This is a genomic window from Bacillus lumedeiriae (assembly GCF_044891285.1).
Classification (GTDB): domain Bacteria; phylum Bacillota; class Bacilli; order Bacillales; family Domibacillaceae; genus Pseudobacillus; species Pseudobacillus lumedeiriae.
Map to the genome: position 1 here is coordinate 57672 of NZ_JAUIYO010000008.1, position 57671 is coordinate 115342.

The following is a 57671-nucleotide window of genomic DNA, read 5'->3' on the forward strand; positions in this document are numbered from 1 at the left end:
TATAAAGCAGCTCTTAGCGAAAAAGCTAAAATAGAAGCAAACACTATTGCACATGCAGAAGGAAAAGCCGTAGTGAAGCTGAACTATTCTACGGTTTCATTAAGAGATCTTTATGAAAAACTATATAATTATCAAAAAGAGTACCGAGAAAATACAGGTGAGTATGATTCAGAGAAAGAAAAGCAATATGCTTTTTCAAAATTTGATGCCATTGTTAAATCTTTAGAAGTCATAAACAGTCAAAATGGTTCGGAAATTAAAATGGTGGAGAACGACGGTAAGTGGACGGTGGATCATTCCGATTCTTACACTGATTATCTCGTAGAAGCATTTGCGAAAGGGTCAGCTTATTAAGGAGCGGAAGCAATGAATAAAAAAAGCTTAATGGTTATCGTTCCTTTAGTCATTTTGATGATCGTTTTTGGCGGAGCTTATATGGCACTAAAGCAGGCGGCAGGACCAGAAAAAGTAATAGATACGTTTAAAGAAGCCGTTTCGAAAAACGACCCTTCCAGCTTGAAAGAGCTAATCGTCACCGACAATCATCAAGCTGCTGTCAATCAGGCTTCTATTCAAGCGATGATCGATTATTTAAAAGCAAACAACAGCAGCTTCGATGTGATTAAAGCCGGTCTTGAAGAACAAATAAAAGAAAGGGATTATACAACGACTGCCCAGCAAATTACATTGATGCAAGACGACAAGAAGTGGGGCGTGTTCCCGAACTATAAATTAAAAGTGAAGACGGTTGTTATAAAGGTAACTGGTCAAAATGAAAAGGACCGGGTCAGCCTCTCCATCAGTGGGTTCGATGAGCCTCCTAAGAAGCAGAAAGCCGATCTGTACGGACCAGTTCTTCCAGGTAAATATCCTTTAGAGGTTAAAGTGATCAATGAACTCGGCACGTTTCTAAAGAAAGAGGAAAAAGACGTATGGGGCAGTCCTGAAGTGAGTCTTATAGTAGATGGAAATTCGCTGGCAGGCTCTAATAAAGGCATTCAAAAAGATATAATGAAGGCTGTAGATAGATTTAACCGTGACATCGCGATTTATCAAACATCGGGTTTTAATAAAAGTAAACTGACGAATGTCACTGACACGATGCTCGAAGGATCTTTTCTGCTGCAGGAAAGGTTTAAAACAGTGAAGGATTATATCGATGAAATTCACGCACAATATGCAGGCGCCGTCGTGAATATGGATGACTTTTCTATCCATTACTTTAATGGGCGCTGGTCGGCTGATGTAACTGCCCTCGTTGCGTATAATAATAAAGTGAAGTATAGGGATATGAAAGAATTTGAGGATAACTCTTTACGATCTGTCAGCACTTATTCTCTTTTCTATGATAAGCGGCAAAGACAATGGCTGATCGACGATGTGAAGCACCGTGATTCTAATGGAAAGGAAGAGGAATACTGGGAGAATAAACGAGAAATGAAAGTGAAAAATCCTCCTGTCTTTACGTGGAAGAGGGAAGATAGCAAAGGAATAACACTATAATGAAATAACGAACAAGAGCGCGGATACCCCATCCGCGCTTTCTTGCTTTCATATACTCGTATTAAAAAGGAGTGGCTTTATGAACTTTATAGCCTGGATAATTGTTGTGTGTGAGGCTGCATTTTGGGCAGTCATTATTGCTGGGCTGACGACACGATATCTATTTAAGCAGAAGAAACTTGGACTATTGCTTTTAGCTCTAACGCCAGTGATTGATTTAATTTTGATTGTGATTACTGGAATAGATTTAGCCGGCGGTGCTACGGCCACTCAAGCGCATGCCTTGGCAGCGGTATACATTGGTGTTTCCATTAGTTTTGGAAAAAGTATGATTCAATGGGCAGATGAACGGTTTTTGTATCATGTGGTAAAGCAAAGGCCGAAGCCTGAAAAGAAATATGGAATGGATTATGCTAAACACTATTTTGCAGGCTGGCTTAGGCATGTGGCGGCTTACTTGATTGGAGCGACTGTGCTAGCGGGACTAATATTTTGGATTGAAGCACCCTCAAGGACGGAGGCATTGAGCGGAATGCTGAAAATATGGTCGCTCGTCTTAGGCATCGATCTCCTGATTGCTATGAGCAACTTTGTCTGGCCGAAAAAAGCCAGAGTATAAGAATAATAAACATACTTGATGGCCGGTTGTAGTTTGCAGACCGGCTATTCTTTATGAACAAGTACTCATGCAGCAGTGTTACACTTGCTTCCATGTTAAACATTGCAGTCTATGCAATATGATACAATAGTTTAAAAATTTTAAAGGAGCCGCAGCATGACATGTCCTTTTTCATTCGGTTCATAATTATTATCATATGTTTACAAGGGCTTACGGTGATTCTGCCAGAGACGGCTTCAGCTGATGTAGCAGTTCTTCCGTCAAAGCAGATAGATCATCCGCCGGCCAAAAAAGTGTATCGCATTGCCGGTGAAAAACATTTGCCTCCTTTTTCTTATATAAACCACGAAGGAAGGTTCACGGGGTTTAGCGTAGAGCTTTTTCGCCGCATTTCTGAAGAAGAAGGAGTGGAATTTCGGTTTTATCCAATGAATTTATATGAAGCAGAAAATGCGCTGAAAGAGGGAAAGATCGATGCCATTATGGGAATGAAATATTCTGCTAAGCAAAGCGAGCACTTTCAATTTTCGGAGCCCTACTTTACCATGGCAGATGCGCTCGTTGTATCGAAGTATGCTTCTATAAAAAGCGTCACCGATTTGCGTGGGAAAACGATTGTGATGCAGGAAGAGCCGGTTTCATTTGACTTATTGTTAAATATGAGGCGCGTGGAGTTTCAGCTGGCATTGAATTCAAGGGATGCCTTTAACTTTTTATTAATGGAAAGAGCGGATGCTTTTTTAACGAACAAATGGACGGCCCAATTCTATTTGGAGCAGCGGGGGGAGCAGGGGAATTACCGTGTATTTGAACATATTGGAGTGCCGTCAGATTTTTCAGCGGCGGTCCGGCCAGGAAATACAGAACTATTATCGCTTATTAACAATTCACTGATTCAGATGCAGGAGGATGGCAGTTATAAAGCTTTGTATACACAGTGGCTTGGGTTGCATCCTGAGGGGCGTTTGAAAGAAATGCGCAATTGGATCATTTTTTTGCTGATCATGATTAGCTGTGCTGTTGTTGTGCTCATTTTTATTTATTTGTGGAATAAACGGCTGAAGCGGGAAGTAGACAAGCGGACAGCGGCCCTTGCGCAGGCCAACCATCAATTAGAAATTCAACGGCGGGCCATAGCAGAGGCGCACGCGTTCAAAACACAAATTATTCATCATCTGTACTATGGTATTTTGACCTTTAATGAGTCTCTTCAACTGACGAGCTTGAATGAGCGTGCGAAAGCGATGCTGGGTCTTGAAGAAAAAGAAACAGTAAAGACGGAAGAGGTTCTCGGACAGCCGCACATTGCCCGAATTATTCGGAATTATGATTCATTTCAGGAAGATGAAGGCGAAAAGCAGTTGTTTTCCGAAGAAGTAGAGACTGAAGTAAACGGCAAGAAGCGTTTTATTTTATACCGGCTGATTCCTCTATATGAAGAACAGGGGAGGAAAAATGGCTGCTTGTTGACGATGGCTGACAGGTCGGAAGCGAGGGTGCTAGAGGAAAAACTGGCCACCCAGGAGAAGATGCGGGCATTAGGACAGCTAATCGCTGGTGTGGCCCATGAAATCCGTAATCCGCTCACTTCGATGAAAACATTCATTGATCTGCTCCCGAGGAAATACGAAGATTCAGAATTTCGGCAGGAATTACTTAAACATGTGCCAGAGGCATTGAAGCGAATGAACACTATTGTTGAATCGCTTCTCGACTATGCCCGGCCGAAACACCCACAAAAACAAAAATTAGAAGCGGCTGCTTTTATCCGGTCCGTAACGGCGATTATTGAACCGACTATTAAAAAGAATCATGTTCACCTAGAATTAGAAGTCGAACCAGAATGGGAGATGATTTGTGATCCTGGTCAGCTAAAGCAAGTCATACTGAACTTGCTGCTGAATGCGTTGGATGCGATGGAAACATCAGCAGATAAGCGTTTGACTATTAAGGCCGAGAAACAAGGAGAAACAGGATTGATCAAAATTATTGATTCCGGCATCGGCATGAATACGGAAAAGATATCTCATATTTTTGAGCCTTTTTATACGACGAAGCCGCATGGAGTCGGGCTTGGCTTGACGCTTTGTTATCAATGGATAAAAGAAAATAACGGTGACATGCAAGTGGAGGCTGAAAAGGGAAAAGGCACAACCTTTATCATTACATTGCCTGCCGCAAAGAAAGAGGGGGAATAAATTGAAGCCTGTTGTATTAATTTTAGATGATGAATCAGCTATAGGATCATCTTTGCGTTTTGCTCTTGAAAGCGATTATGAAGTAACAGCGGTGACGCGGGTAGACGAAGCGCTGGATGTGCTAAAAAAGCAGCAAGTGCATGTAATGCTATTAGACTGGCGGCTTGGTGAGGCAGATGGTCTGCATGTGCTGGCAGAAGTGAAAGGCACTTATCCAGATACTTCAGTTATCATGATGACGGCTTACGGTACAATTGAGTCATCGATCGAAGCGATTAAACGGGGGGCGTATCATTATATTACGAAGCCTCTTGATATTGATGAACTTTATCTGTTAATTGAAAAAGCGCTTGAACACCAAACGTTATATAGCAAAATTCGTGAATTGAACGAAACAATTGAAAAGATCAAAGGGTATGACCAAATGATTGGGGAGAGCCCTGCTATGAGAAAGGTTTTTTCAATTATTGAGCGGGTCAAGGACATTGATTCGAGCGTTCTTATTTTTGGAGAAAGCGGAACAGGCAAAGAATTAGTAGCACGTGCTTTACACAGGCAGGGAAAAAGAAAGAACGGGCCTTTTATTTCGGTCAATTGCGCAGCGATCCCGGAAGCGCTGCTGGAAAGTGAACTGTTTGGTTATGCTAAAGGCGCTTTTACAGGAGCCGTAAGCAGCCAGATCGGGAAAGTAGCCGCTGCCAATGATGGGACGTTATTTTTAGACGAGATTGGTGATATGCCTGCTTCTTTACAGGCAAAAATGCTGCGAGTGCTGCAGGAGAAAGAATTCACGCCGCTCGGATCGACGGAAGTGAAGAAAGTGAATGTTCGGATTATTAGTGCAACCAACAAAAACTTACTGCAAATGGTGGAAGAAGGGTCTTTCAGGGAGGATTTGTTTTTTCGTCTCAACGTTATTCCAGTGGAACTGCCGCTTTTAAAAGAGAGAAAAGAGGATTTGCCTGCTCTTATCTCTTATTTTCTGCAAAAATACGCAGAGGAAATGCAGCGTCCGCTTCCTTCGCTTTCACAAGAGGCATGGAACCGATTAATGAAGTATGATTACCCGGGGAATATTAGGCAGTTGAGTAACATTATCGAGTATGCGGCAGCTATGTCAAAAGGCGGGACCATTTGGGAAGAGGATTTGCCGATCATTGTCCGTTCAGAAAACGATCCACGTCAACAGCGGTCCGATTTGGACTCTGATACCATTCACATACCGATAGGCGCCACAATGAAAGAAGCTGAGAGAATAATGATCGAGTCTATGCTTGAACATTGCGGAGGAAAGCGGAAAGAAACAGCGAAGATGCTGGGGATTAGTGAGCGCAGCCTTCGCAATAAGCTGCAGCTGTACCGGGAAGAACAGATGTAAAAGAAGGTCCCGTCATTGAACGAGGAAATGAGTATAACCGAAAAGAAAAAAATGCCGTTAGGGAACAATTTGCCGTTCCTAAACGGCATTTTTTGCCGCTTTTTATTTTAAATGCTTCATTTAATTGAATTTTTGTAATGGTATGAATATTGCAATGTAGAAATTAGACAAGAAAAAGAGGTGAGGATATGAAGAAACGTACGGGATTTATTTTTATTTTAAGTTTATTACTTATGATGATGTCCGCTTGTGGAAATTCTGCCTCTACAAGTGGAGAGCAGGAAGAAGGAAAGGCAGATGGTCCTCTGGCGGGACAGCCAGTAACGATTCTAACTGGCGGCACATCGGGTATTTACTTTCAGCTTGGAAATGCGCTCGCCAAAATTTACTCGGAAGAACTTGGTGCGCAGACGAGTGCACAGACAACAGGAGCCTCTGCGGAAAATACAGCGAAACTTTCCAGAAAGAAAGCGGAGCTTGGATTTGCTATGGCTGATACGGTCACAGATGCTTACACAGGGGCAGGAAACTTCGCAAAAGTGGGAGCGCTTTCCAACGTCCGAGCCATCGCTTCTCTTTATCCAAACTACATGCAAATCGTTGCACCTAAGAAGCTGGGCATCAAGACATTGGAAGATTTAAAAGGGAAAGACCTTGCTGTCGGAGCCCTTGGCAGCGGTACAGAAATTATGGCGAAACGGATTTTAGAAGAGGCAGGCATCACGTACGATGATGTGAATGCAGACTTCTTATCGTTCTCTGAAGGGATCGAAGGCATTAAAAATGGAACGACGGATGTTGCCTTTTTATCTTCTGGTTATCCCAATTCAGGGATTATGGAATTAGCAGCAACGGATGAAGTAGAAATTATCGCTGTGCCGAAAGAGATTACGGAAAGCCTGCAAAAAAAATATCCGGCATTTGAAGTAGACAGCATTCCAGCCAATACGTACAAAGGTGTAAAAAAAGACACCGAAACGGTAAAAGTCAACAACTTGTTAATTACTCATCAGGATCTGTCTAATGAAGAGGCATACTTGCTGACGAAAACATTATTTGAAAATCTAGATGATCTTCAAAATGCGCACAGTTCAGCCAAACACATTGATCTAGAAAAAGCTGCATTAAAACTGCCGCTGCCACTGCACCCGGGGGCAGAGAGATATTTTAAAGAACAAGGTGTTTTGCAATAGTAAAAAAGGAGGGAGATTTAAATGACAGATGCAACAAAACAGATTCCAGAAACGGTAGAAGGACAGGAAGAGATTCTTCAAAAGTATGATAGTGAATCACGGTTTCGAAAAATTGATCAAGGCTTTTGGCGCTGGGCGATTTTCATTTTAAGTGTCGGGCTCGCAGGCTATCATTTGTATACGGCTTATTTTGGACCGTTGGATGCTCTGCGCCATCGCTCGCTGCACACGGCTGTTATTGCTGCTCTTGTATTTATTTTATATCCTGCTTTTTATAAAAAGCAGTCTAATAAAGTCACTGTTATAGATGTGGTCTGGATGGCGGCAGCGCTCGCCACAGGGGGCTATATGATCGTTGATTATCAGGGAATTGCTGAAAGAATGTCCATTTACATGCCTAGCGGGATTGATATTGCCTTTGGATTGCTGACGATCGCGGTTGTGATTGAGGGCGGCCGCCGCGTAGCAGGGAATGCATTAACTATTTTAACTGTGCTGTTTCTTGTGTATGCATTTTTCGGTCAATATTTCCCGGATTTGTTTAAGCATTCAGGCAAAGATTTAGAAGACATTGTGACATACATGTATTTATCAACAGAAGGGATCTATGGTATTGCTATTTCTGTATCCGCTTCCTATATCATTCTCTTTATTTTGTTTGGAGCTTTTTTAAATCGGTCGGGGATGGGCCAATTTTTCACGGATATTTCACTTAGTATAGCAGGGCACACTTCTGGTGGTCCGGCAAAGGTTGCCGTTGTATCGAGCGGGCTGCTTGGATCTATTAACGGCAGTGCGCTGGCGAATGTTGTAACGACAGGAGCTTTTACGATTCCGTTAATGAAGAGGGTCGGCTATAAACCGGAATTTGCCGGCGCAGTTGAAGCAACCGCTTCTGTCGGCGGGCAGATTATTCCTCCTGTTATGGGAGCAACCGCTTTCATTATGGCTGAAACCCTTGGTATGCCGTACAATCAGATTGCTCTCGCTGCTATCCTGCCGGCTTTCCTATACTATCTTGGGATTATTTGTATCGTTCATTTTCGTGCAAAGAAATTAGGACTCAGCGGCATGTCAAAGGAAGAGCTGCCGAACTTGTGGCAAGTATTTAAAAAAGGCGGTCATTTACTCCTGCCAATCGTTGTATTAATTGGTATGTTGATGGCAGGGAAAACACCGCTATATGCTGCTTTTTATGCCATCGTTCTTTCCATCGTTGTCAGCTGGTTTAATAAAGAAACACGCATGGGGCTAAAAGAAATACTTGGTGCGATGGAAGATGGTGTCCGCTCTGCTCTTGGTGTAGCTATGTCATGTGCAATGGTCGGATTGATCGTCGGAGTAAGCACACTGACAGGGCTTGGTCCAAAGCTTACGCAATCCATTCTTGTGCTTGGCCAGGGAGAAATGTTTTTAACGCTCTTCTTTACGATGGTTGCTTGTATCATTATGGGGATGGGGCTGCCTTCCATTCCGACATATATTATTACCGCAACAATGGCTGCTCCGGCCTTGCTTGAACTTGGGGTTGCACCATTTGTTACACATATGTTTGTCTTTTACTTCGGTATTCTTGCCAATGTGACACCGCCGGTTGCTTTAGCTGCTTTTGCCGGTGCAGGTATTGCGGGAGCTAGTCCGAATAAAACGGGCTTTGAAGCGTTACGGCTTGCTTTGTCAGGATTTATCATTCCGTATATTTTTGTTTTCTCGCCTGTCATTCTTATGCAGGATGTCACGAGCCCGCTTGAAGTTGTTTGGGTAACCGTAACGGCGATCATTGGCATTCTTGGATTGAGTGCAGCGCTTGAAAGATATTTAATCGCAGATTTGCCAGTGCCGCTGGCTGTTTTATGCTTTGCTGGTTCAATTACATTGATCATTCCAGGGATGTGGACAGACATCATCGGACTATGTGTCCTCGCTGTTGTTCTTGGCCAGCAGCTGCTCGCTCGTTCGAAGGGACAACAAAATATTTCTGATTCAACAGCTGTGTGAATAAAAGAGAAGGTGTTTCAAAATTTTCATTTTTGGAACACCTTCTTTCTCTTTGAATATAAGGAACTTATAAGCCATTGTTTTCAATGTTGTGAGCGGCGGTTCTCACTTTATGAGTGGGTATAGCAAGTTTATGCGCCCATAAGCGTTATTTATGTGCGGAAACTTGGGGAATATGAGCATATCGGTATATATGGATGATTAGAAAGGAGAGATCATCATGCAGCTGCCAGAGTGGCTTGCTGAACTTGGAAAGAAGCGGATTGCCTCTTATCCTGTGGAAGGGTTCGTTTATGGAATGGGGCCAGAAAAGCCAAAGCTGATGCTTGTCGGTGAAGCACCGGGGGAAACGGAAATCCATAACGGCATCCCTTTTAGCGGCAGAGCTGGTGTGGAGTTAATGAAATTTTTAGAAAGAGCGGGTGTATCAAGAGAGGAAGTATATATTACGAGTACGGTAAGAAGCCGGCCTTATAAGTGGGGAGAGAAGAGGACAAAGGACGATGAGGCAGTGAAAAGAAAATACAACCGGGCCCCTTCTGCGAGAGAAATTTTAGCACATGCCCCTCTGCTTGATTATGAAATAGAACAAGTTGATGCTCCTGTGATCGTAACGCTTGGCAATATTGGGTTAAAGCGTTTATGCGGGCCGGAAATGAAAGTGACCGAAGCGCATGGACGTTTTCTTAAGAGGCCAGTTAGGAGACTGCAGAATCTGGAGAGCAGTGAATATGAATGGACGGAAAAAGAGTACGTCGTTTTCCCCACCTTTCATCCGGCCTCTATCTTCTACAACCGCCAGCTGCTCCAGCTTATTCATGAAGATATGGACAAGCTGCGGATCTATTTGAATGGCTATGTTAATGACGATTGTTGATTGGAGAGGAGGGCGCGAGACTCCTGCGGGAAAAGCGTGTCTAGGAAGCCCCCGCAGGAGCGATAGCGGCGAGGAGGCTCCCGGACCGCCTGCAGCGGAAATCAACAGGCACGTTTAACAAAGCCATTTAAACAGTAAGCTTTAATCCAACTAATTTGATAAAATTAATATAATTTTTAAAAGTTAGCGAGAAATTTCAATGGATTTGCGTTAAAATAGAAAAATGAAGTGGAAGTGGCACCTGCGGGTACCGCTGACTATTATTTATACAAGTGAGGAGTTAAACGATGAGTAAAGTACTTATTTTCGGACACAAAAATCCAGACACAGATTCAATTTGTTCGGCTATTGCATATGCAGCTCTGAAAAAAGAAATAGGAGTGGATGCTGAACCTGTGCGTCTCGGCGAATTGAATGGAGAAACAGAATATGCTGTAAAGCAATTTAATGCAGAGCTGCCACGCCTGATCGAAAAAGCAGCACCGGAAGCAAAACAAGTCATTTTAGTCGACCATAATGAGCGTCAGCAAAGTGTAGACGATATTGCTGATGTACGTATTCTTGAAGTGATTGACCACCATCGAATCGCTAACTTTGAAACGAGTGATCCGTTATATTATCGTGCGGAGCCGGTCGGCTGTACGGCTACGATTCTAAATAAAATGTACAAGGAAAATGGCGTTGCCGTTTCAAAAGATGTAGCAGGCTTGATGTTGTCGGCGATCATTTCTGACTCCCTTTTATTTAAATCTCCGACGTGCACGGAAGAAGATGTACAAGCTGCACAGGAGCTCGCAGAAATCGCGGGTGTAAACGCTGAAGAATATGGACTTGCTATGTTGAAAGCAGGGGCTGACTTAGGCGGTAAATCAGCAGAGGAATTAGCTTCTCTCGATTCAAAAGTGTTCCCAATGGGAGATTACAAAATAGAGGTTGCTCAAGTAAACGCGATTGACGTTTCCGATGTTCTTGCTCGTAAAGAAGAAATCGAAGAAGCATTGCAGCGGGCGATTGCAGAAAAGGAACTGGATTTATTTTTATTTGTCATCACAGATATTTTGAACAGCAACTCTGTCGGTATTGTAGCAGGCAAAGAAGCAGCGGCTGTTGAAAAAGCATACAATGCCTCAATTTCTGATGATCGGACAATTGTTCTTGAGGGCGTCGTATCTCGTAAAAAACAAATTGTTCCCGTTTTAACAGAAACGTTTCAGGGAATGACAAAATAATAAGCAAAAAAGCATGACCAGGCTAAAGCTTGTGTCATGCTTTTTTTTTATCATAGAACAAAGAATATAATTATTTTGGAATGTAATAATTGGTGAAAAACGCATTTTATCTAAATATTTTTAAAAAAACTTTATAATCCTTATCCTGTATTAACTGTGGGTAATACTCACATCCCGAGAGTTGGGCATATTTTTAAGAAGTGCAGGCGGGGAGAGGAAGAACCCTGCTAAGAGAAGCTTCATTTTATTTTGGGACATAATAAAAATAAAGAAGGGAGAATTTTAAATGGACAGCAGCGATAAGGATAAAATTGTCCAAAGTGTTCCTCAAACAGGATTTTTTGGACATCCTAGAGGGTTGTTTACACTGTTTTTCACAGAGTTCTGGGAGCGTTTTTCATATTATGGCATGAGAGCCATCCTGCTCTATTATATGTATTATGAAGTGACGAGAGGCGGATTAGGTCTTGATCAAGAAACGGCTGCTTCAATCATGGCGATCTATGGGTCACTCGTTTATATGTCAGGAATTATCGGAGGCTGGGTTGCTGACAGGCTGATAGGTACATCTAAAACTGTGTTTTACGGCGGTGTACTCATTATGCTTGGGCACATTGTTCTCGCACTGCCTGCAGGTGTCATGGCATTATTTATTTCAATGGGATTTATTGTCATCGGTACGGGACTGTTGAAACCGAATGTATCAAGTATTGTCGGAGATGTATATTCTGATGAAGATCCGCGTCGTGATTCTGGTTTTAGTATTTTTTATATGGGGATTAATGCAGGAGCGCTGATCGCTCCTTTGATTGTCGGTACGGTTGGACAGCAGTACAATTTCCATCTTGGCTTTAGTTTGGCGGCTGTTGGAATGTTTCTTGGTCTTTCCTTATTCGTTGTGACGAAAAGGAAAACCCTCGGACTGGCTGGAACATATGTCGTTAATCCATTAACCGGCGAAGAAAAGAGAAAAGCCTTTAGCCGCATTGGTATTGGAGCTCTTTTAGTTGTACTTTTGGGAGCGGCCGGCATTGTCACTGGTTTATTGACAATCGAACGCTTTGTTTTTACCGTCAGCATTTTGGGGATTGTTATTCCCGCTGCTTACTTTGTTGTCATGTATCGCAGCCCAAAAACATCGGATGTAGAACGTTCGCGCCTGCTTGCGTATATACCGTTGTTTATTGCGGCTATGATGTTTTGGGCGATTCAAGAACAGGGTTCCATTATTTTGGCGAGATATGCAGATAAACGAACACAATTGAGCTTTGCAGGAATCGAATTGCAGTCATCCTGGTTTCAATCATTGAACCCGCTGTTTATTGTTGTGCTTGCTCCCGTCTTTGCCTGGTTATGGGTCAAGCTTGGCAGTCGTCAGCCGACGACTCCAAAGAAATTCTCATTCGGCCTGCTGTTTGCCGGATTGTCATTCCTTGTCATGATTGTACCTGCCTACATGAATGGAACAGAATCACCTGTGAACCCTATGTGGCTAGTGCTCAGCTTTTTCTTAGTAGTTATTGGTGAATTGTGCTTGTCTCCGGTTGGTCTTTCCGCAACCACTAAATTGGCGCCATCCGCCTTTACAGCACAAACGATGAGCCTATGGTTCTTAACTAACGCTTCTGCGCAGGCAATTAATGCACAAATTGTCCGCTTTTATAAGCCGGAAACAGAAATTCTTTACTTCGGCGCTATTGGCGGTCTTTCCATCATCCTTGGTTTAATACTTTACCTTATTTCATCAAAAATCCATGGAATGATGAAAGGAGTCAATTAAGAAGAAATGACAGTTTCTTTAAATGAATAAAAACCATTGACAGAAAAGTATTATAATAATAAGATACTGTTAATAGCTTATTAAGAAGGCGGGCATGGAAAGTCACTTCTATAAAGACTTCCTCTTTATGATCAAGTGAAAGAGCCATTCTGCTTTGACATACGTAGAAACTGTCAAATCTGCTTTAGTCTTACGACAAGAAGACAAGGGCGCAGATTAAGCCAGTGATATCTTCCGTTTAAAGGGGATATTGCTGGCTTTTTTCGTTTCACTTTTCAGTCATAAAAACAGAGGAGGAGAAAATTATGTGTAGAAAAGCAGTAAGTTGTGGGAAATGTAAAAACTGTCCAATGACCGTAGCTATTCAGGAAAGAACAACTGAGCAAAAAGTAAATACACTTTTAAAAAAGTAATAGACAAGCGTTCCAATCAGTGTAAAGAAATCGAGATTTTGTCTACAATCAGAAAGATTGTATCCAATATTTTTGGAATCGTGATAGCGAATGAGCACGATTCTTTCTTTTTTTGCTAAATAAACTTTATAAATTAAGGGTTAAACAAAAATATTCTTGCAATTCAATTACTTTTATGTTAAGTTTTTTGTATCCAATATCCAATAAGGATATGAATTAATTTTGTTTCCGGAGTGTTCGTCTATGAATTTTCAGCCCTCAAAAGATAAAACGACTGTTGTTAGTTACGTAACGAAAAACTTGCGGCAGGCTATTTTAAATGGAACATTCAAAAAAGGAGAACGGCTGATTCAGGAAGACTGGGCAAATATGCTAAACGTCAGCCGAATGCCGATTCGAGAAGCGCTGGCTCAGCTGCAGTCTGAAGGTTTAGTGAAGATTGTTCCACATAAAGGGGCGATCGTCACTCCGATCACAAGAGAAGATATTGAAGAGATTTATCACTTAAGATCTTATTTAGAAGGATTAGCTGCTGAGAAATCCCTTCCTTTTTTAACGGAAGAGGATAAGCGGGAATTGAAAGAAACGTTAGAGAAAATGGAAGCGTTGCAGTTAGCGGATGAAACGAATGATTATTACATTTCTTTGAATGAAAGTTTTCATAAGCTGCTGAGAAAAGGCTGCCCGTGGGCAAGAGTGAAGCAGGCCGTAGAAAATCTCGGAATATCTCCCATTGCCCCGAGTTTACTTGCGGATTATTATTCAGAAACACAGCGGGAGCATCGCTTTATTTATGAAGCAGCCGTCAGAAATGATCCTGCTGAGCTTCGGGCCGCAGTGGAGTACCATATTCTGCGGACGAAAAATAATTTAATTTCTTACATGGCTGGCTTGGAGCCTGCTAGTGAAAACGGATTGGAACAACAAAGTTCACAAGAATAGAAAACGACATAAAGGGGAAAGATCAAATGTACGATTTTGGTATTGTCGGCGGAGGAATCGTTGGATTATCTACTGCGAAGGCGTTATATGAACGTTATCCAAATGCAAAAGTACTTTTACTAGAAAAAGAAAATCAGTTAGCTGCCCATCAAACGGGGCACAATAGCGGGGTTATTCATTCGGGAATTTACTATAAACCAGGAAGCTATAAAGCTCGTTTCGCTCGTCAAGGCAGCAAGTCAATGACTGAGTTTTGTAAGCAATATGGGATTGAGCATGATATTTGCGGAAAAGTCATCGTTGCGACAAAAAATGAAGAGCTTCCGCTTCTAGAGAACCTTTATAAGCGCGGCCTGGAAAATGAGTTGGATGTAAGAAGAATCAGCAAAGAGGAATTGAAAGAAATCGAACCGCATGTGAATGGAAAAGCAGCTGTTAAAGTAGAAGCGGCTGGAATTGTTAACTACAAGCAAGTGACAGAAAAATTTGCAGAAATCGTTCGCGAGCAAGGGGCTGATATCCGCCTCAACACAAAAGTTGAAAACATCTCTGAACTAAATGATGGCATCACGATTGAAACGAATAAAGGCACATTTAAAACAAGATTTTTAATTAACTGTGCCGGGCTTCACAGTGACCGCGTAACGAAGCTTGCTGGTTATCGCACAGATGTAAAAATCATCCCATTCCGTGGAGAATATTATAAACTAGTACCAGAAAAAAGATATTTAGTCAAAAACTTAATTTATCCTGTGCCAAATCCTAAGTTCCCATTCCTTGGCGTCCATTTCACACGGATGATTGGGGGAGAAGTAGATGCGGGACCAAACGCGGTACTTAGTTTCAAACGGGAAGGATATAAAATCTCTGACTTTAACTTAAAAGATTTTGCAGAAGTAATGGGGTATCCAGGCTTTTGGAAGCTTGCAAGCAAATTTATGGGAGAAGGGCTGGAAGAAATGGCTCGTTCCATCAGTAAAGCCAAGTTTGTCGCTAGTCTACAAGAGTTAATTCCCGAAATTCAATCAGAAGACTTAGTTCCAGGCCCAGCAGGAGTGCGTGCCCAAGCCGTAAAAACAGACGGCGGTTTTGTGGATGACTTCCACATTATTAATGGTGAAAACAGCATCCATGTTTGTAATGCGCCATCACCGGCAGCGACAGCCTCCATTGAAATTGGTAAAGAAATTGTAAATCAAATTGCTGATCAGCAACATCTAATCAGTGCAGTTAGTTCGTAAGTAGAAAGGGGCAGTTTCTATGTTTAACTCAAAAGTAATGTTTATCGCTGGACATGCGCGTCTTCCGCAGGGAATGGCAGCCAAAAGCGTGTTCGATACATTAACTATCACCGCAGAAGTAGACACAAAATATGGAGTAATCATTGAAGCTTCCTGTACGCTGGCAACGGAGCACGGAAGAAACTTCATCGGACAGTTATTAAAAGGAGTCAGCTTAAAAGACGGGATCGATGAGCCCCTCAAGCAGCTTCAGCTTTATTACAAAGGGAAAGCCGCTAATGCACTTGCTGCTGCGTTAAATGATTTGCATCTGCACTATCAACAATTATCGAAAAATACAAAATAATCATCCAAATGTATTGACAACTTTGTGGCAGTATCATATAATGTGATTAACATTAAGAAATAGATATTTGCCTTTTGAAAACAGCCTTTTCAAAAACGCGAATAATATCGATAGAAAAGCTACTAAGTTAAAAAATAAAATAATTAACTGAAATATTTACTGTGACTCTATTTACATGGAGCAATGAAGTAAGTATTAGCCAGTTTACTACTCTTGGACGCAAAGGGTGTAAACTGGCTTTTTTTATTTTCTAACTAGGCAGCGCCTTGATCTTAAAAACTACCACATGGGAGGAATCATTGATGAGTACATTAAAAAATCAAGAGAAAAAGTTTATTAGAAAAACAGCAGGTTACGAAGTAAAAGCGCATCCGCAAAGTGATCGTCTATACCACATTGAACTGGATCCTCAAGTCATTAAAACATTTTTAGCAAGAGTAAAAGAAGAGAACGTTTCCGTTCAGCATTTAGAGTACACGCCTTATGCAAGACGCATTGTAGCTGACTACTTGCTGCAATTGACAGGGGAAGACTTCCAAGAAGTGTTGAGAGCAATCGTTCATGACCGCGAAACAGGCGGTTTCACAATTGGCCTTCAGGGGGAAACAATTGATACAGACGAATACGTTATTTTCTCTACAGCGTTGACTCATATCGTTGGAACACCAAACTTTGACTCCATGACTGGAAAATATTATGCGAGATTTACTGTTGCTCATACAGATAACAGTGACTCTTACCTTCGTCAAGCCTACCGTTTGTTTACAATGCACACAGACGGAACATTCGTTGACGAACCAACTGACTGGTTGTTAATGATGAAAATGAAAGAAGAAAACGCAAAAGGCGGAGAATCTCGCTTACTGCACCTAGACGACTGGAAAGAGCTTGAGAAATTCTCGAAGCATCCACTTGCGACACACAAATTTACGTATAAAGCACCAAGTAGTAAAAATGTCGGCCAAGAGGTACAACGTGCGACATTCTTTAATGACAACAACAAACCATGTATTTGCTATATCGACCAGTTCGTTTACCCAGATACAATCGATGAAGCAAAATATTTGAAAGAGCTTTCTGATTCAATGGAAAGCGATGAAAGTGTTATTGAGTTAAAACTTCCAGTCGGAGACCTTGTGATGCTGAATAACTTATTCTGGCTCCATGGCCGTGCTGCATTTGAAGTGAATCCTGAATTAAACCGTGAGCTTCTGCGTCAACGTGGAAGATTTGCTGAAATTTAATTAAATAAAATGTATGTAAAAAATGAGAAGGAGCTGAAAGTGCTCAAGCTTTAAGAGGCAGCTTCTTCTTAACCCCCTTTTTTTTTCGAAGAAATGAATCGAAAAAAGGGGGTTTTTATATGGTGTTGCTTGTCTATTGGAAGTGGTACAGAGGAACCTGCTTATAAAAACATTTAGAAAAATGGTTATGCTTAACGGAATGTTTTATGCGTGTATGCATACATAAAAACTAGTTTTAGAAAGAAAGCAGGAATATTCCGCTTTCTATCACCTTAAACAACGTTCTAACAAAACTTTCTCATGCAATCAGATAGATGAACAGTCCTATCATTCTCCTTTTTTTATAAAATATTCAAACTTTTTGTTGAATTTTGAATAATTGGCACGAAACTTGTAAGAAAGTTTTAATAATTAAAACTTTAAACGTTTACAAGTAGGAGGAATGATAGATGCAGGAGACTGTTCAGTTAAAAAGGTCATTAAGTTTATGGGCGATTGTCATGTTAGGAGTCGGCTATATGACGCCGATGGTTGCGTTCGATACATTTGGAATCGTATCTGAAGAAACGGGGGGACACGTACCAGCTTCCTATGTCATTGCTCTAGTCGGCATGTTATTTACGGCTGCTAGTTACGGGAAGATGGTAAAGGTTTATCCCGTGGCCGGCTCTGCCTATACGTATACGCAAAAAACGATCAGTAAAAAGTTAGGTTTCTTTGTTGGATGGGCTTCACTGCTGGATTATTTATTTTTGCCGATGGTCAATGCACTTTTATCGAAAATTTATTTATCCGCCCTATTTCCAGGAGTGCCTAGCTGGATCTGGGTTGTCGGAATTGTAGCATTAGTGACCGCCGCTAATCTATTCAGTGTCAATGTAGCAGCTAACTTTAATACATTTCTAGTTGCGTTCCAGTTTTTAGTTATTATTGTTTTCATTACATTAGTAGTCAATGGGCTTCAAAATGGAGAAGGGGCAGGAACCGTTTTTTCGCTCGTTCCATTTGCAGAAAGCGGCATGTCGATTAGTCCATTAGTGGCAGGAGCAACTGTTTTATGTTTTTCTTTTCTCGGATTTGATGCTGTGACTACACTGGCGGAAGAAACACCGAATGCTGCGAAAACCATTCCGAAAGCGATTTTCTTAACGGCGCTCGTCGGCGGTGTTCTCTTTGTATCAGTGTCCTATTTCACACAAATGTATTTTCCGGACATTTCAAGATTTTCTGAACCGGAATCAGCCTCTCCTGAAATCGCTTTATTTGTAGGCGGCAAGCTGTTTCAAGCCTTTTTTCTAGCAGGAACGCTTACCGGCACACTTGCTTCAGGGCTTGCTTCTCATACAAGTGTGTCACGCTTATTATATGTGATGGGACGCGATGGCGTCATTTCGCCAAAGTTTTTTGGTTACATTCATCCGAAATGGCGGACACCAGCATTAAATGTTGTCCTAGTCGGTTTGGTTTCATTAGTTGCTATTTTCATCGATTTGGAAACAGCTACGTCTTTGATTAATTTCGGCGCATTGATCGCTTTTACATTCGTGAATGTAGCAGTGATTTCTCACTACGTTGTGAAAATGAAGAGATATAAGAACATAAAAGATTTTGTGAATTACTTGTTATTCCCAGTGATCGGAGCGAGCATTGTTATGGTGCTATGGTTCCATTTAAACATTTACTCTTTGATTCTCGGAATTGTTTGGTCTGTTCTCGGTATCATGTATTTAATGTATATTACGAAAGGGTTCCGTTCTCCTGTTCCTCAAATGCATATGGAAGAAGTTCGTGAATTATAAAATGTGTATGAGAGACGTTGACAGTACATGTACTCCTTTGCATTCAGGGCAAAACAGCGGATGATCTTTTCTGTATTAGAAAATCTTATGCGAAAATTAATAGAGTATTCATTTTTGCATACATGAGTAGCTGGAAAAGGTGAAAGAAGTGTGTGAAACCCTTGGTAATAAGGGATTTACAATAGTTTGAATTTTTTACTGAATTGGCACAGAAATTGCTTATTTATATTACGACAATAAAAAACGAGGTGTTATAAATTGGTAACAACTGTAAAGGCAGCAGAAACACAACAAACAACGAAACAGCAGCAGAAGAAAACCCCCCAAGAAGAATTTCAATTAATTTTAAAAGAAGCCGTAGACATTCTTGGTTATTCTAATGAAGTATTTGAGTTTTTAAAAGAGCCGATGAGATTTTTAGAAGTGAATATTCCTGTAAAAATGGACAACGGCCAGACGAAAGTCTTCACAGGCTACCGCGCTCAGCATAATGATGCCAACGGGCCGACAAAAGGCGGCATCCGTTTCCATCCCGATGTCACAGCAGATGAAGTCAAAGCATTAGCTGGCTGGATGAGCTTGAAATGTGGAATTACCGGCCTTCCTTATGGAGGAGCCAAAGGCGGAATCGTATGTGATCCGCGAAATATGAGCATGAACGAATTGGAACGCCTAAGCCGTGGATACGTCCGGGCAGTGAGCCAGCTCGTCGGGCCGACCAAAGATATCCCAGCACCTGACATGTATACGAATTCGCAAATTATGGCGTGGATGCTCGATGAGTATGACCATATTAGAGAGTTTGATTCACCAGGTTTCATTACTGGTAAACCGCTCGTCTTAGGCGGGTCAGAAGGAAGGGAAACAGCGACTTCAAAAGGTGTTTTATATACATTGCAAATGGTTAGTGAGCTGCAAAACATGCCTCTTGAAGGAATGAAAGTGATCGTCCAAGGATTTGGAAATGTAGGCGGTTACCTTGCGTACTACCTTCATGAAATCGGAGTTAAAGTAGTCGGTATAGCGGACGCTCTGGGTGCTATTTACGACGCTGACGGTTTAAACATTCCTGATTTGCTTGGACGCCGCGATTCATTCGGCATTGTGACAGCACAGTTTGAGAATGTGATCACAAATGAACAATTGCTTGAACAAGAATGCGACGTACTTATTCCCGCAGCGATCGGCGGCGTGATTACGACGGAAAATGCCGACAAGTTAAAATGTAAATTTGTTGTTGAAGCAGCGAATGGGCCAACGACAAAAGAAGCGATTCAAATGCTTAATGAGCGCGGAGTGTTAGTCGTTCCTGATATTCTTGCTAATTCAGGCGGGGTTATCGTTTCCTATTTTGAGTGGTGCCAAAACAACCAAGGCTACTACTGGACAAAAGAAACGGTAGAAGAGCGGCTGAAGGAAAAAATTCACGCTAGTTTCACAAACATCCAGAATACTGCGGAACAGTTTGGAATAAATATGAAAACTGCTGCTTATGTAGAAGGTATTCGAAAAATCGCCGAAGCTTCTGGACTTCGAGGATGGATCAATCTTTAATTTGTAGGCTTCCAGACCGCCCCCAATGGAGTTAACAGGGGGAGTTTAACAAAGCCAATTTATAGGATAGCTATGTGAAATGAAAAGGGATGAGGAGGTTCAATCAGACCGCTTCCGCTGAGCGTAGAAGGCGAAAATGATCGGGAAATCATTAGCAGAAGGCAAAAGCATATGGGAATAAATGATGGCAGCGGAAGAAGAATGATTGGATCCAGGGTGGGGAAATAGAGATAGAAAGCGGCTGTTCTACTTATTAAAAGAGGGCTATTATTGTTGGTTTTGCTACTTAGTTGATTGGAGCGGAAACTAACAGGGGAGTTTAACAAAGCCTAAAAGAAAAGGAGTGAGTACCAATGTTTGAAGAAATGATCACAAGCCCGTATACCGGAATCATTCAGAATGTTCTTGTAAGGAAACATTCAAGAGTCTATGAGTGGGAGCCGCTGTTTTTAATAAAGGACGAAGAAGGCAATTTATTAACAATTAAGGTAGGGGTTAGTGGAGAAATTAAGTCTCTTGAAGTACAGGAGGGAGACCACGTCATTCCTGGCATGGTACTCGCTTATATTAAAGAAGAATTAGTAGTAAGTGCATGTGACTAATCAATAAGTAAATCGGTGAGGAAGATGGGGGGATCCATCTTCTTTTTTCTATTGATATATTGGTTATCTTGATGACTATTGTTGATTGGAGTGAAAGGCACGAGACTCCTTCAGAAGTCAGCAGACAAGTTTAATAAAGATAATATTCTAAAAGTTTGGTAAAATAAAAGAAGAGAACAGCTGGGAGGGGACAGAAAGTGTTTACGATCGATGAAAAGAAGTTAAACCCAATTGTTACTATTGCAATAGAACATCAAAAAGATGAAGACGATATAGACATCGGTGCCATACAAGAACCGCTTATATTTTTGAGTGAACAGGGAAAACTCGTGTCTTACATCCACTTAAAAAGCAATCGTTTGGTACATAAAGACAAAGTGACATTCCAAACGCTGTTATCTCAGGCAATTTCGATTGAGCAAGTGTATCAGGTGAATAAAATTATTTCACTGCCTGTCATTTTTCAAGTGATTGGAGAAAGTCTCACAATCATTACGGATGAAGAGGGCATGCCAATTGGTTACTTAAATCGGGAAGAGTTGCTGGCTGAGCTCTTTAAACAAGAAGACCAAGGTGTTAACTTATTTAAGATTCTACTCACTTCTATTCCGATGGGGATGTTCGTTGTTGACAGAGAAAAAACGATCATCAACTGCAATGATGCCGGTCTGAAGATGATTAAATCGACCTCGGAAAAAGTAATGAACCAACCTGCTGACTCTATCTTTCATAAAGAATACATTGAAAGCGTTTTTGCGACAGGAAAGACGGTTTTGAATCAAGTTCAACTGACGGATGAGATGGGGGTTCTGCTCGATTATTGTCCGATTTTAAATAATGATCAGAAAGTAGAAGGCATGCTGATCGTCGTTCAAGACATACCTACTATTGAAGAAATGGCGATGGAGATTGAAGATATTAAAAACTTAAACACCGATTTAAATGCGATTTTATCGACCATTTATGATGAAATACTCGTTGTAAACAGCAAAGGTGAATTGATTCGCTACAGTGAAAATGTCATTAGCGGATTTTGGGATATCGACTTAAAAGATATGATCGGGAAAAGCTTGATTGACCTGGAAGAGAAAGGAATGTTTAATCCATCCGTGACAAGACTAGTGATGGAGAAAAAGAAAAAAGTATCACTCGTTCAAGAAGCAAGAAGCGGCAGGAAGGTTCTGGCTGTTGGCAACCCTGTTTTTAATGAAAAGGGAGAAATTGACCGGATTATTATAGCTTCCCGGGATATCACTGAAACATCCAGACTGAAAAGTGAACTGAAAGAAATGAAGAAGATGTCCGAGAAATATAAAAAAGAACTCGACAGCTTTAAAAATCAGGATCGTACGCTGAAGAAGTTAATGTATCGCAGTCCGAAAATGGAGAAAATCATGTTCCAAGTGAAGAAAATAGCGGAGTTTTCTTCGACTGTGTTAATCACTGGTGAATCGGGGGTTGGAAAAGAAGTCATTGCCCAGGCGATCCATCAACTTGGGCGGCGTTCAGATAAGCCTTTCTTAAAATTAAACTGCGGCGCTATTCCGGAAAACCTGCTTGAAAGCGAACTGTTTGGTTACACGAAAGGAGCATTTACTGGAGCGGATAAAGAGGGGAAAGACGGCTACTTTAAAATGGCCAATCAAGGTGTTCTTTTTCTCGATGAAATCGGGGAAATGCCGCTTCATTTACAAGTGAAATTGCTGCGTGTTCTTCAGGAGCAGGAAGTCATCCCTGTCGGCAGCACAGCCGCTCAAAAAGTAGACGTACAAATCATTGCTGCTACGAATAAAAAATTGGAACGAATGGTAGAGCAGGGCACGTTCCGAGAAGATTTATTTTATCGGCTGAACGTCATTCCGCTTCATATTCCATCTTTAAGAGAGCGGACAGAAGACATTTCAGTGCTCGCGCTCCATTTCCTTCAGCAGCTAAATGAAAAGTACGATAAACATTTTCACTTAACGCCCGATGCCGTTAATGTGCTTGAATTTTATTCCTGGCCGGGAAATGTACGCGAACTGCAAAATATTATTGAACGGCTTGTCGTTTCCGCTGACGATCCAGCGATAGATGCTGAATTCGTCAGCCAATTTTTATCACTCGGCTATGACTTTAAAAAGTCGCGGCCGATCATTACCAGAGTCGTTCCGCTTCAAGAAGCGCTGGAAGATGTGGAAGAACAGCTCATTGTCCTTGCGATGAATCAGTATAAAACGACAACGAAAGCAGCAAAAGCGCTCGGGGTGAGCCAATCATCTGTCAGCCGTAAATATCAAAAGATTATGAGCGGGAAGAAAAAGGAAAGCGAACCTTCTATTTATTAATACCGCGGTGTTAATAAATAGTGTTGATTTTGCCGCCTTTGTTGAATGGAGTACCCCAGCAAAAATCTTAACAAAACCATTAATATAAGAGGCTGGCCCAAAAGATCGTTAAAAACGACTTTTTAGGGTCAGCCTTTTTTAGCGCGAATCTTTTGATATTGTTAGATCATTTCAGTGGATGTTTCCACTTTTTTAAGTTGTGAGTGACACAAATAAGACGCCATTTTTAGTATATACCTACTAATATTCAATTTCTCATACATTATTCAAAAATGCATAGATTGCGCAGCAGCCTTGTTTTTTTCTTTAAGTAAAAGCCTTGATACGATGCACTTTCAAAGAATATTTAAAATATTTAAACTTGGCACGCTAGTTGCATTATATAAGACAAACGGAGAATAGGAGGAGGAAAAGCATGTTAGAAACACAAAACACGGTAAAAACTCTTGATTTAAAAATGTACATTAATGGGGAATGGACAAATTCCAGTGACAATAAAACACGCGAGGTAATCAACCCGGCTACTGGGGAAGTAATTGCTCATGCAGCTGAAGGAACTGTTGCAGATGCCAGAGCGGCGATTGCGGCTGCTAAGGAAGCATTTGAAAGCGGTATCTGGTCAGAACTTCCAACTGTTGAGCGGGCTGCATACTTATTGAAAATTGCCGATAAAATCGATGAAAAAGCAGAAGAGCTGGCGGCTCTTGAAACCAAGAACAACGGCAAGCCACTGCGCGAAGCAGGATTTGACATGGGGGATGCAGCTGCTTGCTTCCGCTATTACGCAGGAATGATCACTCAGCCGGATGGCGAAACGTACCATGTAGCCGATCCGATGCAGGCCATGGTTGTTAGAGAGCCGGTTGGTGTGTGCGGACTAATCGTTCCTTGGAACTTCCCAATGCTTATGAGCGTGTGGAAAATTGCTCCAGCATTAGCGGCAGGGAACACAGTTGTCTTTAAACCTTCTGAAGTGACACCAGTTACACCGACAAAATTGATCGAAATCATCGAAGAAGCTGGCGTGCCAAAAGGTGTTATCAATATGGTACACGGTGCAGGTCCGATTGTTGGAAACGAAATTGCATCTCATAAAGATGTGGACATGGTTTCTTTCACTGGCGGTACAAAAACAGGTAAGCACATTATGAAAGCAGCAGCTGACAATATGAAGAAGATTTCACTAGAACTTGGCGGGAAATCTCCGAATATCATTTTTGCTGATGCTGACTTTGAAGTAGCAGTGGATTATGCATTGTTCGGTATTTATTGCGGTTCAGGACAAGTATGTTCAGCTGGTTCAAGAATACTAGTCGAAGAAAGCATTTACGATAAATTTATTGAACGTTTTACAGAACGAGCGAAGCAAATCCAAGTGGGCAACGGAGCAGATCTAGAAACAGAAATGGGGCCGCTCGTCAGTCAGCAGCATATGGAAAAAGTACTAAACTACATTGAAATTGGTAAAGAAGAAGGAGCTCGTTTGTTGTTTGGCGGAAAGCGCTTAACGGAAAACGGTTTAGACAAAGGTTTCTTTGTGGCACCAACAGCATTTGCTGATACGACACAAGACATGAGAATTGTCCAGGAAGAAATTTTTGGCCCGGTTGTAGCAATTCAAAAATTCAGTGATGAGCAGGAAGCGATCCGCCTGGCTAATGATACTGACTACGGATTGGCAGGAGCGGTGTTCACAGTTGACGGAGCAAAGGCACTTCGCGTCATTAAAAAATTGCGTGCAGGAATTACATGGGTGAATTCTTACCATCCGACTTACAACGAGGCGCCGTGGGGCGGCTACAAGCAAAGCGGCATCGGACGCAGCTTGGGAACATACGGACTAGATGAATTCCAGGAAATTAAACAAATCAATATTAACTTAGAAGTAGAGCCAGTAGGCTGGTTTAAAAACTAAAGCAGGCTAGTTTAAAAACTAATTAACTAACAGGAGTGAAGATAAATGAGTACAGATTTGCAAACAAAAAACAATGAGCAAGTATCAGAGGTTAGTCAATATATTAAACAAGTACTTTCTTTAATAGAAAAACAGGAAGTAACAGCAGAAGAAGCACAATGGATCACGAAAGAAACCGTTGACGGCTTCCGTGAACACGTAAACCCAGGCTTTCTTGCTTATCGCAAAACGGTAACAGAAGGCGGCCAATTCGCAGCAGTTGAATGGTCTGACGGCGGATCTTGCTTCACTGATATCAACGGTAAAAAGTATATTGACTGTCTCGGCGGCTTCGGCATTTATAACGTCGGCCACCGTCATCCAAAAGTCGTAAAAGCAGTTACTGATCAGTTAAACCGTCAAGCACTGCATAGTCAGGACTTGCTTGATCCGCTGCGCGCGATGCTTGCAAAAATTTTAGCTGACATTACACCTGGCGATCTAAAATATTCTTTCTTTACGAACAGTGGAACAGAAAGTGTGGAAGCAGCACTGAAACTAGCAAAAATGTACAGTGACCGCTCTACTATTATTTCTACGACACGCTCGTTCCACGGAAAAAGCTTAGGGTCATTATCCGGCACAGCAAAAGGTGTGTTCCGTAAGCCATTCTTGCCGCTTATTCCAGGATTCCGTCATGTACCTTACGGCGATATCGATATGATGAGAAAAACATTTGAAGCTTGTGCTTTCGTCGGAGAAGATGTAGGAGCAGTGATTTTAGAACCAATCCAAGGTGAAGGCGGCGTCATCATTCCTCCTGAAAACTACTTGAAACAAGTAAGAGAGCTTTGCGATGAATACGATGTTGTCTTAATTTTTGATGAAGTACAAACGGGGATGGGACGTACAGGGAAAATGTTCGCTTCTGAATTATTCGGCGTGACTCCTGATATCATCTGTCTTGCTAAAGCATTCGGCGGCGGCGTAATGCCAGCTGGGGCAGTCGTAGCAAACGAAAAAGTATTCAAGAGCTTATTTGATAACCCGTTCATGCACACAACAACGTTCGGTGGAAATCCGCTTGCTTGTGCGGCAGCTATTGCAACGATTGATGTCTTGCTTGAAGAAAACCTTCCAGAAAGAGCGGCTGAAGTGGGCGAGTATTTCTTAAAAGGTTTGAAAGAAGCAGCAGCGAACCACGGAGATAAAGTATTGGAGATCCGTGGTCAAGGTCTCATGATCGGTATCGAGTTCCACAAAGACGAAATCGGTTATGAAGTATCAAAAGGAATGTTTGACAATGGCATTCTCGTTGCTGGTACACTCGTTAACTCAAAAACGATCCGTATTGAACCGCCATTGACAATCAGCTACGAAGAGGTAGATACAGTAATTAATACATTCAAAGAAGTATTATCTAAAGTAGCAGCACAATAAGAATAGTAAAATCCCCGGCTTAGCGGCCGGGGATTTTAAGCGTGAACAAAGGGAGGAAAATGCCGAACAGTGCGCCGGAACAACTCAAAAACCGCTTGAAAGTCATCGCTTTCAAGCGGTTTCGATTCGAATTAAGAAGTAAATCTCAGACCTGCTACACCTAACAGGATAAACGTGAGTGACAGGAATTGGAATTTATTTAACTTTTCTTTAAACCAGATGACACTGACGATCGCAATACCTATGGTACCGATGCCGGTCCATACAGCGTACGCCACGCCAGCCGTCAGCTCCAGCATGGCTTTAGATAAACAATAAAAAGAGAAAGCGAAGCCGATGACCATAATAGCAATTGGCCATTTTCTTTTTGTGCCGTCCACGTATTTCATTGCAATCGTAGCAATGACTTCTTCCAGGCCGGCAAGAACTAACAAAATCCAGCTCATTAACAGTTACCTCCATTTTGATCTGCTTTTGTAGTAGTAGATAATTTCATGCCGACGACTCCCGATAATAACAAAGTAACAAAAAGCAGCTGAAGGAAAGAGAATGGTTCGCCTAAATAAATACCCATGAAATACGTTCCAGCCGTGCCGATACCGACGAAAACAGTGTAGGCGGCTGCGAGTGGGAGCGTTTTGTACGAACGAATCAGCAGAAGAAAACTAATGCTGATCAATAAAACCGTTACGACCCAATCCGTCAGGGAGTCCGCATATTTTAAGCCCGTGGCCCATAAGACTTCCAACATACCTGCAAGTAAAACAATAAACCAATTCAATCTATACACCTCTATTATGAATGAATGTCATTCATTTTTTGTGAGAAAAAAGGAACGTTGAATGAGACGTTCCAAGCGTAGACAATACTTAATTCTTAGACAATGCCCGCTGCAAGAAAGAAAAGGTTTCTTTTTTGCAGGCAGTTACATCCCCTTCTTCTTCGGCAATGTAAAAACGTTCGGCCGCACTTTCGACTACGTTGATGATGAGCCGTGCCGTCCAGTTAATATCCAAGCTAGAAATGATTTCTCCTTTACTGACTGCTGATTGTAATACTTTTTCCAGCCAGCTGTAGTAAGGGGTATAAATGGTCTCCCATTTTTCCATGGAGTGAACAATAGCAAGACCAGAGTAGCATAAAACGATCACATCTTTATAGGATTTTGTCAGTTCAAACGTTTCATGAATAAGTGTTTGAACAATTTCCCAAAAGCCGTGTTTTTGGTTCGTTTCATTTTTAATTTTTTCTAGAGTTAAACTAAGTAAATCCTCTGCGATGGCAGGAATTAAATCTTTCTTTGAAGGAAAGTACAAATAAAATGTTCCTTGTGCCACACCGGCTTGTTTGACAATATCTGTGATAGATGTCCGGTCCAGTCCCTTTTCGGAAATGACCCCAATAGCAGCTTGAAGAATTTTATTATATTTCCCATCATTTTTTTCCCGCATATCAAATCCCTCCGTTAGTAGTGACTGAATGTCATTCATTTTATCATAAATGTCTATAATAGGCAAATCAACAGTGAATCGCCATTCTCCGTCTTAAGTCTGAGAAGAAGTTCCATCCAGGGCTCGTTATGAGAAGGGGCGAAGCGAGTTAAGATAAATTCAAGAGTTCGAAAGGAGGAAAAATAAATGAAAAAGGTGATGCTATTTTGCATTGGAGGTCTTGCGGCTTTAGTGGCGATTGCGAGTGCGGGACCTGTTCTTGGACTTGCGCTCTGTGCTGCTATTATGTATGTATCGTGGAAACAGTACAGACAGGCCGATTCCAAAGCAGTTAAGTTCTTTTGGGGGGCGGCAGGAGTGATTGCATTTTTCGCTGCTGTTGGCAATGTGCCGGCACTTCTAGGAGTTGCCGCTTTAGGTGTTCTCTACATCGTATATAAAAAGTGGCAGGAAGACGATCATGTGTCCGTGACAGAAACAAAGGAAGACGATCCGTTTGTGAATTTCGAAAAACAATGGAATCAGTTGAAAAAATTGAATGGATAAAGGAGAGAATGACATGACAGGGATTTTTAGAAGAATGAAGCGTACCATCGAAGCAGAGCTATTTGATATCGTGGAGAAGAAGGAGCAGAAAAATCCAATTGCACTGCTGAATCAGTATTTGCGGGAAGCGCAGAAAGAAACGGAAAAAGTAGTGAAATTGTTAGACAGGCAGCGGTTGTTGAAAAAAGAGTTCGAGTGCCAATGGCAGGAAGCAGTCCGTATGCAGGACAAACGGGCAAAGCAGGCTGTACTTGCTGCTGAAGCAGGGGAAACAGAACTTGAGGAGTTTGCGGCACGTGAAGCAGATGTGTATAAAGAACGTGCCATGCGTCTGCAGCAGTCTCTTGCGATCATTAGTGAGCAAATCATGAAGCTTGAAAGCAAGGCGGAAGAGATGAAACATAAACTGAAGGATATGGATGTCCGCCGTCTCGAACTGATGGGGCGCGAAAATGCGGCAAGAGCCCATTACAGTATGAGCAAAGTATTAGATGAAGGAACAGAAGCGAATCGTCCATTTGGCCGATTCGAGGAGCTTGAACAGTATATTGATGAATTGGAAGGAAAAGTGAACAAACGGTACGAGTCCACTTTAATGGATGCCCGGCTGGCAGAGCTGGAGCGGCAATTTCAGCAAAAAGAAAAGAGCGCACAATAGGCATAAACGTGCTATGATTAACAATTGGGGAGTGTATTATTTTAAAGAGAAGAACGTTCAATTGATTCTTACTCATATATGTTAAAAGTAGTATATAACGAAGAGATCTTACTAAACTATGTTTACAATTTTAGGCTGCCCAAAAGCTAGTTGTCCGCTGCTTTTAGGACGGCCTTGTTCTCATGAACGGCCAGGCTGCTTCGAGGAAGGGGGAAAAAGAATGTCACCATTAAAAAGAACGGACCTGCTGACTGTGTTTTTACTTGCTGCCTTCATTATTGTGTTAATTGAAGCAACGTTTTTTCGTGATGATTTTGTGTTTTCCTTCTTCTTCGGAATAGCGATGATTTATTTTGGTAAGAAGTGGAAAGAGAGCTGGTTTGGCAAACTGTTATTTTGGTTTGGAATATTTGTGTCCGGTGTGATGATTCTCAGTATGAGCAGTCTGCGGATGCTTGTTGTTGCCGGCCTTATTTACACGCTATACCGCTTTTTTCAATCGAAAAAGGAACCAACCCGCTTTTCGCTTTCATTGGATGAGGGAAATGCCACATCAATGGAACCGGGTGAAGCGATGAAGCACTCTTTTTTAAAAAATAAGTTGTTTTCTGTTCAATCTACACCAGAGCATTCATACGAGTGGAAGGACATCCACATTCAAGGGATGCTCGGTGATATTACAGTGGATGTAAGCAATACGGTACTGCCAAAGGGAACGGTCATTGTTTCCATTAGGCAGATGATTGGAAAAGTGAAAGTGGATATTCCTTATGAAATTCCTGTGCGCATCCGATTTGCAACCCTCGCAGGAAATGCCTATTTGTTTCAGCGCTTTCCGGTTCCTTTATGGAATGATACATTGTATTTCGAAGATGAACATTATAGCGAGCAGGAAGGAGCAGAAACAACGATCGTCCTTCTCATTTCCACTATGATTGGCGATGTGGAGGTGAACAGGGTATGAACATTTTCGTGAGACAGATCAGGCAAGTATTTCTAGCTGTTTTATTTGTGGTAGGAGTCGTCATCGCCGCATTTGAAGTCAGCTTTCCACAGTTATCGTGGCGATCTTATTTCGCAAAAGAGCTGTTTGATCTTCCTTTTGCTGTGTTTCTAGCTGTAGCAGCAGTGGGAGCGGCTTTTCTGTTTGGCACATTATACGGGTGGGGACAGTGGACCTCTTTGAAAATACTTGATCAGCGGCTCGAGTCTCTTATCTCTGGAAAAGACGCTGAAGAGAAAGGAAAGATACTGACAGCTGATCTTTCAAGTATGGAGCAAAAGTTTCAACAACTTGAACGTGTAGTTGCCGAACAAAAACAAACTGCCCGGCGTTTAGCCAGAGAAAAGGCAGAAAGCCAGGAGACACTCATTCAGGAAATGGTGTCGCAAGAAAGGCAGAGACTTGCCAGAGAGCTTCATGATTCCGTCTCGCAGCAGTTGTTTGCTGCTTCTATGATGATGTCCGCGATTAATGAAAACCGAGGGGAAGCTCCTTTAATCGAAACAAAACAGCTGGCGATGGTGGAGGAAATGATTCAGCAGTCACAATTAGAAATGCGGGCACTTCTTTTACATTTAAGGCCTGTCCCTTTAAATGGAAAGTCTTTAAAGGAAGGGATAGATGATTTACTCGTTGAACTGACACAAAAAGTCCCCCTCTCTATTCATTGGACGACGGAGGAAATCAGCATAGACCGCGGAATGGAAGATCACCTGTTTCGAATTGTTCAAGAATCAATCTCTAACACGCTGCGCCATGCGAAGGCAAGCCGGCTCGATGTACTGAACGTCTGGCGTGACGGGTTTGTTATTTTACGCATTAGTGATGATGGAATAGGTTTTAATACAGAAAAAGCAAAAATCGGTTCTTATGGCTTGCAAAACATGCGCGAGCGGGCGATGGAAATGGGTGGAACGTTAAAAATCGTTTCATTGCCATCACGAGGAACAAAGCTGGAAGTAAAAGTCCCGCTTGTACAGCATCATTCAGATCAAACACAAACAGAAAATTTAGAAGAAAAGGTGGAAGTAAACGAATGATAAGGGTTCTTCTCGTAGATGATCATGAAATGGTGCGCATCGGCGTATCTGCTTATTTGATGGCGCAGCCGGATATGAAGGTGGAAGCGGAAGCAGAAGATGGAGAAAAGGCTGTAGCTGCAGCCCTTGAACTGAAGCCGGATATTATTTTAATGGATTTAGTTATGCCAAACATGGACGGAATTGAAGCAACGAGACGCATTGTAGAAAAGTGGCCTGAGGCGAAAATCATTATCGTCACAAGCTTTCTTGATGATGAAAAAGTATATCCGGCCCTTGAAGCTGGAGCGGTCAGCTATCTTTTGAAAACCTCAAAAGCGGGTGTCATTGCCGAGGCTATCCGTCAAACGTATAGGGGCGAAACGGTGCTTGAGCCAGAGGTAACAGGGAAAATGATGAAGCGTATGCGGCAAGGACAAAAGGCGCCGCTGCATGAAGAACTGACAGATCGGGAAAGAGAAGTGCTGCTGCTCATTGCACAAGGAAAAGCGAATCAAGACATTGCGGATGAACTATACATTTCATTGAAAACCGTAAAAACACACGTCAGCAATATCTTATCGAAGCTTGAAGTGAATGACCGGACGCAGGCTGTTATTTATGCGTTTCAGAATCAGCTGGTTCAATAAAGAATTGGGACTGAAGGTGTTTGTCTACAGTCTGTGACGCTGTTACATCATACGGCGTCTTTTTTTGTAACCTCATAAATCTTCATTATTTTACAAATGTAAGCAGGAAAAGCTTGCACTGAAAGTGAAGTTTACTTTGAGGAAGAGCACTTTCGGGGAAAATGTATAGATATTTATCGTTATTTTTGAGGCATGTTTCTATAAAAAGGCCATAGCTTATAAGAGTGAATAGCGTTAAAGTAAATGTATGGAATTGTTTTCTAATTGAATGGGGCAAATTCGAAAGGATGGTGATCATTTTTCATGCGCTATCAATCGCAGAGAATCGCTCAAATCCCGCCATATATGTTTGCTGAATTTAACAGAAAGAAACGAATGATGCAAGAAGCGGGAGTGGATGTGATTGATTTAGGTATCGGAGACCCAGATCTGCCTACTCCAAAACATATAACGGATAAGTTAATAGAAGAGATGGCTTATCCTGAAAACTTTAAATATCCAAGTTTCATTGGCTGTTTGGAATTTAGACAGGCAGTGGCTGACTTTTATAAGCGGCAGTTTAATGTCACATTAGATCCTGAAACAGAGGTTTTAGCTTTGATCGGTTCAAAAGAAGGACTAGCCCATTTAGTGCCGGCTATGATTGATCCGGGAGAGATTGTTTTAGCACCAGACCCGGGCTATCCGCCTTATCGTATGGCGATTTCTCTTGCCGGAGGACAGTTATATACAATGCCGCTGCTAGAAGAAAACAACTTTGAGCCCATATTTCAGAATATTCCTGAAATTGTTGCTGATGAAGCTAAACTTATGTTTTTAAATTACCCAGGCAACCCGACGGCAGCTACTGTAGCCGTTGACTTTTTCCGTAAGGCTGTGTCGTTTGCAGAAAAACATCAAGTCGTTATTGCTCATGATGCGGCCTATCACATGGTTACGTTTAATGACTATCAGGCACCAAGTATTTTACAAGCGGAAGGAGCAAAAGAAGTCGCTGTAGAATTCGGCTCTTTATCGAAAACGTATAGCATGACGGGCTGGAGGATTGGCTACGTTGTCGGCAATAAAGATGTGATTAAGGCATTATCGATTTATAAAAGCAATACCGATACAGGACAGTTTACTCCGATCCAAAAGGCGGCAGCCTATGCATTAATAAGCAGTCAAGAGTGTGTGAAGGAAAGCAATCGAATCTATGCTGAACGGATGCAATTCATGGCAGCTGCGTTAGCAGATATAGGTGTGCATGTAAAACCGGCGCGCGGCACGTTTTTTATTTGGGCGTCTGTGCCAGAAGGATATACATCAGCCCAATTTGCAAATATGGTTCTGGAAAAAACAGGAGTAATTGTGACCCCGGGCAACGCATTTGGCCCATCTGGTGAAGGATACTTCCGGCTTTCGCTGTCTGTACCGACGGAACGGCTGAAAGAAGCGATTAACCGTATGAAAAAAGAGCTGACGATAACAAAGAATAGAAAGGGGAATGTGTAATGAACAATCAAACAGTAAAAGAAGGAAATGAAAAAGGAACAAAAGTAAAAAGATACTTAAATTTTATTAATGGAGAATGGGTAGAATCAGAGTCAGGAAAGTACACCAAAAACACTAATCCCGTCAACGGTCAAGTATTGGGGGAAGTGGTCGTTTCTACAAAAGCAGATGTCGATCAAGCGGTTCAGGCAGCCAAAGAAGCACAGAAGAAATGGAGAAACGTCCCGGCTCCTGAGCGTGCGGATGTTTTATATAAAGTGGCTTACTTGTTAAAAGAACGCAAAGAGCATCTTGCTCAAATTTTAACGAAGGAAATGGGAAAAGTCATTGCGGAAGCGAGAGGGGAAGTTCAAGAAGCGATTGATATGGCTTTTTATATGGCAGGTGAAGGCCGCCGTATGTTTGGTGATACGGTTCCTTCCGAGCTGCGTAATAAGTTTGCGATGAGTGTCCGCGTGCCAGTGGGGATTGCCGGATTAATTACGCCTTGGAATTTCCCGATCGCCATCGCTTCTTGGAAGTCGCTGCCGGCACTTGTGACAGGGAATGCGGTCGTATGGAAGCCAGCGTCTGAAACACCGTTCTTAGCTGGGGAATTCGTGAAAATCTACGATGAAGCCGGTTTGCCGAAAGGCCTTGTGAATCTTGTCTATGGTTCCGGAAGTGAGGTGGGAAATGCGATCGTGGAGCATCCTGATGTTGATATCGTTTCGTTTACCGGCTCTAACGAAGTAGGCAAAAAAATCAATGGCCGTGCAGGTGAGCTATTAAAACGCACATCACTTGAAATGGGCGGCAAAAATGCCGTGACGGTTTTGGAAGATGCAGACATTGATCTTGCGGTAGATGGCATTGTGTGGAGTGCATTTGGCACGAGCGGGCAAAGATGTACAGCGTGCAGCCGAATTATTGTGCATGAGTCCGTGAAGGAGGAGCTGGAACAAAAGTTATTAAAACGCATCGAAACATTAAAGATCGGCGATGGTCTGGATGAATCGGTGGATGTTGGTCCTGTCATTAACCGTTCATCTCTTGAAAAAATCCACGAATATGTAAAAATCGGAAAAGATGAGGGAGCGAAACTGTTAAAAGGCGGTGAGATCCTCACTGAAAACGGTTTGGATCAAGGGAACTTTTATGCACCAACTTTATTTACTGATGTAAAGCCAGATATGAGAATCGCTCAGGAAGAAATTTTTGGGCCGGTTGCTTCCATTATTCCGGTGAAAAGTCTGGAGGAAGCGATTGAAGTAAATAATAGTGTTGAATTTGGCTTATCAAGTTCTATTTTTACGGGAGATATCAACCGCGCGTTCCAAGCGATGAGAGATTTGGATACAGGCATTGTCTATGTCAATGCAGGGACAACAGGTGCGGAGATTCATTTACCGTTTGGAGGCACAAAAGGAACAGGAAATGGCCATCGTGATTCAGGGGTCGCTTCATTGGATGTATATACAGAATGGAAGTCTGTATATGTAGACTACAGCGGTAAAATCCAGCGCGCACAAATTGATAACTATTAATTTCGTATATTAATTATGGAGAAGAACAAGCAGGAGTGTCTCGCAAAAAGCGCGATTGCATTTCTGCTTGTTTCATTTTCGCAGCGGCAGTTCCGTGGACTTGCATAAATAACTTGCCGAATGGCCGCATATTTTTATTAAAATGGAGCTGTCCTATAAAGGGGATGAAATAATGGCCCCATTTTCACTTAAGCAGAAAGTGAGGAATGAAAATGGTCAAAGTATCAGGAGGGCAGGCCGTCGTCAAGGTGATGGAGAAAGAAAAGGTGAAGAAAGCCTTTTGTTTGCCTGGTGAAAGTTACCTTGGCGTCATTGATGCGTTGTATGAACATCCATCTATCCAGTTAATTTCAACCCGCCATGAAGGAGGCGCCTCTTTTATGGCAGAGGCCTATGCAAAAGCATCGGGAGAAGTAGGGGTGTGCATGGCGACGCGCGGACCAGGGGCAGCAAACTTGGCCATTGGTCTGCACACAGCTATGCAGGATTCTACACCGCTTGTCGCATTGATTGGCCAGGTAGAACGTCCATTTAAAGGAAAGGAAGCTTTTCAAGAAGTTGAGTTTACCTCTTTCTTTAGCCATTTGTGCAAGTGGACCGTAGAAATTGAGTCGGCCGAACGAATCCCAGAACTGCTTCATCGGGCGTTCTATATGGCCAGGTCCGGCCGGCCGGGTCCAGTTGTCGTCTCACTGCCTCATGACATGCTTGAAGATACATTTGAATACATGGAACAGCATGTGCAGCATGAACGCGCACCTCTGCCTTCAGAAGAGTCCGTCGTGGAAGCACTTCTGAAGATCAAAGGAGCTAAGCGTCCGATCATTATTGCGGGAGGAGGAGTCACGCGGACGAAATCGGCTGATTTGCTCGTTCGTTTTGCCCAAACGATGAGTGTGCCGGTTGCCACGAGTTTCCGGCGATTCGATGCGTTTCCTAACAGTCATTCGCATTATGCGGGCTGGCTTGGATTCGGTACGAGAAAAGGGCTGCTTGATTATATTAAACAGTCCGATCTTGTTGTGGCATTAGGCACTCGTTTATCCCAAGTAACAACTGGAGACTATACGCTGCTTGGCGAACAGACAAAGCTCGTGCAAGTGGATATTTCTCCTGACAGCATCGGCAAAGTGTATTCTCCTGAACTGGGCATTACAGCCGATGTTAAACAATTTTTGCGAAAAGCACTAAAGCTTGTGGCGCCGGTGAAGGATGAAGAGAAAGAGCTGATCGTGAAAGAGCTGAACGAAGCATATGTGGCTTTCTCCACTGCGCCAAAGGATTATTCCGAACAGTACGTCGATATGGACGGCATGATGTACGATATCATGAGGGCATTCCCGAAAGATGCGATTTTGACAAGTGATGCAGGCAATTTTTTTGGATGGCTTTCGCGCTATTACCGTTTTGATTGTGAAAACACTTATATTGGTCCTACATCAGGGGCGATGGGGTATGGGCTGCCGGCTGCGATTGGTGTGAAGATCGCTCAGCCGGATAAAATGGTCGTTTCCTTTTCCGGGGACGGCGGCTTTATGATGACGATACAGGAGTTAGAAACGGCTGTCCGTTTTGGAATTCCTGTTATTGCGGTCGTTGTAAATAATAATATGTATGGAACAATCAGAGCTCATCAGGAAAAACAATTTCCCGGCAGAGTCATTGCTACAGGGCTGTCCAATGCTAACTTTGCTGAACTTGCTAGATTATTCGGCTGCCATGGGGAACAAGTGACGAAAAATGAAGACTTTCTACCCGCATTAGAAAGAGCAAGAGCGAGCGGCCGGCCGGCCGTGATTGAAGTGTTGACGAATCCGGATATATTGTCTGCAAATCAGCCGAAACTCGATCATTCAAACGGAAAGACGTTCCATTAATTAAAAAAATGCCAGGCATGATCCTGGCATTTTTTTAAAAAGTGACTTGTATTTGCTGTAACTCATCTTCTGTTTTCTCAATAATTGTATAGTCGAGTTCTCTTAACCAAGTGCAGATGTCGTATGCACTGTCGCTTTTCGCAACAATAAACGTTCGATCAAATTGCATGTTGTCTCTGATGGCAGCAAGCATATTAAATAAAGAGCTTGTTTTTTCGTCTTTAATCGACTTTATTATGGCGGAGGTTTCTGTTTGGACCGGCACAATCCACAGTTCACATTCATTAGGAATGTTCAGCAGCTGCTCGAATATTTCTGCCTTTTCAAGAGGTGTCCGCAAAGTCTCGTCGTGAATTTCATATATACATTTGAATGACAAATTTATTTCTTTAAATGGGAAACAACCTTGTTCATCAAAGACACGAATATCTAATTTTGAAGCTGGATATACATGGATATCCTGTCTCTTTTCTTGTAAATGGCTGATCATCATCACTCTCTCCTTTGTCTTTCTTCTCTGTTATGTACGGTAAGGGATGTTGTTATCTCTATACCCTGTTGAGAAGAAAGGCAAACATTTTTAATCAGCCTGAGAATAGATGAATGAGACGTTGTCTATATGTTGAACTTCATTAAGCTTCTGTTAATGTTTGAAGAACGTCCGCGGCTCCGCGAAGTGCTTGAACCGTATAAGTAGGTTTTGCACCTTCTACTTGTCTGCCATCGCCATGGTCAATAAAAATAGAATCCATGCCAACACGAGTTGCACCAAGAATGTCAGTTCCTAAATTATCTCCTACCATGATTGCTTCTTCAGGCGATAAGTCCATCAGTTTTAGCGCATGAGTAAAGATGGATGGATCAGGCTTGCCGAATCCAAAGTTTCCAGAGATTAGAATATGTTCAAAGTACGGCACAAGCTCCGGTGTCATCTGCAGTTTTTCTAATTGAAGGGAAGGGGCGCCGTTTGTTAAAAGTAACAGGCGGAAGCCTTTTTCTTTCAATTGATCAAGTACAGTGAGTGTTTCATCATATAGGAACGGAGAATACCGTCTTACTTCCCGGAAGCGTTCTTTCGCCCAGTCAGCTGCGCCTTCAATTCCTACTGCTTTTAAGCCCTTTTCCCACGATTTGTATTGGTAGTCAGCGATATCCTTTCCCATTTCGCGCAGCAGCGTATGGTGGACATCGCCAAAATTCCCCCAAAGACCTTCAAACGGGTTAATCCCGAGGTGCAGTGTGACCGGATAGAAAGAATATTGTTGATATTGCTCTCGCGCTGCATGCCGCACAGATTCTTCAATCGTATCCTTATCTACACCATACTTTTGTTCTAAATCGCCGCATGTTACATCAAATGCGGTCTGAATGCTTTTACGGTCATTCAATAGTGTGTCATCTAAATCAAAAAAGACTGCTTTTTTCATTATATAAATACTCCCTTTTTAGATCTTAATGTTTATCTTAATGTTAACACATTATTCGACAAACTTTTAAGGATTCCTTCAAAGAAAAACGAAGCCGTTTAATTAAAAGTGGCTTCGTCCTTTTTCTTACTGAAAATGGAAAATAAAGAAGGGAGGCGGTATTTCGGCGGCTCTCTTTTAATAGGAGCGGGCTGCATTCCGTTTAACAGCAGGCGGTCGCGGATAGCGATTTCTTGATGTTCCAATTTTTCTTTCATCCATCTTTGGTGTTGGGCGAGTTCTTTCACGAGTTCTTTATTGACTGCAATCAATGTTTCCTGCTGCTGTTCAAGGCGGGCGATCCGTTCATACAGTTCATTGTTTCCGATAAGAGCAGGATCAGGTTTTGGTGATTCATCCTTCTTTTCAGGGACCATTTTCATCGCTAATTCAATGGCGGCTTCAAGGGTCATGTCTTGTTCGTGCATAAGCTTCAGCAGACGCTGGATTGTTATCATATCTTTCTGGTAAAAAACACGGGAGTTATTTAATCCCCTATCAAAGTGATAGCCGGCAGACTCGAGGGCCGACGAGTATTTTCGAAGCGTGCTTGCGCCGATTCCAAGGCTTTTTGCTACTTCCGAACTGAAATAAGCCTGTTCCATTTTTATCCCTCCGTTAAGTAGTGGCCTGTGATTTCCCTAAGCGGCGGTTTCCGGGACAATAGACTGTTACTACTAGTTTCCATATGAATCTGTAAATTCCTTTCACTAGTTTTGTTGATTGGTTAGTAGTTTTGTCGAGAGCCGGAATTGAAGAAAACGAGACAGCAGCACAGCCTGTATTTTTTCTGCTTTCATCCATGTTTCTACACAAAAACTGCACCTCCAATGATTAAATGAGGTGCAGTACAAGGCAGGCAGCTTTTTCATTAGACGCCTGTCCACTTTTCAACAGGAAGCAATTTCCCCGGATTTAAAATATGATCAGGATCAAGCTGATGTTTAATTCCGGCCATCACGTCAAGGGCTGCTCCATGCTCTTGACGCTGATACTTGATCTTGCCGAGGCCGACGCCATGTTCACCTGTACAAGTTCCTCCAAGTGTAAAGGCAAATTTGACAATCTCTTCATTTAAACGTTCTATTTTTTGAACGTGTTCCCGGTTTTTCGGGTCGAATAAGGCGAGTGTATGAAAGTTTCCATCGCCAATGTGTCCAAGTACAGCGCCATCTAGTCCGTGCGCTCCGATGCGTTCGCGGGCGTATTCCACCATTTCTGTGAGTTTCGATATTGGAACACATACGTCGGTATAGATTGTCTGCAGCTTTGGATCACTGTGGAGAAAAGCATAGGCCAAATCGTGACGGGCTTTCCAAAGTTGAGCTCTTTTTAGACTGTCTTTCTCAAAGGCAAACTCCTGGCATTGGTGTTCTTCGAATAGTTCTTGGGCAAATTGAGCGTCCGACTCGTTGCCGGCTTCGTTGCCATGAAATTCAAGAAATAGGGATGGTTTTTCGGGAAAGTCTGTCCCGCTAAAGCGATTGACCTGCACGATGGAGCGTGCATCCACAAGCTCCATGCGGGCAATTGGGATACCGGCGGACAGAATGGAAACAGCAGCTTCGACACATTGTTTCACTGAAGGAAAGCAGGCTCTTGCTGCCATCATTGATTCGGGGATGCCGTGAAGTTTTAGCGTGACTTCAGTGAACAATCCAAGTGTGCCTTCTGAGCCTGCAAACAAGCTAGTTAAATGGTATCCAGATGAAGACTTTTTAGCGAGTGTGCCAGTATGGATAACACGTCCGTCCGCAAGAACAACTTCCAGGTCGAGAATTTGATCTTTCATCCCGCCATATCTTACCGCTTGCGTCCCGCTTGCGTTCGTAGCAGCCATGCCGCCGATTGTGGCATCTGCTCCAGGGTCAACCGGGAAAAATAAACCGTGTTTGTTGAGCTCTTGGTTTAATTGCAGTCTGGTCACGCCAGGCTGTACTTTGACAATTAAATCTTCCGGACGAAGTTCAACAATTTGATTCATCTGGCTGAAATCGACTGATATCCCTCTGTGTATTGGAATTGCGTGCCCTTCAAGACCAGATCCAACACCGAAAGGGACGATAGGAATTTTATTATCCTTTGCGAACAAAATGACTTTTTGTACATCTTCTGTTGACGTTGGAAATACAACAACATCGGGAAGAACAGGTTCAAAATGTGATTCATCCTTGCTGTGATGTTCTAATATTGTTTCATTGATTGTCACCTTATCACTGCTGAGGATATCGATTAACTCTTCGACAAGATCCATCATTTCACCACTTTCAGAAAATTCTAATAAAGAGATAATAGCATACCTTATAATTGCTGTATACTAACTATTAGATTGTGATGACTACTAAGAGAGATATATATTAAAAAGCCGCTCGATTCATCGAACGGCTTTTTCAAGCAGTGCTGTGAGTTGGTCGTTTAATTCTTTCAATTCTTTTTCCATACGGATCAGCTGTTCTTCAGCCTTTGTTACGCCGTGCCCTGTAGATTCTAGTTTTTCGATGTCTCCTTGAACGCGGATATAGTCCATTTTCAATTCGGCGATTTTTGCTTCAATTTCCGATCTCGTCATTGTTCGTCTCCTTCAGTGTTTTCTTTTATTTTAAATGAGAAAAATACTTTGTGACAATGATAAAGAAGCGGAGAATTCAAAAACGTACGGTGCAAAATATAAAAAGAATCAGCCATTGACAGGCTGATTCTTTTTTGGATATATTGTATGTTTAATAAAATTGTATAAAGTCAAAAGCTAAATTTAAGAAGAATAACGAATGAATAGTGACGAAGATCAATCCTTGCTTATTTAGTTTTCTTGTGATTATTTGATCCATAATATCACCCCGTTAAAAGTTTGTAGGTTTATTATATACTCATTTATCTAATAATTCAAAACTTTTTTAACGGATTTGTCACATTTTTTTTTGAATAGGCCTTGATTTCTTTTTTATATGGTAAACGAACCCTTTTATGAGAGGGAATGCTAAAGCATGTTGCGTAGAAAATGGACAACGTTCTATAAAAAGGCTTTCCTTTTAAAGAGGAGAATTTGAATTTGTTGGATTAATTATTGAAGAAGTGGGAATGTTAAGGTTAAATAAATTTAAAAATTTTTGAAACCATTTTTCGCAAAAGTCGTAAAGAGAGTAACAAAAAACTTTTAAAGAGGTGTGTAAATTGGGGAAAGACCATGAAAGAGTGTTAAAAATGATTGAACGGCTCACTCAATTAGGTGTTAAAGTGTCAAAAACCAAGTCCCGCATCGAAGTGTTTAACTCTTTAAAAAGATATCAAGAATTAGCGAATCACGTAAAGGCTTAGAAATACAAGTGATACATAACGGAATGAGAAAACGGAGCGGCCTCAAAAGTAAAGTGTTCATCTCCTTTAACCATATATATTGTCCTTTAATAAGTGAAGGACAATATATATGGTTAAAGAGATCACACTCTGATGAGGCGGCTCCGTCTTTCATATAGCTTGCTTCTTTTTTTGAACGAACCGATAGACAAGATAAATAATAACAATGAGTAATCCGCCTACAATAGTAAGCAGCGTAAAGTTTTCTTCAATAAATGATTTTGCCTGGGCACCGAGCCAAAAAATAATGATTCCTTCAAGGAAAAAACGAAGACCGCGCCCGATGAGTGACCAAAGAAGAAGAATTCTAATAGGCACCTTTGCTACACCAGAGAAGATGGTGAACACTTTATAGGGAATAGGGGTAAAGCCTGCAATTAAAATGGCGATAGGCCCGTAATTGCTAAATAAGTTTTCTACTTTTACAATTAATCCTTCGGAGAAGAATTTTAGTAAAATGGGCCGTCCAAGTTTGCGCCCAATGATCCAGCCAAGCAGAGATCCAAGAACAGAAGCGATTGTTGTATACAGTGCGAAAAGCAGGGCCCTATCAGGATCAGCGAAAGCTAAGGGCAACAAGATGACGTCTGGTGGAATGGGAAAGAAGGAGGATTCAGTAAAGGACACGATGATTAATCCCCAAACTCCGTACTCCAGCAGCCATAATTCAAAATGATGAATCAGCTCAGACATATAAGAAAATTCTCCTTTAATTAAATTAACCATAAGAATTATATCATCATTCATTTACCGGAACCAGCGAGAGGCCATTAAAAAAATCAGCCGGGATCAAAGTCCCAAGCTGATTGTAGGCTGTTGGAAAACGCCCGCTTTCTTCGTTGAAAGTCGGGTCTCCTCCACTATATTGCTTTTGATTCGGTTAAAGAAAGGGGCGGCCGCTTATCTGGAAGAGTGTGTTCTTCCAGATGTATTTGCGGCTTTTTTCGCACTTCTACGTATTTAATGTGATGGTCTTCCATTTCTTTAACTGTAAAAAGGTAGCCTGCATGGTCGATGATGTCTCCCTGGACTGCCTCATAGTTCTTTGTTAGAATCCAGCCGCCGATCGTATCAACATCATCCTCTTCTATAGACAAATGGAGCAATGAGTTGACCTCATTGACTAATACTTTGCCGTCTATAATATAATGGGCGTCCGTTATTTTTTGAACGAGCGGCACTTCGTCTGTATCGAATTCATCTTGAATTTCACCAACAATTTCTTCTAAGATATCCTCGATGGTGACTAACCCCGATGTTCCACCGTATTCGTCCATTAATACCGCCATTTGGATGCGCTCTGTTTGTAATTTAACGAGCAGTTCGTGAATAGGAACAGAATCGATGATGCGGATAATTGGCCTTATATATTGTTCGAGTGGAATGTTCCCGGTTTCTTTCTGCTTTACATAGTCTGTGAGTACTTCTTTAAAATTGACAAGACCGATTACATGATCTTTATCACCGTCAATCACAGGGTAACGGGTAAATCTCTCTTCCCGGACAATATCGATAAACTCCTGAATCGTCATCTCTTTAGAAAGTGTGACCATTTCTGTGCGTGGAACCATTACTTCTTTTGCAATACGATCATCAAATTCGAAAATTCGATTGACGTACTGAAACTCAGAAGGATTAATTTGGCCGCTTTTGAAACTTTCTGATAAAATGAGGCGCAGCTCTTCTTCTGTATGGACGGATTCACTTTCGGAAACAGGTTTTATTCCAAATAGACCGGCGATGAATCGGGCCGCTCCGTTTAACGTTCGGATAAACGGATACATCGTTTTATAAAATATAATGAGCGGTCGAGCAAGGGCAAGAGTTAATTGTTCTGCCTTTTGGATCGCCAATGTTTTAGGTGCCAGTTCCCCTACAACTACGTGGAGAAACGTAATAATACAAAATGCTGTTCCTACCACGATTACATGAGAAAGGGAAGCAGGAACGTGGAAGAAGTTCATGAGCGGATGCAGCACCCCAGCCATAGCGGGTTCTCCGATCCAGCCGAGGGCAAGAGCTGTTAAAGTGATGCCAAGCTGGCAGGCTGACAAGTATTCATCAAGACTAGAAATCACAACCTTGGCAGCAGCAGCTTTAGGATGACCTTCTTCCATTAGCTGATTAATCCGCGAACTCCGGACTTTAACGATGGCAAATTCCGAAATAACAAAAAATGCAGTCAAAGCTATAAGGATGAAGATGAACACCAGGTTAAATATGTCCAAATAGTTTCCTCAGTCCGTTGACAACGGACAAGGAGTCACCTCCTGTAAAGTAAAATTACTTGATTGTAGAAATCAATCCTTCATTTCTTTTCACTTTAGCAAGCCTTTCGTTTATCAGGACAGGCTTATAGGAGAACTCATATTGAACCTTCATTGCCCCATCGAATCACCCCTTAACGTACTAGAACGATTATAAACAGTATAATAAATACTGATTTTTCAGTCAAATCGAAGATATTTATCTTATATGTTCAAAAAAAGGTAAATATGTCAGCTTGTCGATTCACATTAAATGTTGTAAAAACCAGGAAGCAATGGAAAAATAAATGATCAATGAAAGGATATCATTAATCGTCGTAATAAGCGGTCCGGAAGCCACTGCAGGGTCAACGTTCAGTTTATAAAGGATTAATGGAATGATTGTGCCGGCCATCGTGCCGATGATGAGTGTCAATAGTAACGACGAACTGACAACGACTCCTAGTATAGCGTCGCCCTGCCAGAAAAAAGCGATCAAAAAAATGAATATAGCACATACAATTCCTATAAGAATCCCTACACCAAACTCTCGAACAATAAGGTTTAATACTGTTTTCATGTCAATGTCACGAGAAGCGAGTCCGCGCACGACAACCGCAAGTGACTGAGTGCCTGTGTTGCCGGTCATCCCGGAAATCATTGGCATAAAAAATGTTAAGGCGACGACGTGCTTCAGTGTATCCTCAAAGCCGGAAATGATACTGCCGGAAACGAGTCCGATAAACAGTAATAAAATAAGCCAGGGCAGCCGCCGAAAAGCAGCAACGGAAGCTTTCGTATCAAAGTCGATGGATTTACCGGAAGCTGAAAGTTTTTCAATGTCTTCGTTTGCTTCTTGAATAACAACATCAATAATGTCATCAAACGTAACGATGCCGACGAGAACATCTGACTCGTCCACAACAGGAATCGCCAGAAAGTCATAGCGCTGGATCAAGCGGGCAACGTCTTCCTGATCCGTGTAGACTGAAACAGAAATCACCCGTCCATACATGACATCGCTCACTTTTTCATTTACATCGGCAAGAAGCATGTCGCGGTATGATACGACACCTACGAGCTTTTTTTGGCCGTCAATCACGTATAAATAATTAATGGTCTCTGCAAATTCAGCAAACGATTTAAGTTTATCCACCGCTTCCCGTACCGTGTATGTATCTCTAATCCAGACGAAGCGGTTCGTCATAAGCCGTCCTGCAGTTTCTGGGGGATAAGCCATCATGCTCTCGATGATAGTGGATTCTTTCTTGTTCATTCCAGCCAGAAACGATTTTATTTTTTCAGGGGACATATCGTCAAGCATCGATGCGAGGTCATCGTTGTCCATATCATCAAGGACTTTACGAGAACGTTCTTTACCCACTTTCTTCAGCACGGTCAGCTGATCTTCGTTATCCAGCTCCTGAATCATATCGGTCAGAACAGGAATGCTGAGCTGAAGTAAAAAGCGTGTTTGATGCTTTTCGGGCAAATTTGTATAAATGAATGCCATATCATAAGGATGAAGTTCCTCCAACAATTTGTGCAGTTCTTTCTTTTTACCTTCTTTTAATGCTTTTATAATAAAAAGTGTGATTTGATCTTCTGTTAAATGTTGCAGCATAAGCAGCCCTCCTTGCTGAAAACAACTCATTCTCTCCCATTATAAAGGGAACGGGGAAAGAAAGTGAAAAAGAATCTTCTGTTTATTTGATTTTAGCATACGAGTTTTTGATTTATTTTGCTAAAATAGAAAGTATAACATATTAGTGAGGAAAAGACTTTGTAATTTGGAGGAAATCGGAGGTCATCGCTTTGAAAAGCCAGGGGACTATGAAGGAGCTGATTTATATTCATTTAAATCCAGCTCATCAATACACAATTTCATACGGAATCGATTTTCATGATTTCGTTCGGAGCCTTTCTCAAGAGTTAAACCATCTGCTGCTGTTAAAGCATGGGTACAACGGAGCAGATTTCAATATGCATACGAGATTGAATTATGTAGATGAGGGAGACATTAAGAGGCTGCTCAAAGAGCCGATCGCTGAATACGGTGATTTCTGCTGGCTGGATTTCGATGACATGGAAGGATTAAATGAGCTGGAGGGAAGAGAGATTGCTGAACTCCTTTATCTGGGCCATTGCAAACATCATTTAAGGGTTCCTTTTTATAATAAGTTGAGTAACCGCTACGTTTATTTATCCCAAGACGATGAGTGGTTTAATAAAACATACTATCGTTACCTGACTGATTTCTATTCTATGCTTGGCAAGGCGATCTCGTTCAAGCTTGGTTATTTTCGCAGCGAAAAGGGGTTCTTTTCTTTGAAGAGGGGGACTCCGTTCCCTCCGGTTCCAAAAGATATGATTGCTGCTTTTACAGATAAAATGAAAGAAGGCATGGTGATCTCTCTTACACAAACCATTCAAAGCCGAACGAAGACGGAGATACCGGTCTGGATAGTTGGAGATTATGTGAATATGGATGAAATGTTTGACGAGTATGTCAGTCATTATAAGCAGCCGCCTGATGGCCATTTTGAATTTGATAAAAAAACACATGAATGGAGCGTTTATTTTTAAGCTGCGTTCACTGAAAGCATCCAATAATAGTGAAAAACTTAATCTAAAAAGGCTGCCCTTAAAAATTCGCTTTTAACGACTTTTCAGGGACAGCCTTATCATTTTTATTTTTCCTTATTTAGTTTATCGACAATCGCAGTGAGGGCACCGTCGCCTGTTACGTTACATGCAGTGCCGAAGCTGTCTTGTGCTAAGTAAAGGGCAATCATTAATGAAAGCATTGTTGAATTAAAGCCAAGCATTGTTTCGAGCAGTCCAAGCGCTGCCATAACAGCTCCGCCTGGAACTCCAGGGGCTGCAATCATCGTCACACCGAGCATGAGGATAAAGGGAAGCATGCTCGCGAATGTGTACACCTCATTTTGCAAAAGCATAACAGCCATCGCACAGCTGACAAGTGTAATCGTGCTTCCGGATAAGTGAATAGTCGCTAGAAGCGGAACGGAAAAGTCAGCAATACGATCTTTTATCCCGATCTTCTTGGCGCGTTCTAAGGTAACTGGAATTGTCGAAGCAGATGACTGTGTGCCGAGTGCTGTGAAATAAGCTGGCAGCATTGTTTTTATCATAAACAATGGATTTTGTTTTCTTAATGTCCCGGCTGTCGTGTACTGAGCGCATAAGTACAGGATGTGAAGAATAATAATCATAATGAAAACTTTCGCAAATACACTCATAATGGCACTGACTTGTCCGCCCTGTGTCATATTAGCGAAGATCCCAAAAATGTGAATCGGCAAAAGTGGAATAATGATCTTTTCAATAATCATTTCAACAATTACACGGAATTCATCCATTACTTTTTGAAGAGCATTTCCTTTCACCGCAGCCATGCCGAGGCCAAGAGCAAAGGCGAGAAGAAGGGCAGACATAACTCCCATGATCGGTGCCATTTCTACTTGAAAGAATGGCTGTAACAGTGCTTCTTCAGGGTTCTCAAACGCTTTGGCTGCTTGATCCGCCAAAATGGACGGATAGACCGCCTTAGCAGTGAAGAAAGCGACAAGACCGGCGATGATCGTAGAAATATATGCAATGAGCGTTGTCATGCCGAGAAGCTTGCCGGCTCCTTGACCAATTGAGCCGATGCCAGGAGCAATGAAGCCGATGATAATCAACGGAATAACAAACCCGAGGAAGTTTCCAAACAGTCCATTGAACGTAGCAAATAGTCTAATAAGCCACTCAGGAGCAAAAGTCCCTATAACAATACCTGCTATAATAGCGGTAATAATTCGTGGAAGTAAGCCGAAGCGTTTCATGATGTGTCCTCCGTAAGTGTACATTTGTATTTTTCTAAGAGAAGTATACACGAACTGAAATTGAAAGTTAATAGGAAGAATAATAGAAGCAAGATTCTGAATACTGCAGCCAGCCGGTAAATGACTTTTGATGGAATGGGCCTAGAGGGGATCATTGGAATGCCTGGTGCAAAACGGGAGAATAGTTATATGGAAATGTACTTTTTCTTTACTTAAAGCATGATAGAATAGAAAACGATGAGATTCAAACTGTTGATAAACGTTCGCTTTCTTCGCCGCCCGCCTGCCTGCGGTGCTCTTGACTCTCTCGGTCACTCCGCTCCTCGCCAGGCTTCGCGCCTTGAAAGCCAAACGTTTTCAATCAGCCTGAGAGTGTATACAATAGATGTTGTCTACAAACTGAATAAGGTTTGTTCATTTACTTATTGGAGGGTTACTTATGAAAACGAAGTTATGTTTATTATATGGAGGGAAATCTGCTGAACACCAAGTGTCTTTGCAAACGGCAAAGGCGGTTATTGGGGCGCTTGATTTAAATAAATTTGATATTTATCCTATTTATATTACGACTGAGGGAAGCTGGGTAGAGGGAGAGAAATTGACTGCTCCTGTTGATCAGGTATCCGAACTGCAGTTTGAGGGGGACGGTCAATCATCGACAGTGGCGCCAAGCTTGATTTCTAAAACATATGATGTGATTTTTCCACTTTTACATGGGCCGAATGGTGAAGACGGCACAGTTCAAGGACTGCTTGAAGTGATGAACCTTCCTTACGTTGGTAATGGCGTACTGGCATCGGCAGCTGGTATGGATAAAGTGATTATGAAAAATGTTTTTGCGCAGGCGAATTTACCACAAGTGAGATATTCATGGCTTACCCGCAAAACGTGGCTGGAAGATAAAGAAGCGGCTTATGAGAAAGTGGAAAAAGAATTGGGCTATCCATGCTTTGTTAAGCCGGCTAACCTTGGGTCCAGTGTCGGCATCAGCAAATGTACGAATCGCAAAGAGCTCGATGCAGCCTACGAGGAGGCATTTCAGTTTGACCGCAAAATTATTGTTGAAGAAGGCATCGTAGCGAAGGAAATCGAAGTGGGCCTGCTTGGCAATGACCGTCCAGAGTGTTCGGTGATCGGTGAAATCATCCCTAAAAAGGATTTTTACGATTATAAAGCGAAATATGAAGATAATAGTACCGCGTTAATTATTCCGGCTGAAATTTCCGAGGATACACAAATGGAAATGAAGGCAATGGCCGTGACGGCTTTTCAGGCGCTGGATTGTTCGGGCCTTGTTCGTGCCGACTTTTTCCTAAAAGAAAATGGCGAGCTGCTCATTAATGAGATCAATACAATGCCTGGATTTACTCCTTTCAGTATGTTTCCTTTGCTTTGGAAGCACACTGGTGTTGAGTACTCTTTGTTAATAGAGAAGCTGATTGACCTTGCGAAAGAACGTTATGAGGAGAAACAACAGCTTAAATATACTTTTTAAAGGTGGACATTGACTTCATGATACGTAAGACCATTGAACAATTAGTAAATATGATAAAGGTAGAAAATGATCTTGAACGATTCAAAGATCGGCTCATTGAAGGAGTCGTGATCGATTCACGTGAAGCGGTCAATGGTCAGTTGTTTGTCCCTCTAAAAGGGGAAAACACGGACGGCCATCAATACGTTAGACAAGCGATTAACCAAGGAGCCGGAGCAGCACTTTGGCAGAAGGATATGCCGAATCCTCCAGAAGATTTGCCTATATTAATCGTGGAAGATACATTAAAGGCGCTGCAACAGCTGGCGAAAGCTTACCGGGATGAATTGCCGGTGAAAGTAGTGGGCGTTACTGGGAGCAACGGGAAAACAACGACAAAAGATATGACAGCCAGCCTCTTGTCCCTAAAGTTTAAAGTGCAAAAAACAGAAGGGAATTTCAATAACCATATTGGCCTGCCGCTGACCCTCCTTTCTTTAAAGGAAGATACAGAAGCAGCGGTTATTGAGATGGGAATGAGTAATAAAGGTGAAATCGAATTGCTGACGAAAATCGCTTCTCCCGATGTCGCTGTGATTACGAATATCGGGGAATCTCATTTGCAGGATTTAGGTTCCAGAGAAGCGATTGCTCATGCGAAGCTTGAAATCATTAGCGGTCTGGCTGATGGCGGTATGTTAATCTATCACGGAGATGAGCCGCTTTTACAGGAAGCCTTAAAGGAAGCCGACGTTAAGACAAAGACGTTCGGTCTTGATTCAAGCAATGACATGTATGCTTTGGCAATTGAACCGCTTCAAGACGGCAGCCGATTTACAGTTAATACGTTGCCCGGCATCGGATTTTTCCTCCCTGTCATCGGCAGGCACAACGTGTTAAATGCGATGGCTGCAATGCTTGCTGCGCATGAAATAGGAGTGCCGTTTATAGACATGAAAGAGGGATTAACCTCTGTTGAATTAACCAAAATGCGAATGGAATGGATAAAGGGCATCAACGGAACGGAATTAATTAATGATGCTTATAATGCAAGCCCTACATCGATGAAAGCCGCCATCGAGCTGACTGAAAAAATGCCGGGGTTCGATCGTAAAATTTTAGTGCTTGGAGATATGCTGGAATTAGGGTTGGATGAAGAGCTGTTCCATTATCAGGTCGGCCAGACAGTGAATGGGGAAGCCATCGATTATCTGTTTACATTTGGCCGGCTTGGTCAATTCATTGCTGCTGGAGCGAAGAACTCACTTGGAGAAGATCGCATTTTTGCTTTTAATGATAAACAGGAACTCATCGAAAAGTTGAAGTCGGTCCTGTCAGGCGGCGAATTGATTGTTGTGAAAGCTTCCCGCGGGATGAAGTTAGAAGAAGTAGTTGAAGCGCTTGAAAACAAATAGTAACTAGGAAAGAAGCTGGCTCAAAATGAAAACGTCGGACTCTGAAGCAATCTACTGTATAGCAGCAAGATTGACATCTGCTATACACGATTGATTGAAGATGAGCTAGACCTTTTTGAGTCGGCTTTGTTTTGTTTGAGGAAAAATATCTTGTTAAAAAGGCTTATAATATTAAGCGCTGCGGCTAAATATAGTAATGTGAAGCGCCAGCAGATTGGGATGCATGAAAAAATCTTTACAATCTGAAAAGGAAGTAGTAGAGTGAGTTAAATATCCGTTGTAATGAATGAATAAAAGTGATATGATGACAATAACTTTTACTCTTCATGTGAAGAGTATTTTTTGTTTGAGACGGCAATTGAAATAGAAGGAGAAGAAAATATTGACGAAATTTAAAGATTTAAATTTAAGTGAAGCTACTTTAAAAGCTATTGATAAAATGGGATTTGAAGAGGCAACACCAATTCAGGCACAAACAATACCGGCAGGACTTGAAGGTAATGACATTATTGGTCAAGCACAGACAGGAACCGGAAAAACGACTGCTTTTGGCGTACCGATGATTGAGAAAATTGATACAAGAAATAACGTAGTTCAAGGGCTGGTTATTGCGCCGACTCGGGAACTTGCGATTCAGGTATCTGAAGAGCTTTATAAAATCGGCAGCGGCAAGCGGATCGGCATTTTAGCAGTATATGGCGGTCAAGACATTCAACGCCAAATCCGCGCGTTGAAAAAGCACCCTCATATCATTGTAGGAACACCAGGACGGATTTTAGATCATATTAATAGAAAAACGTTAAAGCTTGAAAATCTACAGACGCTTGTGTTAGATGAAGCAGATGAAATGCTAAACATGGGCTTTATTCAGGATATTGAAGCTATTCTTTCCCACATGCCAACTGAGCGCCAAACATTGTTGTTCTCGGCAACAATGCCTAAGCAGATTCGTGCGATAGCTGAAAGATTTATGAATGACCCTGTTACGATTCGCGTGAAGGCGAAAGAAATGACCGTTTCAAATATCGAACAGCATTATGTAAAAGTACATCAGCGTGATAAATTCGACGTTCTTTCCCGTTTGATTGACGTTCATTCTCCGGAACTTGCTATCATTTTTGGCCGGACGAAAAGACGTGTAGATGAACTAGCCAACGCTTTAAGCCTGCGCGGGTATCAAGCGGAAGGCATTCATGGTGATTTAACTCAGGCAAAACGCTTGACTGTACTGAAACGCTTTAAAGAAGGAAAAATCGACGTTCTTGTTGCAACAGATGTAGCCGCCCGCGGATTAGATATTTCAGGGGTAACGCATGTATATAACTACGATATTCCACAAGATCCGGAAAGTTATGTTCACCGTATTGGCCGTACAGGACGTGCCGGCAAAGAAGGGGTTGCCATCACGTTTGTAGAACCAAGAGAAATGGGTTACTTGAAAGAAGTAGAAAGAACGACGAAAAAGAAAATGTCGCCAATGGCTGCACCAACTTGGGATGACGCTTTAGTCGGTCAGCAGCAAGCGGCAGTTAATGAACTGGAAGAGTCTGTTGCTAAAAATGATCTTTCTCAATACAAGTCACTGGCAAAAGACTTGCTTGATCAGTATGATGCTGAACAGCTAGTGGCAGCTGCACTGAAATTGATTACAAAAGAGCCAGACCGTACACCGATTCATATTACAAACGAATCTTCTCTTCCTCAGAAGAAAGATAAGTTCCGTTCAGCGAAAAATTCAGGCTCTAGAAAGTATTCTGGCAGCCGTCAAGGAAGCCGTTCATCCAGCGGTAACCGCTCGTACACTAGAGATCGCAAAAGCAACCCAAGAAGAAAACACACTTCTCAATAATTAAAAAAGAGGCTGACCTAAAAGGTTGTTAAAAACGACTTTTTAAGGTCGGCCTCTTTCTTTAGATATTATTGGATCATTTCAGTGAACATGGGAGAAGTACTTCTCCTTGCTTCAACGTTTCTTGTTGTTTTTAGTGAATGCTGTCTACTTTTTTAAATAGTGGGCAGCACAAATAAGATCCCGTTTTTGGAAAAAATTCAGATGGTTATTTTTTACTGAGTTGATTGTAGTGGAAGGAGCGAAGATTCCTGCGGGGAAAGGGAAGCGGCTAAAGCGGAAATCAACGGACAAGGTTAAAGAACCATACAAAAAAATAAAAAAAGGGTGAAAAGATGATACAGGGTATTGGAATGGATATTGTTGAAATCGATAGAATCCGAAGGCTAATCGAAAGGCAGCCAAAGTTTATTCAACGGATTTTAACGGAAAAAGAACAGCGTGTGTTTAACAGCAGAAGCGGCCGGCGGCAATATGAATATGCAGCTGGTCGTTTTGCGGCAAAAGAAGCGTTTGCCAAAGCGATTGGAAGCGGAATTGGCGAGAAACTTTCTTTTCAGGATATTGAAACGGCTTCGGATGAACAAGGAAAGCCTTACATTCAGTCTCCTTTTTCTGTAGGTGTACATTTATCTATTACCCACAGCAAGGAATATGCGGCTGCTCAAGTCGTGATTGAAAATAAATAAAACACAACTCTCCCTTTTGGACAATCATATTTTGAGAGGTTGTCTCATATATTTTTAATGCGAAAGGGGTTGTGGTGAAATGACGAAAAAAAGGTTAGTCTGGCTCGTGTGCCTGGTTGCTTTATTTATTCTTTCTGCCTGCGGAGCAAAATCTAAAGAGGATGTGGCAAAAGATTTAAGCCAGAAAGCAGAGGAGATGAAAGGATATAAAGCAACCGCTGAAATGACGCTGCAGACGGGGGAGGAGAAGCAGGCATATCAAGTAGAGGTATGGAATAAAGAAAACAATTTTTATCGTGTAGCGCTGTCCACTGCTAAACAGGATCAAAGTCAGATGATTTTGAAAAATTCATCAGGTGTGTATGTCTTGACGCCATCTTTGAACAAAAGCTTTAAATTTCAAAGTGATTGGCCGAAAAACAGCAGTCAGGCTTATTTGTTTGAATCGCTCGTAAAGGACATCCAAAGCGATCAAGAGGCCTCGTTTAAGGAAACAGATAAACACTATGTATTTGAAACAAAGACAAGATATCCAAATAGCCACATGCTTCCTCTTCAAGAAATCACTTTTAACAAACGTGACTTGGCACCCGTTTCGGTGAAAGTGATGGATCCGGATCGTAAACCAGTGTTAACTGTGAAATTCACAAAAGTAAACTTTAAAGCAAGCTTTGAGAAATCGTCTTTTGATGTAAAAAAGAACATGACAGGAGCTCAACTGGAAATGCCGGTCGTTGCCCAGGAGCAAGAGAAGGAATTTACTGTTTTTTATCCGGAGGAAAACATTCTTGGCAGCCAGCTGCTTGATGAAAATGAAATGTTAACAGAAGCGGGGAAACGTGTTGTCCTCACATATGGCGGAGATAAAACGTTTACGATTATCCAGGAAAAATCAAAAGTGCTGCCGGCTGCTTCTATGGAGACAGCGAGTATGAGCGGTGATATGGCTGATCTTGGTTTTGCTTTTGGAGAGGTAACAGACCAGTCACTTTCCTGGTCTTATAAAGGTGTTGATTATATGATTGCCTCTAAGGATTTAAGTGAAGCAGAGATGATTGAGGTTGCACGTTCTATGCAAGCGGAAATGGAAAAATAAATAACGTGAAGTCTTATTGGATGACACAATAGACTAACAGCATTGCGGGAACGGGAGGTTGACGTTCCTTTTTTCTTTGTTGACATGTTTTGTAATATATTTAAAAATAAAATGGGTAGGAAAGTAATTCGTAAAGCTGCATGTATACAAACAAGAAAGAAGGGGCATACGTTGGAAGCAGAAACGAAATTTTACCGCGATACATGGGCAGAAATTAACCTTGATCATATTGCGTATAATGTGAAGGAGACATTGAGCTTGCTTCCTCAAGGGAAAAAGTTATTTGCTGTAGTGAAGGCGAATGCCTATGGACATGGTGATATACAAGTTGCCAAAACAGCTATAGAGGCAGGTGCCCATGGTTTAGCGGTCGCATTTTTTGATGAAGCGCTCTCTTTGAAAAAGGCTCAATTGAATGTGCCAGTGCTTGTGCTGGGAGCGAGCAGGCCTACTATAGCGAAGCCGGCTGCCGAACAGCGGGTTTCGTTAACTGTCTTTCAAATGGAGTGGCTCCAAGAGGCGGAGAAACAGCTGGAAGAAGGGCAAGTACTTCGTGTGCATATTAAGTGTGATACAGGCATGGGACGGATCGGTGTAAAAACAGTGGAAGAGTTCACGGCTCTTGCTTCATTTATAAATCAATCGCCAAAATTGTTTTTAGAAGGCGTATTTACACATTTTGCTTCAGCGGATGAACAGCATACAGATTATTTTGAAAAACAGTACGATGCGTTTAAGAAAATGGTGCATGCACTTGATAAAACACCTCCCTTTATCCATTGTGCTAATAGTGCGGCGTTCCTTCGTTTTAAAAAAACACATTTTGATGCTGTGCGTCTCGGTATTGCTATGTATGGGCTTTCACCATCTAAGGAAGTGAAAAATAACCTTCCATTTTCGTTGAGACCGGCTTTTTCTCTCCATACGAAAATTGTTCATGTAAAGAAAATGAAAAAAGGTGAAAAGATCAGTTATGGCTCCACTTACGAAGCGCAGGGAGAAGAGTGGATTGCGACACTGCCGATCGGTTACGCAGACGGATGGATGCGTAAGCTGCAAGGTCAAGAGGTGCTGGCAGGCGGCAGGAGGGCCTCGATTGTGGGCAGAGTTTGTATGGATCAGTGTATGATTCGCCTGCCGGAAGAAATGCCAGTCGGCACAGAAGTAACGCTTATTGGAAAACAAGGCAAAGAAGAAATTACCATGGATGACATTGCCGATAAGATGGAAACAATTAATTATGAAGTTTCCTGTATGATTGCGGCACGTGTGCCGAGGGTTTACAAGCGTCACGGAAAAATTGTTGAGGAAGTAAATGCACTCATTGATTAAAAAAAGAAGAATGCTCTTTTTATTTAATTTTTGGCTATGTTAATAATCATTGTTGATTTTGCTCCTTTGTTGATTAGAGCGGAAGGCGTGAGACTGTCGGACCGCACGCGGCGGAAATCAACAGGCACGTTTAACAAAGTGAATTTTTTAGTAAATGTATGCTTGCTTCTTATTCCTCCAGGACAATAGGCAAGAATTCTGAATTCGCCTTCCCTTGTATAGGAAAAGATGGTATGATGTAAAGGATAATTAACGAGACGGTGTAGTGATTGGTGGAGGTGTAGTGCGTGTCTGAATCAAGCGCAACAACAGAGGTATTAATTCGTTTACCGCAACAATTTGTGAAAGAGTTAGACGGGTATGCTGAACTTGAGAAGATTAACCGCAGTGAGTTCATCTACAGAGCAACCAAAATGTATCTTCGAGAAAGAAAAAAGCGTCAAATCAGGGAATCCATGCGTCGTGGGTACATGGAAATGGCTAAGATCAACTTAGCTATCGCTTCGGAAGCCATGCAAGCTGAGTATGAGGCTGGCAACACTGTGGAACGTTTAGTAAGTGGAGGATAATCCGTGTGATAGTTAAGCGTGGTGACGTATATTTTGCAGACCTGTCCCCTGTGGTTGGCTCCGAGCAAGGTGGTGTACGGCCTGTGCTAGTAGTTCAGAACGACATAGGGAATCGGTTCAGTCCCACTATTATTGTTGCTGCTATAACAGCGCAAATTCAAAAAGCTAAGTTGCCTACACATGTGGAAATTGATGCAAAGCGTTACGGCTTTGAACGTGATTCCGTTATCTTACTTGAACAAATCCGGACAATTGATAAACAGCGTTTAACGGATAAAATTACTCAGCTTGATGAGGGAATGATGGAAAAAGTGGACGAAGCCTTGCAAATCAGCTTAGGTCTTATTCAGTTTTAAATGGACGCTCGCTAGGATACTAGCTGAGCGTCTTATTTTTTTACCGGGAAAAAAGTATCCCCTTTCCTTAGTCGCATTTTCCCGATAGAAAGGGGCCTTTGCTTTTTAATTATTGGCATACACATTATAATGTTAAGAAGTGATTATAAATATAGGGTACGTAAAAAGTGAAAAATCAATATTTATTGAAGAGGTTATGTTACTGACTAGTGTTAAATTTCTCCGTCGTAGATTGGAGCGGAAATTAATAGGGGAGTTTAACCAAGCCATTGAAAAAGAAGAATTGGAGTTGTTTGTATGCGGAATTTAATCTTTAACTATGTAGAAACCCATAGAAGTGAAATAGTAAACAAGTGGATCAGTCAAATGAAGAGGGATACGGATGAACGTGTCGTTCAAACGATGTCTGAACAAATGTTTCTGGAGACGAGTAAGGAGTTTATCGAGCTGCTTATTTCTAGCTTTACGAAGACTGAGGGGGAATTTCAGTTAAAATTGACGGAATTTGCCGAGAAGATTGTCAGGTTAGGCTGGTCTTTAACTTTTGTCACGATCGGGCTGCATACATTTGGGCACATTATCGCAGAAACAATGCAGCAGGATGAAGTAGTAGGACAGGCTAACTTTATCGAGTTTTCTACGGAATTTGACCGCTGGATGTTCCCGTTATATAACACGATTATTGATACGTATGCGAACACTTGGGAGCGCACAGTTTCCTTGCAAAAAATCGCTTTACAAGAGTTATCAGCACCGCTTATTCCAGTCTTCGAAAAAATTTCAGTAATGCCCCTTGTGGGAAACATCGATACAGAGCGGGCGAAATTGATTATGGAGAATTTACTGAACGGTGTGGTCAGTCACCGTGCTGAAGTCGTATTAATTGATATTACGGGTGTTCCGGTTGTAGATACAATGGTAGCTCATCATATTATCCAGGCAGCCGATGCTGTTCGGCTTGTCGGCGCACAATGCATGATTGTCGGCATCCGTCCGGAAATCGCGCAGACAATTGTTACATTAGGCATTAACCTTGAACAAGTTGTCACGACCAGCACGTTAAAAAAGGGAATTGAAAAGGCACTTGAAATGACAAAAAGAAAAATCATCGAGGTGGAACAATAATCATGAGAATACCAATTTTAAAACTTCGTGATTGTTTGTTAGTTTCTATTC

General features: G+C 41.9%; 52 protein-coding genes (2 of these 52 cut by a window edge). 40 read left to right on the forward strand and 12 right to left on the reverse strand.

The features are described 5' to 3' along the window. The 20 genes from QYG89_RS11345 to QYG89_RS11440 all read left to right on the forward strand — a co-directional run. Positions 1–354, forward strand: partial view of a DUF5105 domain-containing protein gene (locus tag QYG89_RS11345; protein ID WP_404317323.1) — the 3' end only. It extends 711 nt beyond the left edge of the window; 354 of the gene's 1065 nt are visible here — the last part of the coding sequence; its start codon lies beyond the left edge, outside the window; the stop codon is at positions 352–354. Between the two features lie 12 nt (positions 355–366). Then, positions 367–1503, forward strand: coding sequence for a TcaA second domain-containing protein (locus QYG89_RS11350; protein ID WP_404317325.1), 1137 nt, complete (start codon positions 367–369; stop codon positions 1501–1503). Between the two features lie 79 nt (positions 1504–1582). After that, positions 1583–2122, forward strand: a complete 540-nt coding sequence (locus tag QYG89_RS11355) for a hypothetical protein (RefSeq protein ID WP_404317326.1) — start codon at positions 1583–1585, stop codon at positions 2120–2122. A 215-nt stretch (positions 2123–2337) separates the two neighbouring features. Further along, complete coding sequence (locus tag QYG89_RS11360) at positions 2338–4320, forward strand: transporter substrate-binding domain-containing protein (protein WP_404317328.1); 1983 nt, start codon at positions 2338–2340, stop codon at positions 4318–4320. 1 nt (position 4321) lies between these two features. Continuing rightward, positions 4322–5698, forward strand: coding sequence for a sigma-54-dependent transcriptional regulator (locus tag QYG89_RS11365; RefSeq protein WP_404317329.1), 1377 nt, complete (start codon positions 4322–4324; stop codon positions 5696–5698). Positions 5699–5886: 188 nt separating this feature from the next. Next, entirely contained in the window at positions 5887–6891 is a 1005-nt protein-coding gene (locus QYG89_RS11370; protein WP_404317332.1) for a TAXI family TRAP transporter solute-binding subunit, read from the forward strand. Between the two features lie 21 nt (positions 6892–6912). Then, positions 6913–8889, forward strand: coding sequence for a TRAP transporter permease (locus tag QYG89_RS11375; RefSeq protein WP_404317334.1), 1977 nt, complete (start codon positions 6913–6915; stop codon positions 8887–8889). A 220-nt stretch (positions 8890–9109) separates the two neighbouring features. Continuing rightward, a complete protein-coding gene (locus QYG89_RS11380; protein WP_404317337.1) occupies positions 9110–9766 on the forward strand; it encodes a uracil-DNA glycosylase in 657 nt (218 codons plus the stop codon). A 287-nt stretch (positions 9767–10053) separates the two neighbouring features. After that, complete coding sequence (locus QYG89_RS11385) at positions 10054–10995, forward strand: manganese-dependent inorganic pyrophosphatase (RefSeq protein WP_404317340.1); 942 nt, start codon at positions 10054–10056, stop codon at positions 10993–10995. 286 nt (positions 10996–11281) lie between these two features. After that, positions 11282–12775, forward strand: coding sequence for a peptide MFS transporter (locus tag QYG89_RS11390; protein WP_404317343.1), 1494 nt, complete (start codon positions 11282–11284; stop codon positions 12773–12775). A 656-nt stretch (positions 12776–13431) separates the two neighbouring features. Next, positions 13432–14130, forward strand: a complete 699-nt coding sequence (locus QYG89_RS11395) for a GntR family transcriptional regulator (protein WP_404317346.1) — start codon at positions 13432–13434, stop codon at positions 14128–14130. 26 nt (positions 14131–14156) lie between these two features. Beyond that, complete coding sequence (lhgO, locus tag QYG89_RS11400) at positions 14157–15371, forward strand: L-2-hydroxyglutarate oxidase (RefSeq protein WP_404317349.1); 1215 nt, start codon at positions 14157–14159, stop codon at positions 15369–15371. Positions 15372–15390: 19 nt separating this feature from the next. Continuing rightward, positions 15391–15717, forward strand: a complete 327-nt coding sequence (locus tag QYG89_RS11405; RefSeq protein ID WP_404317352.1) for a DUF3870 domain-containing protein — start codon at positions 15391–15393, stop codon at positions 15715–15717. A 302-nt stretch (positions 15718–16019) separates the two neighbouring features. Further along, positions 16020–16961: a glutarate dioxygenase GlaH gene (gene glaH, locus QYG89_RS11410; RefSeq protein WP_404317355.1), complete on the forward strand. Its 942-nt coding sequence runs from the start codon at positions 16020–16022 to the stop codon at positions 16959–16961. A 449-nt stretch (positions 16962–17410) separates the two neighbouring features. Then, positions 17411–18760 carry an APC family permease gene (locus QYG89_RS11415; RefSeq protein ID WP_404317358.1) on the forward strand — a complete coding sequence of 450 codons (1350 nt, stop codon included), beginning with the start codon at positions 17411–17413 and terminating at the stop codon, positions 18758–18760. 342 nt (positions 18761–19102) lie between these two features. After that, entirely contained in the window at positions 19103–20314 is a 1212-nt protein-coding gene (locus tag QYG89_RS11420; protein WP_404317491.1) for a Glu/Leu/Phe/Val family dehydrogenase, read from the forward strand. A gap of 353 nt (positions 20315–20667) precedes the next feature. Beyond that, a complete protein-coding gene (locus QYG89_RS11425) occupies positions 20668–20916 on the forward strand; it encodes a biotin/lipoyl-binding protein (protein ID WP_404317361.1) in 249 nt (82 codons plus the stop codon). A gap of 197 nt (positions 20917–21113) precedes the next feature. Then, positions 21114–23243, forward strand: coding sequence for a sigma 54-interacting transcriptional regulator (locus tag QYG89_RS11430; RefSeq protein WP_404317363.1), 2130 nt, complete (start codon positions 21114–21116; stop codon positions 23241–23243). A gap of 415 nt (positions 23244–23658) precedes the next feature. Further along, a complete protein-coding gene (locus QYG89_RS11435; RefSeq protein ID WP_404317366.1) occupies positions 23659–25158 on the forward strand; it encodes an aldehyde dehydrogenase family protein in 1500 nt (499 codons plus the stop codon). Positions 25159–25203: 45 nt separating this feature from the next. Then, complete coding sequence (locus tag QYG89_RS11440) at positions 25204–26577, forward strand: putrescine aminotransferase (protein WP_404317369.1); 1374 nt, start codon at positions 25204–25206, stop codon at positions 26575–26577. Between the two features lie 131 nt (positions 26578–26708). Here QYG89_RS11440 and QYG89_RS11445 read toward each other — a convergent pair whose 3' ends face one another. The 3 genes from QYG89_RS11445 to QYG89_RS11455 form a co-directional block, all read right to left on the reverse strand. Then, on the reverse strand, positions 26709–27023 hold the full coding sequence (locus QYG89_RS11445; protein ID WP_404317372.1) for a DMT family transporter: 315 nt from the start codon (positions 27021–27023) through the stop codon (positions 26709–26711). Next, positions 27023–27358, reverse strand: coding sequence for a DMT family transporter (locus tag QYG89_RS11450; protein ID WP_404317375.1), 336 nt, complete (start codon positions 27356–27358; stop codon positions 27023–27025). Before QYG89_RS11450 ends, QYG89_RS11445 begins: the two co-directional genes overlap by 1 nt. Before the next feature lie 88 nt (positions 27359–27446). Beyond that, complete coding sequence (locus QYG89_RS11455; protein WP_404317378.1) at positions 27447–28028, reverse strand: TetR family transcriptional regulator; 582 nt, start codon at positions 28026–28028, stop codon at positions 27447–27449. A gap of 186 nt (positions 28029–28214) precedes the next feature. Between QYG89_RS11455 and QYG89_RS11460 the strand changes: the two genes are divergently transcribed. The 8 genes from QYG89_RS11460 to QYG89_RS11495 all read left to right on the forward strand — a co-directional run bounded on the left by QYG89_RS11460 (position 28215) and on the right by QYG89_RS11495 (position 36801). Then, entirely contained in the window at positions 28215–28574 is a 360-nt protein-coding gene (locus QYG89_RS11460; protein WP_404317381.1) for a lmo0954 family membrane protein, read from the forward strand. Between the two features lie 13 nt (positions 28575–28587). Then, positions 28588–29232 carry a PspA/IM30 family protein gene (locus tag QYG89_RS11465; RefSeq protein WP_404317384.1) on the forward strand — a complete coding sequence of 215 codons (645 nt, stop codon included), beginning with the start codon at positions 28588–28590 and terminating at the stop codon, positions 29230–29232. 220 nt (positions 29233–29452) lie between these two features. Then, complete coding sequence (gene liaF, locus QYG89_RS11470; RefSeq protein WP_404317387.1) at positions 29453–30196, forward strand: cell wall-active antibiotics response protein LiaF; 744 nt, start codon at positions 29453–29455, stop codon at positions 30194–30196. Continuing rightward, positions 30193–31275, forward strand: a complete 1083-nt coding sequence (locus QYG89_RS11475; protein ID WP_404317389.1) for a sensor histidine kinase — start codon at positions 30193–30195, stop codon at positions 31273–31275. Before liaF ends, QYG89_RS11475 begins: the two co-directional genes overlap by 4 nt. Next, on the forward strand, positions 31272–31904 hold the full coding sequence (locus QYG89_RS11480; RefSeq protein WP_404317392.1) for a response regulator: 633 nt from the start codon (positions 31272–31274) through the stop codon (positions 31902–31904). Before QYG89_RS11475 ends, QYG89_RS11480 begins: the two co-directional genes overlap by 4 nt. 303 nt (positions 31905–32207) lie before the next feature. Continuing rightward, positions 32208–33398, forward strand: a complete 1191-nt coding sequence (locus tag QYG89_RS11485; RefSeq protein ID WP_404317394.1) for an LL-diaminopimelate aminotransferase — start codon at positions 32208–32210, stop codon at positions 33396–33398. After that, a complete protein-coding gene (locus QYG89_RS11490; protein WP_404317397.1) occupies positions 33398–34924 on the forward strand; it encodes an aldehyde dehydrogenase family protein in 1527 nt (508 codons plus the stop codon). Before QYG89_RS11485 ends, QYG89_RS11490 begins: the two co-directional genes overlap by 1 nt. A gap of 206 nt (positions 34925–35130) precedes the next feature. Next, positions 35131–36801, forward strand: a complete 1671-nt coding sequence (locus QYG89_RS11495; protein ID WP_449727745.1) for a thiamine pyrophosphate-dependent enzyme — start codon at positions 35131–35133, stop codon at positions 36799–36801. Between the two features lie 34 nt (positions 36802–36835). Here the strand turns inward: QYG89_RS11495 and QYG89_RS11500 are convergent, their stop codons facing one another. The 5 genes from QYG89_RS11500 to QYG89_RS11520 form a co-directional block, all read right to left on the reverse strand. After that, positions 36836–37294, reverse strand: coding sequence for a hypothetical protein (locus QYG89_RS11500; protein WP_404317402.1), 459 nt, complete (start codon positions 37292–37294; stop codon positions 36836–36838). A 139-nt stretch (positions 37295–37433) separates the two neighbouring features. Continuing rightward, positions 37434–38228 (reverse strand): HAD family hydrolase, encoded by a 795-nt coding sequence (locus tag QYG89_RS11505; protein ID WP_404317405.1) that lies wholly within the window; start codon positions 38226–38228, stop codon positions 37434–37436. A gap of 98 nt (positions 38229–38326) precedes the next feature. After that, on the reverse strand, positions 38327–38872 hold the full coding sequence (locus QYG89_RS11510; RefSeq protein ID WP_404317408.1) for a MerR family transcriptional regulator: 546 nt from the start codon (positions 38870–38872) through the stop codon (positions 38327–38329). A gap of 266 nt (positions 38873–39138) precedes the next feature. After that, the gene (locus QYG89_RS11515) at positions 39139–40521 is read right to left on the reverse strand and encodes an FAD-binding oxidoreductase (RefSeq protein WP_404317494.1); all 1383 of its coding nucleotides are present in this window, start codon (positions 40519–40521) and stop codon (positions 39139–39141) included. A gap of 120 nt (positions 40522–40641) precedes the next feature. Then, complete coding sequence (locus tag QYG89_RS11520; protein ID WP_404317411.1) at positions 40642–40836, reverse strand: SE1832 family protein; 195 nt, start codon at positions 40834–40836, stop codon at positions 40642–40644. Between the two features lie 602 nt (positions 40837–41438). On the opposite strand from QYG89_RS11520, the gene QYG89_RS11525 reads away from it, so the two are divergent. Continuing rightward, complete coding sequence (locus QYG89_RS11525) at positions 41439–41582, forward strand: Lmo0850 family protein (protein ID WP_404317414.1); 144 nt, start codon at positions 41439–41441, stop codon at positions 41580–41582. 150 nt (positions 41583–41732) lie between these two features. Here QYG89_RS11525 and QYG89_RS11530 read toward each other — a convergent pair whose 3' ends face one another. The 3 genes from QYG89_RS11530 to mgtE all read right to left on the reverse strand — a co-directional run bounded on the left by QYG89_RS11530 (position 41733) and on the right by mgtE (position 45491). Beyond that, on the reverse strand, positions 41733–42314 hold the full coding sequence (locus tag QYG89_RS11530; protein ID WP_404317417.1) for a YqaA family protein: 582 nt from the start codon (positions 42312–42314) through the stop codon (positions 41733–41735). Between the two features lie 167 nt (positions 42315–42481). Continuing rightward, positions 42482–43849, reverse strand: coding sequence for a hemolysin family protein (locus tag QYG89_RS11535; protein ID WP_404317420.1), 1368 nt, complete (start codon positions 43847–43849; stop codon positions 42482–42484). A 283-nt stretch (positions 43850–44132) separates the two neighbouring features. Next, the gene (gene mgtE / locus QYG89_RS11540; protein WP_404317423.1) at positions 44133–45491 is read right to left on the reverse strand and encodes a magnesium transporter; all 1359 of its coding nucleotides are present in this window, start codon (positions 45489–45491) and stop codon (positions 44133–44135) included. Positions 45492–45682: 191 nt separating this feature from the next. Between mgtE and QYG89_RS11545 the strand changes: the two genes are divergently transcribed. After that, on the forward strand, positions 45683–46453 hold the full coding sequence (locus QYG89_RS11545) for a hypothetical protein (protein WP_404317426.1): 771 nt from the start codon (positions 45683–45685) through the stop codon (positions 46451–46453). A 104-nt stretch (positions 46454–46557) separates the two neighbouring features. Here QYG89_RS11545 and QYG89_RS11550 read toward each other — a convergent pair whose 3' ends face one another. After that, positions 46558–47715 (reverse strand): dicarboxylate/amino acid:cation symporter, encoded by a 1158-nt coding sequence (locus tag QYG89_RS11550; protein ID WP_404317429.1) that lies wholly within the window; start codon positions 47713–47715, stop codon positions 46558–46560. Between the two features lie 439 nt (positions 47716–48154). Between QYG89_RS11550 and QYG89_RS11555 the strand changes: the two genes are divergently transcribed. From QYG89_RS11555 to QYG89_RS11600, 10 genes are all read left to right on the forward strand, one after another. Continuing rightward, positions 48155–49210, forward strand: a complete 1056-nt coding sequence (locus QYG89_RS11555; protein ID WP_404317432.1) for a D-alanine--D-alanine ligase — start codon at positions 48155–48157, stop codon at positions 49208–49210. 17 nt (positions 49211–49227) lie between these two features. Continuing rightward, complete coding sequence (locus QYG89_RS11560; RefSeq protein ID WP_404317434.1) at positions 49228–50604, forward strand: UDP-N-acetylmuramoyl-tripeptide--D-alanyl-D-alanine ligase; 1377 nt, start codon at positions 49228–49230, stop codon at positions 50602–50604. A 382-nt stretch (positions 50605–50986) separates the two neighbouring features. Next, a complete protein-coding gene (locus QYG89_RS11565; protein ID WP_404317437.1) occupies positions 50987–52453 on the forward strand; it encodes a DEAD/DEAH box helicase in 1467 nt (488 codons plus the stop codon). 335 nt (positions 52454–52788) lie between these two features. Next, positions 52789–53142, forward strand: coding sequence for a holo-ACP synthase (gene acpS, locus QYG89_RS11570; RefSeq protein WP_404317440.1), 354 nt, complete (start codon positions 52789–52791; stop codon positions 53140–53142). A gap of 79 nt (positions 53143–53221) precedes the next feature. Beyond that, positions 53222–54238 carry a LolA family protein gene (locus QYG89_RS11575; protein WP_404317442.1) on the forward strand — a complete coding sequence of 339 codons (1017 nt, stop codon included), beginning with the start codon at positions 53222–53224 and terminating at the stop codon, positions 54236–54238. Positions 54239–54409: 171 nt separating this feature from the next. Then, a complete protein-coding gene (alr, locus tag QYG89_RS11580; protein ID WP_404317445.1) occupies positions 54410–55570 on the forward strand; it encodes an alanine racemase in 1161 nt (386 codons plus the stop codon). A 287-nt stretch (positions 55571–55857) separates the two neighbouring features. Continuing rightward, on the forward strand, positions 55858–56139 hold the full coding sequence (locus tag QYG89_RS11585; RefSeq protein WP_404317448.1) for a CopG family ribbon-helix-helix protein: 282 nt from the start codon (positions 55858–55860) through the stop codon (positions 56137–56139). A 5-nt stretch (positions 56140–56144) separates the two neighbouring features. After that, positions 56145–56495 carry a type II toxin-antitoxin system PemK/MazF family toxin gene (locus QYG89_RS11590; protein ID WP_404317451.1) on the forward strand — a complete coding sequence of 117 codons (351 nt, stop codon included), beginning with the start codon at positions 56145–56147 and terminating at the stop codon, positions 56493–56495. A gap of 297 nt (positions 56496–56792) precedes the next feature. Then, positions 56793–57620, forward strand: coding sequence for an RsbT co-antagonist protein RsbRA (locus QYG89_RS11595; protein ID WP_404317454.1), 828 nt, complete (start codon positions 56793–56795; stop codon positions 57618–57620). Between the two features lie 2 nt (positions 57621–57622). Further along, positions 57623–57671 carry the start of an STAS domain-containing protein gene (locus QYG89_RS11600; protein WP_404317457.1) on the forward strand. The gene runs 308 nt beyond the window's last position, so 49 of the gene's 357 nt are visible here — the first part of the coding sequence; it begins with the start codon at positions 57623–57625; the stop codon falls past the right edge of the window.

What these genes read in the sequence shown, in the direction of transcription:
- QYG89_RS11350 (WP_404317325.1), top strand. Translation starts at nt 367, where the DNA reads ATGAATAAAAAAAGCTTAATGGTTATCGTTCCTTTAGTCATTTTGATG.
- QYG89_RS11505 (WP_404317405.1), bottom strand. Translation starts at nt 38,228, where the DNA reads ATGAAAAAAGCAGTCTTTTTTGATTTAGATGACACACTATTGAATGAC.
- liaF (WP_404317387.1), top strand. Translation starts at nt 29,453, where the DNA reads ATGTCACCATTAAAAAGAACGGACCTGCTGACTGTGTTTTTACTTGCT.
- QYG89_RS11375 (WP_404317334.1), top strand. Translation starts at nt 6,913, where the DNA reads ATGACAGATGCAACAAAACAGATTCCAGAAACGGTAGAAGGACAGGAA.
- QYG89_RS11560 (WP_404317434.1), top strand. Translation starts at nt 49,228, where the DNA reads ATGATACGTAAGACCATTGAACAATTAGTAAATATGATAAAGGTAGAA.
- QYG89_RS11495 (WP_449727745.1), top strand. Translation starts at nt 35,131, where the DNA reads ATGAAAATGGTCAAAGTATCAGGAGGGCAGGCCGTCGTCAAGGTGATG.
- QYG89_RS11425 (WP_404317361.1), top strand. Translation starts at nt 20,668, where the DNA reads ATGTTTGAAGAAATGATCACAAGCCCGTATACCGGAATCATTCAGAAT.
- QYG89_RS11595 (WP_404317454.1), top strand. Translation starts at nt 56,793, where the DNA reads ATGCGGAATTTAATCTTTAACTATGTAGAAACCCATAGAAGTGAAATA.
- QYG89_RS11370 (WP_404317332.1), top strand. Translation starts at nt 5,887, where the DNA reads ATGAAGAAACGTACGGGATTTATTTTTATTTTAAGTTTATTACTTATG.
- QYG89_RS11530 (WP_404317417.1), bottom strand. Translation starts at nt 42,314, where the DNA reads ATGTCTGAGCTGATTCATCATTTTGAATTATGGCTGCTGGAGTACGGA.
- QYG89_RS11465 (WP_404317384.1), top strand. Translation starts at nt 28,588, where the DNA reads ATGACAGGGATTTTTAGAAGAATGAAGCGTACCATCGAAGCAGAGCTA.
- QYG89_RS11555 (WP_404317432.1), top strand. Translation starts at nt 48,155, where the DNA reads ATGAAAACGAAGTTATGTTTATTATATGGAGGGAAATCTGCTGAACAC.
- QYG89_RS11435 (WP_404317366.1), top strand. Translation starts at nt 23,659, where the DNA reads ATGTTAGAAACACAAAACACGGTAAAAACTCTTGATTTAAAAATGTAC.
- QYG89_RS11490 (WP_404317397.1), top strand. Translation starts at nt 33,398, where the DNA reads ATGAACAATCAAACAGTAAAAGAAGGAAATGAAAAAGGAACAAAAGTA.
- mgtE (WP_404317423.1), bottom strand. Translation starts at nt 45,491, where the DNA reads ATGCTGCAACATTTAACAGAAGATCAAATCACACTTTTTATTATAAAA.
- QYG89_RS11440 (WP_404317369.1), top strand. Translation starts at nt 25,204, where the DNA reads ATGAGTACAGATTTGCAAACAAAAAACAATGAGCAAGTATCAGAGGTT.
- QYG89_RS11550 (WP_404317429.1), bottom strand. Translation starts at nt 47,715, where the DNA reads ATGAAACGCTTCGGCTTACTTCCACGAATTATTACCGCTATTATAGCA.
- QYG89_RS11415 (WP_404317358.1), top strand. Translation starts at nt 17,411, where the DNA reads ATGCAGGAGACTGTTCAGTTAAAAAGGTCATTAAGTTTATGGGCGATT.
- QYG89_RS11500 (WP_404317402.1), bottom strand. Translation starts at nt 37,294, where the DNA reads ATGATGATCAGCCATTTACAAGAAAAGAGACAGGATATCCATGTATAT.
- QYG89_RS11385 (WP_404317340.1), top strand. Translation starts at nt 10,054, where the DNA reads ATGAGTAAAGTACTTATTTTCGGACACAAAAATCCAGACACAGATTCA.
- lhgO (WP_404317349.1), top strand. Translation starts at nt 14,157, where the DNA reads ATGTACGATTTTGGTATTGTCGGCGGAGGAATCGTTGGATTATCTACT.
- acpS (WP_404317440.1), top strand. Translation starts at nt 52,789, where the DNA reads ATGATACAGGGTATTGGAATGGATATTGTTGAAATCGATAGAATCCGA.
- QYG89_RS11395 (WP_404317346.1), top strand. Translation starts at nt 13,432, where the DNA reads ATGAATTTTCAGCCCTCAAAAGATAAAACGACTGTTGTTAGTTACGTA.
- QYG89_RS11475 (WP_404317389.1), top strand. Translation starts at nt 30,193, where the DNA reads ATGAACATTTTCGTGAGACAGATCAGGCAAGTATTTCTAGCTGTTTTA.
- QYG89_RS11520 (WP_404317411.1), bottom strand. Translation starts at nt 40,836, where the DNA reads ATGACGAGATCGGAAATTGAAGCAAAAATCGCCGAATTGAAAATGGAC.
- QYG89_RS11455 (WP_404317378.1), bottom strand. Translation starts at nt 28,028, where the DNA reads ATGCGGGAAAAAAATGATGGGAAATATAATAAAATTCTTCAAGCTGCT.
- QYG89_RS11510 (WP_404317408.1), bottom strand. Translation starts at nt 38,872, where the DNA reads ATGGAACAGGCTTATTTCAGTTCGGAAGTAGCAAAAAGCCTTGGAATC.
- QYG89_RS11445 (WP_404317372.1), bottom strand. Translation starts at nt 27,023, where the DNA reads ATGAGCTGGATTTTGTTAGTTCTTGCCGGCCTGGAAGAAGTCATTGCT.
- QYG89_RS11485 (WP_404317394.1), top strand. Translation starts at nt 32,208, where the DNA reads ATGCGCTATCAATCGCAGAGAATCGCTCAAATCCCGCCATATATGTTT.
- QYG89_RS11380 (WP_404317337.1), top strand. Translation starts at nt 9,110, where the DNA reads ATGCAGCTGCCAGAGTGGCTTGCTGAACTTGGAAAGAAGCGGATTGCC.
- QYG89_RS11390 (WP_404317343.1), top strand. Translation starts at nt 11,282, where the DNA reads ATGGACAGCAGCGATAAGGATAAAATTGTCCAAAGTGTTCCTCAAACA.
- QYG89_RS11480 (WP_404317392.1), top strand. Translation starts at nt 31,272, where the DNA reads ATGATAAGGGTTCTTCTCGTAGATGATCATGAAATGGTGCGCATCGGC.
- QYG89_RS11575 (WP_404317442.1), top strand. Translation starts at nt 53,222, where the DNA reads ATGACGAAAAAAAGGTTAGTCTGGCTCGTGTGCCTGGTTGCTTTATTT.
- QYG89_RS11460 (WP_404317381.1), top strand. Translation starts at nt 28,215, where the DNA reads ATGAAAAAGGTGATGCTATTTTGCATTGGAGGTCTTGCGGCTTTAGTG.
- QYG89_RS11515 (WP_404317494.1), bottom strand. Translation starts at nt 40,521, where the DNA reads ATGGATCTTGTCGAAGAGTTAATCGATATCCTCAGCAGTGATAAGGTG.
- glaH (WP_404317355.1), top strand. Translation starts at nt 16,020, where the DNA reads ATGAGTACATTAAAAAATCAAGAGAAAAAGTTTATTAGAAAAACAGCA.
- QYG89_RS11405 (WP_404317352.1), top strand. Translation starts at nt 15,391, where the DNA reads ATGTTTAACTCAAAAGTAATGTTTATCGCTGGACATGCGCGTCTTCCG.
- QYG89_RS11355 (WP_404317326.1), top strand. Translation starts at nt 1,583, where the DNA reads ATGAACTTTATAGCCTGGATAATTGTTGTGTGTGAGGCTGCATTTTGG.